At 44.8% G+C, this 57,671-nt stretch carries 59 protein-coding genes (1 of these 59 running past the window's edge); 54 read left to right on the forward strand and 5 right to left on the reverse strand.

What is annotated here, in order from left to right:
- The 14 genes from ACNKW2_RS06185 to ACNKW2_RS06250 form a co-directional block, all read left to right on the forward strand.
- Positions 1 to 1,066 (forward strand): galactosyltransferase-related protein (locus tag ACNKW2_RS06185; protein ID WP_419147774.1); only part of this gene is annotated, 1,066 nt, incomplete at its 5' end.
- Positions 1,041 to 2,777 carry a methyltransferase domain-containing protein gene (locus tag ACNKW2_RS06190; RefSeq protein ID WP_419147775.1) on the forward strand — a complete coding sequence of 579 codons (1,737 nt, stop codon included), beginning with the start codon at positions 1,041 to 1,043 and terminating at the stop codon, positions 2,775 to 2,777. The genes ACNKW2_RS06185 and ACNKW2_RS06190, both read left to right, overlap by 26 nt.
- A gap of 29 nt (positions 2,778 to 2,806) precedes the next feature.
- Complete coding sequence (locus ACNKW2_RS06195; protein WP_419147776.1) at positions 2,807 to 4,309, forward strand: B12-binding domain-containing radical SAM protein; 1,503 nt, start codon at positions 2,807 to 2,809, stop codon at positions 4,307 to 4,309.
- A gap of 1 nt (position 4,310) precedes the next feature.
- Positions 4,311 to 5,015, forward strand: coding sequence for a sugar phosphate nucleotidyltransferase (locus ACNKW2_RS06200; RefSeq protein ID WP_419147777.1), 705 nt, complete (start codon positions 4,311 to 4,313; stop codon positions 5,013 to 5,015).
- A gap of 2 nt (positions 5,016 to 5,017) precedes the next feature.
- Positions 5,018 to 6,010 (forward strand): GHMP family kinase ATP-binding protein, encoded by a 993-nt coding sequence (locus ACNKW2_RS06205; RefSeq protein WP_419147778.1) that lies wholly within the window; start codon positions 5,018 to 5,020, stop codon positions 6,008 to 6,010.
- A 44-nt stretch (positions 6,011 to 6,054) separates the two neighbouring features.
- Positions 6,055 to 7,137, forward strand: coding sequence for a glycosyltransferase (locus tag ACNKW2_RS06210; protein ID WP_419147779.1), 1,083 nt, complete (start codon positions 6,055 to 6,057; stop codon positions 7,135 to 7,137).
- Positions 7,138 to 7,140: 3 nt separating this feature from the next.
- Positions 7,141 to 8,223 (forward strand): pseudaminic acid synthase, encoded by a 1,083-nt coding sequence (gene pseI / locus ACNKW2_RS06215; RefSeq protein ID WP_419147780.1) that lies wholly within the window; start codon positions 7,141 to 7,143, stop codon positions 8,221 to 8,223.
- Entirely contained in the window at positions 8,223 to 8,978 is a 756-nt protein-coding gene (locus ACNKW2_RS06220) for a cytidylyltransferase domain-containing protein (protein WP_419147781.1), read from the forward strand. The genes pseI and ACNKW2_RS06220 overlap by 1 nt, the downstream gene beginning before the upstream one ends.
- The gene (locus ACNKW2_RS06225) at positions 8,968 to 9,510 is read left to right on the forward strand and encodes a GNAT family N-acetyltransferase (RefSeq protein WP_419147782.1); all 543 of its coding nucleotides are present in this window, start codon (positions 8,968 to 8,970) and stop codon (positions 9,508 to 9,510) included. Before ACNKW2_RS06220 ends, ACNKW2_RS06225 begins: the two co-directional genes overlap by 11 nt.
- A complete protein-coding gene (locus ACNKW2_RS06230; RefSeq protein ID WP_419147783.1) occupies positions 9,510 to 9,737 on the forward strand; it encodes an acyl carrier protein in 228 nt (75 codons plus the stop codon). Before ACNKW2_RS06225 ends, ACNKW2_RS06230 begins: the two co-directional genes overlap by 1 nt.
- A gap of 1 nt (position 9,738) precedes the next feature.
- The gene (locus ACNKW2_RS06235; RefSeq protein ID WP_419147784.1) at positions 9,739 to 10,494 is read left to right on the forward strand and encodes an SDR family NAD(P)-dependent oxidoreductase; all 756 of its coding nucleotides are present in this window, start codon (positions 9,739 to 9,741) and stop codon (positions 10,492 to 10,494) included.
- Entirely contained in the window at positions 10,491 to 11,810 is a 1,320-nt protein-coding gene (locus tag ACNKW2_RS06240; RefSeq protein WP_419147785.1) for an AMP-binding protein, read from the forward strand. The genes ACNKW2_RS06235 and ACNKW2_RS06240 overlap by 4 nt, the downstream gene beginning before the upstream one ends.
- Positions 11,811 to 11,841: 31 nt before the next feature.
- A complete protein-coding gene (locus ACNKW2_RS06245) occupies positions 11,842 to 12,834 on the forward strand; it encodes a LuxE/PaaK family acyltransferase (protein ID WP_419147786.1) in 993 nt (330 codons plus the stop codon).
- Positions 12,818 to 13,951, forward strand: a complete 1,134-nt coding sequence (locus ACNKW2_RS06250; RefSeq protein ID WP_419147787.1) for an acyl-CoA reductase — start codon at positions 12,818 to 12,820, stop codon at positions 13,949 to 13,951. The genes ACNKW2_RS06245 and ACNKW2_RS06250 overlap by 17 nt, the downstream gene beginning before the upstream one ends.
- 6 nt (positions 13,952 to 13,957) lie before the next feature.
- On the opposite strand, the gene pseC is transcribed toward ACNKW2_RS06250, so the two are convergent.
- Both pseC and pseB read right to left on the reverse strand, forming a co-directional pair.
- Complete coding sequence (gene pseC / locus ACNKW2_RS06255) at positions 13,958 to 15,121, reverse strand: UDP-4-amino-4,6-dideoxy-N-acetyl-beta-L-altrosamine transaminase (RefSeq protein ID WP_419147788.1); 1,164 nt, start codon at positions 15,119 to 15,121, stop codon at positions 13,958 to 13,960.
- Positions 15,118 to 16,119 carry a UDP-N-acetylglucosamine 4,6-dehydratase (inverting) gene (gene pseB, locus ACNKW2_RS06260; RefSeq protein ID WP_419147789.1) on the reverse strand — a complete coding sequence of 334 codons (1,002 nt, stop codon included), beginning with the start codon at positions 16,117 to 16,119 and terminating at the stop codon, positions 15,118 to 15,120. Before pseB ends, pseC begins: the two co-directional genes overlap by 4 nt.
- A 213-nt stretch (positions 16,120 to 16,332) precedes the next feature.
- Here pseB and ACNKW2_RS06265 point away from each other — a divergent pair, with 213 nt between their 5' ends.
- The 3 genes from ACNKW2_RS06265 to ACNKW2_RS06275 all read left to right on the forward strand — a co-directional run bounded on the left by ACNKW2_RS06265 (position 16,333) and on the right by ACNKW2_RS06275 (position 19,206).
- The gene (locus ACNKW2_RS06265; protein ID WP_419147790.1) at positions 16,333 to 17,118 is read left to right on the forward strand and encodes a flagellin N-terminal helical domain-containing protein; all 786 of its coding nucleotides are present in this window, start codon (positions 16,333 to 16,335) and stop codon (positions 17,116 to 17,118) included.
- A 145-nt stretch (positions 17,119 to 17,263) separates the two neighbouring features.
- Positions 17,264 to 18,703 (forward strand): sigma-54 dependent transcriptional regulator, encoded by a 1,440-nt coding sequence (locus ACNKW2_RS06270; protein ID WP_419147791.1) that lies wholly within the window; start codon positions 17,264 to 17,266, stop codon positions 18,701 to 18,703.
- 119 nt (positions 18,704 to 18,822) lie between these two features.
- Positions 18,823 to 19,206, forward strand: coding sequence for a hypothetical protein (locus ACNKW2_RS06275; protein ID WP_419147792.1), 384 nt, complete (start codon positions 18,823 to 18,825; stop codon positions 19,204 to 19,206).
- A 10-nt stretch (positions 19,207 to 19,216) separates the two neighbouring features.
- Here ACNKW2_RS06275 and ACNKW2_RS06280 read toward each other — a convergent pair whose 3' ends face one another.
- On the reverse strand, positions 19,217 to 19,825 hold the full coding sequence (locus ACNKW2_RS06280) for a DNA-3-methyladenine glycosylase I (protein WP_419147793.1): 609 nt from the start codon (positions 19,823 to 19,825) through the stop codon (positions 19,217 to 19,219).
- A 218-nt stretch (positions 19,826 to 20,043) separates the two neighbouring features.
- On the opposite strand from ACNKW2_RS06280, the gene ACNKW2_RS06285 reads away from it, so the two are divergent.
- The 29 genes from ACNKW2_RS06285 (at position 20,044) to ACNKW2_RS06425 (ending at position 49,235) form a co-directional block, all read left to right on the forward strand.
- Positions 20,044 to 21,144, forward strand: coding sequence for a sensor histidine kinase (locus tag ACNKW2_RS06285; protein ID WP_419147794.1), 1,101 nt, complete (start codon positions 20,044 to 20,046; stop codon positions 21,142 to 21,144).
- Entirely contained in the window at positions 21,141 to 22,517 is a 1,377-nt protein-coding gene (locus ACNKW2_RS06290; RefSeq protein ID WP_419147795.1) for a sigma-54-dependent transcriptional regulator, read from the forward strand. The genes ACNKW2_RS06285 and ACNKW2_RS06290 overlap by 4 nt, the downstream gene beginning before the upstream one ends.
- Before the next feature lie 172 nt (positions 22,518 to 22,689).
- Positions 22,690 to 23,022, forward strand: coding sequence for a flagellar hook-basal body complex protein FliE (fliE, locus tag ACNKW2_RS06295; RefSeq protein ID WP_336565743.1), 333 nt, complete (start codon positions 22,690 to 22,692; stop codon positions 23,020 to 23,022).
- Positions 23,023 to 23,042: 20 nt separating this feature from the next.
- Positions 23,043 to 24,761: a flagellar basal-body MS-ring/collar protein FliF gene (gene fliF, locus ACNKW2_RS06300; RefSeq protein ID WP_419147852.1), complete on the forward strand. Its 1,719-nt coding sequence runs from the start codon at positions 23,043 to 23,045 to the stop codon at positions 24,759 to 24,761.
- Positions 24,754 to 25,794 (forward strand): flagellar motor switch protein FliG, encoded by a 1,041-nt coding sequence (gene fliG / locus ACNKW2_RS06305; protein WP_336565745.1) that lies wholly within the window; start codon positions 24,754 to 24,756, stop codon positions 25,792 to 25,794. Before fliF ends, fliG begins: the two co-directional genes overlap by 8 nt.
- Before the next feature lie 3 nt (positions 25,795 to 25,797).
- Complete coding sequence (gene fliH, locus ACNKW2_RS06310) at positions 25,798 to 26,619, forward strand: flagellar assembly protein FliH (RefSeq protein ID WP_419147796.1); 822 nt, start codon at positions 25,798 to 25,800, stop codon at positions 26,617 to 26,619.
- 58 nt (positions 26,620 to 26,677) lie between these two features.
- Positions 26,678 to 28,009, forward strand: coding sequence for a flagellar protein export ATPase FliI (gene fliI / locus ACNKW2_RS06315; protein ID WP_419147797.1), 1,332 nt, complete (start codon positions 26,678 to 26,680; stop codon positions 28,007 to 28,009).
- On the forward strand, positions 28,009 to 28,455 hold the full coding sequence (gene fliJ / locus ACNKW2_RS06320) for a flagellar export protein FliJ (RefSeq protein WP_419147798.1): 447 nt from the start codon (positions 28,009 to 28,011) through the stop codon (positions 28,453 to 28,455). The genes fliI and fliJ overlap by 1 nt, the downstream gene beginning before the upstream one ends.
- A gap of 183 nt (positions 28,456 to 28,638) precedes the next feature.
- Complete coding sequence (locus ACNKW2_RS06325; RefSeq protein WP_419147799.1) at positions 28,639 to 31,020, forward strand: flagellar hook-length control protein FliK; 2,382 nt, start codon at positions 28,639 to 28,641, stop codon at positions 31,018 to 31,020.
- A 43-nt stretch (positions 31,021 to 31,063) separates the two neighbouring features.
- A complete protein-coding gene (fliL, locus tag ACNKW2_RS06330) occupies positions 31,064 to 31,588 on the forward strand; it encodes a flagellar basal body-associated protein FliL (RefSeq protein WP_419147800.1) in 525 nt (174 codons plus the stop codon).
- A 10-nt stretch (positions 31,589 to 31,598) separates the two neighbouring features.
- The gene (gene fliM / locus ACNKW2_RS06335) at positions 31,599 to 32,693 is read left to right on the forward strand and encodes a flagellar motor switch protein FliM (protein WP_419147801.1); all 1,095 of its coding nucleotides are present in this window, start codon (positions 31,599 to 31,601) and stop codon (positions 32,691 to 32,693) included.
- Between the two features lie 84 nt (positions 32,694 to 32,777).
- Positions 32,778 to 33,179: a flagellar motor switch protein FliN gene (fliN, locus tag ACNKW2_RS06340; protein WP_419147802.1), complete on the forward strand. Its 402-nt coding sequence runs from the start codon at positions 32,778 to 32,780 to the stop codon at positions 33,177 to 33,179.
- A gap of 134 nt (positions 33,180 to 33,313) precedes the next feature.
- Positions 33,314 to 33,637 carry a flagellar biosynthetic protein FliO gene (gene fliO / locus ACNKW2_RS06345; RefSeq protein ID WP_419147853.1) on the forward strand — a complete coding sequence of 108 codons (324 nt, stop codon included), beginning with the start codon at positions 33,314 to 33,316 and terminating at the stop codon, positions 33,635 to 33,637.
- Positions 33,630 to 34,367 (forward strand): flagellar type III secretion system pore protein FliP, encoded by a 738-nt coding sequence (fliP, locus tag ACNKW2_RS06350; protein ID WP_336565759.1) that lies wholly within the window; start codon positions 33,630 to 33,632, stop codon positions 34,365 to 34,367. The genes fliO and fliP overlap by 8 nt, the downstream gene beginning before the upstream one ends.
- Before the next feature lies 1 nt (position 34,368).
- Positions 34,369 to 34,638: a flagellar biosynthesis protein FliQ gene (gene fliQ, locus ACNKW2_RS06355; protein ID WP_419147803.1), complete on the forward strand. Its 270-nt coding sequence runs from the start codon at positions 34,369 to 34,371 to the stop codon at positions 34,636 to 34,638.
- A gap of 2 nt (positions 34,639 to 34,640) precedes the next feature.
- A complete protein-coding gene (fliR, locus tag ACNKW2_RS06360) occupies positions 34,641 to 35,420 on the forward strand; it encodes a flagellar biosynthetic protein FliR (protein ID WP_419147804.1) in 780 nt (259 codons plus the stop codon).
- Between the two features lie 12 nt (positions 35,421 to 35,432).
- A complete protein-coding gene (flhB, locus tag ACNKW2_RS06365; RefSeq protein ID WP_419147805.1) occupies positions 35,433 to 36,563 on the forward strand; it encodes a flagellar biosynthesis protein FlhB in 1,131 nt (376 codons plus the stop codon).
- A gap of 198 nt (positions 36,564 to 36,761) precedes the next feature.
- Positions 36,762 to 38,864 (forward strand): flagellar biosynthesis protein FlhA, encoded by a 2,103-nt coding sequence (flhA, locus tag ACNKW2_RS06370; RefSeq protein ID WP_419147806.1) that lies wholly within the window; start codon positions 36,762 to 36,764, stop codon positions 38,862 to 38,864.
- Between the two features lie 19 nt (positions 38,865 to 38,883).
- The gene (gene flhF, locus ACNKW2_RS06375; protein WP_419147807.1) at positions 38,884 to 40,383 is read left to right on the forward strand and encodes a flagellar biosynthesis GTPase FlhF; all 1,500 of its coding nucleotides are present in this window, start codon (positions 38,884 to 38,886) and stop codon (positions 40,381 to 40,383) included.
- Positions 40,376 to 41,236 (forward strand): MinD/ParA family protein, encoded by an 861-nt coding sequence (locus ACNKW2_RS06380; protein ID WP_336565768.1) that lies wholly within the window; start codon positions 40,376 to 40,378, stop codon positions 41,234 to 41,236. The genes flhF and ACNKW2_RS06380 overlap by 8 nt, the downstream gene beginning before the upstream one ends.
- Before the next feature lie 2 nt (positions 41,237 to 41,238).
- The gene (locus tag ACNKW2_RS06385; RefSeq protein ID WP_419147808.1) at positions 41,239 to 41,973 is read left to right on the forward strand and encodes an RNA polymerase sigma factor FliA; all 735 of its coding nucleotides are present in this window, start codon (positions 41,239 to 41,241) and stop codon (positions 41,971 to 41,973) included.
- A 41-nt stretch (positions 41,974 to 42,014) separates the two neighbouring features.
- The gene (cheY, locus tag ACNKW2_RS06390) at positions 42,015 to 42,398 is read left to right on the forward strand and encodes a chemotaxis response regulator CheY (RefSeq protein ID WP_010369104.1); all 384 of its coding nucleotides are present in this window, start codon (positions 42,015 to 42,017) and stop codon (positions 42,396 to 42,398) included.
- Between the two features lie 19 nt (positions 42,399 to 42,417).
- Complete coding sequence (locus ACNKW2_RS06395) at positions 42,418 to 43,188, forward strand: protein phosphatase CheZ (protein WP_419147809.1); 771 nt, start codon at positions 42,418 to 42,420, stop codon at positions 43,186 to 43,188.
- A 15-nt stretch (positions 43,189 to 43,203) separates the two neighbouring features.
- On the forward strand, positions 43,204 to 45,426 hold the full coding sequence (locus ACNKW2_RS06400) for a chemotaxis protein CheW (protein WP_419147810.1): 2,223 nt from the start codon (positions 43,204 to 43,206) through the stop codon (positions 45,424 to 45,426).
- A gap of 75 nt (positions 45,427 to 45,501) precedes the next feature.
- Positions 45,502 to 46,644, forward strand: coding sequence for a protein-glutamate methylesterase/protein-glutamine glutaminase (locus tag ACNKW2_RS06405; protein ID WP_419147811.1), 1,143 nt, complete (start codon positions 45,502 to 45,504; stop codon positions 46,642 to 46,644).
- A gap of 94 nt (positions 46,645 to 46,738) precedes the next feature.
- Positions 46,739 to 47,509: a ParA family protein gene (locus ACNKW2_RS06410; RefSeq protein ID WP_419147812.1), complete on the forward strand. Its 771-nt coding sequence runs from the start codon at positions 46,739 to 46,741 to the stop codon at positions 47,507 to 47,509.
- A 7-nt stretch (positions 47,510 to 47,516) separates the two neighbouring features.
- A complete protein-coding gene (locus tag ACNKW2_RS06415; RefSeq protein WP_419147813.1) occupies positions 47,517 to 48,284 on the forward strand; it encodes a chemotaxis protein CheW in 768 nt (255 codons plus the stop codon).
- A 24-nt stretch (positions 48,285 to 48,308) separates the two neighbouring features.
- Positions 48,309 to 48,806 (forward strand): chemotaxis protein CheW, encoded by a 498-nt coding sequence (locus ACNKW2_RS06420; RefSeq protein WP_336565784.1) that lies wholly within the window; start codon positions 48,309 to 48,311, stop codon positions 48,804 to 48,806.
- Positions 48,807 to 49,235: a DUF2802 domain-containing protein gene (locus ACNKW2_RS06425; protein WP_419147814.1), complete on the forward strand. Its 429-nt coding sequence runs from the start codon at positions 48,807 to 48,809 to the stop codon at positions 49,233 to 49,235.
- Positions 49,236 to 49,265: 30 nt separating this feature from the next.
- Here the strand turns inward: ACNKW2_RS06425 and ACNKW2_RS06430 are convergent, their stop codons facing one another.
- Together ACNKW2_RS06430 and ACNKW2_RS06435 are read right to left on the reverse strand one after the other, a co-directional pair.
- Positions 49,266 to 49,562, reverse strand: coding sequence for an EscU/YscU/HrcU family type III secretion system export apparatus switch protein (locus tag ACNKW2_RS06430; protein WP_336565786.1), 297 nt, complete (start codon positions 49,560 to 49,562; stop codon positions 49,266 to 49,268).
- 4 nt (positions 49,563 to 49,566) lie between these two features.
- Positions 49,567 to 52,197 (reverse strand): flagellar hook-length control protein FliK, encoded by a 2,631-nt coding sequence (locus tag ACNKW2_RS06435; RefSeq protein WP_419147815.1) that lies wholly within the window; start codon positions 52,195 to 52,197, stop codon positions 49,567 to 49,569.
- A gap of 103 nt (positions 52,198 to 52,300) precedes the next feature.
- Here ACNKW2_RS06435 and ccmA point away from each other — a divergent pair, with 103 nt between their 5' ends.
- The 8 genes in view from ccmA to ACNKW2_RS06475 are tightly spaced (at most 2 nt apart) and all read left to right on the forward strand, a layout consistent with a single transcriptional unit that may run on beyond the window.
- The gene (ccmA, locus tag ACNKW2_RS06440) at positions 52,301 to 52,924 is read left to right on the forward strand and encodes a cytochrome c biogenesis heme-transporting ATPase CcmA (RefSeq protein WP_419147816.1); all 624 of its coding nucleotides are present in this window, start codon (positions 52,301 to 52,303) and stop codon (positions 52,922 to 52,924) included.
- On the forward strand, positions 52,924 to 53,610 hold the full coding sequence (gene ccmB / locus ACNKW2_RS06445; RefSeq protein ID WP_336565789.1) for a heme exporter protein CcmB: 687 nt from the start codon (positions 52,924 to 52,926) through the stop codon (positions 53,608 to 53,610). Before ccmA ends, ccmB begins: the two co-directional genes overlap by 1 nt.
- 1 nt (position 53,611) lies before the next feature.
- The gene (locus ACNKW2_RS06450; protein WP_336565790.1) at positions 53,612 to 54,349 is read left to right on the forward strand and encodes a heme ABC transporter permease; all 738 of its coding nucleotides are present in this window, start codon (positions 53,612 to 53,614) and stop codon (positions 54,347 to 54,349) included.
- A 2-nt stretch (positions 54,350 to 54,351) separates the two neighbouring features.
- Complete coding sequence (gene ccmD, locus ACNKW2_RS06455) at positions 54,352 to 54,558, forward strand: heme exporter protein CcmD (protein WP_336565791.1); 207 nt, start codon at positions 54,352 to 54,354, stop codon at positions 54,556 to 54,558.
- On the forward strand, positions 54,555 to 55,034 hold the full coding sequence (ccmE, locus tag ACNKW2_RS06460) for a cytochrome c maturation protein CcmE (RefSeq protein WP_336565792.1): 480 nt from the start codon (positions 54,555 to 54,557) through the stop codon (positions 55,032 to 55,034). The genes ccmD and ccmE overlap by 4 nt, the downstream gene beginning before the upstream one ends.
- A 1-nt stretch (position 55,035) precedes the next feature.
- The gene (locus ACNKW2_RS06465; protein WP_419147817.1) at positions 55,036 to 56,994 is read left to right on the forward strand and encodes a heme lyase CcmF/NrfE family subunit; all 1,959 of its coding nucleotides are present in this window, start codon (positions 55,036 to 55,038) and stop codon (positions 56,992 to 56,994) included.
- 1 nt (position 56,995) lies between these two features.
- Entirely contained in the window at positions 56,996 to 57,568 is a 573-nt protein-coding gene (locus tag ACNKW2_RS06470) for a DsbE family thiol:disulfide interchange protein (RefSeq protein WP_419147818.1), read from the forward strand.
- A protein-coding gene (locus tag ACNKW2_RS06475; RefSeq protein ID WP_419147819.1) for a cytochrome c-type biogenesis protein crosses the window boundary here: on the forward strand, positions 57,565 to 57,671 show its beginning. 361 nt of this gene lie beyond the right edge of the window; the window shows 107 of its 468 coding nt (coding positions 1-107); it begins with the start codon at positions 57,565 to 57,567; the stop codon falls past the right edge of the window. Before ACNKW2_RS06470 ends, ACNKW2_RS06475 begins: the two co-directional genes overlap by 4 nt.

Consider the following 57,671-nt stretch of genomic DNA (forward strand, 5'->3'; position numbering starts at 1 on the left):
TAGAAACTTAACTGAACTTTCCAACTTTTGTGGTGGGTTTACTTCTTTTAAAACACTTTTTTTTAAAAGTATTAAGTTTAACGAGGAGTTCACTAGATATGGCTGTGAAGATATCGAGTTTGGCATACGTTTTTTTTCAAACGGTGGCTCACTTTATTTAAGTAGTAAGCTCATTGGTAGGCACTATAAAGCTTTAACCATAGAAAGATATATTGATGAGCATATTTCTGCTGGGTTTTCTAAAGGGTTATTAGCTCACCTCCATCCGGATGATTTTTTTGATCATAGTTTTTATAAGCAAGCCTGTGAGAAAAAAGAGCAGGTGAATTTTATAAATCACTTATCAGGAATAATAAAATTTATTGATTTTAAGGAAGGTGGTTGTTTTAATGCGGACTATAATGCCCTAATGGGAGTTCTAACAAATGCTTGCCTTCTACATGGTTACTTTAAATTCTTTAAACTTGATGTATTTGAAAAGGGGAGGGGTCTTATTAATAAAGATAATGAAAAAGAATATATACCTTATGCATTAAGTTCTTCCCTAAGTGAATTTCTCACTGAGAATGACTTAGAACCTATCAAAGTGATGCAGGAAAAAATGCCATATTATTTTGAGCCTTTCCTAATTGAGTCTAAAGTTATTAAAACTAAGGAGCCAATAACGAGGTTTTTACAAATAAATTCTAACAGAACTTTATCAAATACTGTAAAAGCCAAGGTTAAATCAATTATAGATAAGAGTGCTCCACCTTCATTTGAAAGCCTAAATGCAAAAGAGCTGTTCAAAACACTTATATCCACCCAACATAAACTATCAACCCAGGAAGAGATAGGCCTAATATGTCAAATCCTCAATAAAGATCCGACTTTTGTCAGCGCTTATCTATTACTATTAAAAGTTAAAAAGTTAGATGAACCTTTAAACAAAATTATTGGCTCACTTTGTGCTTACTTTGCATGTATGAGACCTGAAGCTGAGAAACAAAGACATTTGAAAGAACTTAGCTTATTAATGGATCAGAATGGAGAACAGAAAATTGAAAATTTTATTAGTGCCGATTGAGTTCTCAACTTGGAACCAAGCAAGGGCTTGGTCTTATACAGGTGCATATGCATTTATCGATGGTCTGAAAGCTAATAATATAGATTATACATTCGCACCAATTATTATAGAGCAAGATGGCAATGTTAATACTACTTGTTTGGACTTTGTGCGTGATAAAACCACTGAACAATTTGATCAAGCCTGGGTTTGGTGTATACATGGGGCGCTGCCAGATATTTATTGGGAGTGGTTTTCAAAAATAGCTCATGTTTCCGTAGGTGTTTTGATGGAATCACTTACATTTGAGAATTATGAGTTTACTGAGTTTCCTCACCTTAAAAATAGAAGAGAACTTGTTCTAGAGCAGCTAAAAAATTTTGATAAAGCACTTGTTTGCAGTGAATCAGATGCAATTGTTGTTCATAACGAGTTAGGAATTGAGGCAACCTGGTACCCGCCAATGGTGCCTGAAGAATTTGTTGATTTCCGAGAGCCACCTGCTTATGACTACGCTGCATTCGTTGGTAGCAATTATGGTAAGAGAAGGGAATATTTAAATGATGCTAAACTAAGTGAGTTTTTGATAAGACCTCATTTACCTGAAAGGGATACGGATTTACCTTCTTTATTCGACAATCTCATTGGTGAATTGCCTCGCACCTTCAAAAGCCATCAGGAGTTTGAAGCCTTCCAATTAAACTTAATTGCAATTCGTAAAGCTTTGTTTGAGCTGCATTTAGAAGGTCTGAGAATGGGTTTTGCCAATGTGAACCTTCCTTCAATTCTTAAAGCATTCGCTGGAAGGGTTATTGAGTCAATGTGTGCATCTGTACCGGCTGTTTCATGGCTTCCTCCTGGCAGAGAACAATCCAATTTGTTTGAGAAAAATGAAGATATACTGTTTTTTTCATCAATAAATGAGTGCATTGAGGCGCTTGATTTACTGAAAAATAGTTTAGGGTATCGTGAGAGAATTACTACGAATGCTAGAAACAAACTGTTAACTAGGCACACTAGCAGAATACGAATAAGGCAGTTTTTGAATTGGATACAAAATGGAAAGCGTATTGATTACAATCGTAACCAAGCTTATTGCCCCTCATTAGAAGAGTCTTTGTATTACAAAGAACTGTTTGTAAAAAACCAGTCTTGGAATCGCCTTGAGCCTAATACAGATGAGCTTTCAAGGTGGAAAGTAATCAATAAATTTCTTGCTGAAACACACTCAATTGGTCATGAGCGTTTGAATATCGCAGAAATTGGATGTGGGCGTGGTTGGTTATCGAACCTTATGTGCAAATATGGCGAGGTTACAGCTGTTGATCCAATAGGGGATGTCATTCAGTATGCAAAAACAAATTATGAGAGTGTTAACTTTATTACTGGCAGTGCAGATCTACTAGAGTTTGTAGGTCTAAAGGGTTCATTCGATGTTGTCGTTTCGTCTGAGGTTATAGAGCATGTAACCGACAACCAAAAGCCACTCTTTATAAAATCCTTAGTTAACTTATGCAAGCCCGGTGGGCATATAATAGTATCTACCCCAAGAAAAGATATTTTAGAGGACTGGACAAATAAGTATGGGGTTCCCAACCAACCTACGGAAGACTGGATTTTTGAAGCTGACTTAATAGAACTATTTATTGAGGCCAACTGCACTAGCCTTAGACTAGAAAGAGCATTTTTAATGGATATTTATCAAATACACTTATTCAAAAAGAAGCCTTAATAATTATTCCTATTGATATGGTGATAAATATGAACAACCTTATTGTAGTCAACCCAGGAGGAAGAGATAAAATCTATCAGTCTCTTGGAGAAGAGCTTACAGCTATCGAACCACCTCTTTGGACCAGACTTGTTGCTGGTTATTTAATTGATAGAGAGGTTCCTGTGCAGATTATTGACACTGAAGCAGAAGCTCTGGGTGTCAAAAATGCGGCGCAAAAAATTAATGACTTAGCCCCTAAACTCGTTGTAATAGTCGCTTTTGGCCACCAACCATCCGCATCAACTCAGGTTATGACTGGTGCTTCAGATCTCATTGATGAGTTAAAACTTATTAACCCTGAAGTTAAAACGCTTTTAATCGGCGGTCATGTTTCAGCATTACCCCAAGATACACTTGATAAAACGCAGGTCGACTATGCATGCCAAGGCGAGGGTACTGTAACCTCTTTTGAGCTTTGGCAAGCGCTTGATAATCAGATTCGTATTGAGGAAGTCAAAGGGCTTGTGTATAGAGAGCAAGGAGGGGAGTATTATTATGGTCCTAATGCAAAAATTTCTGATGACCTAGACACCGATTTACATGGAAATGTCTGGCATTTACTACCGATGGAAAAGTACCGAGCCCATAACTGGCAATGCTTTGGCGAACTTGAGTTAAGGCAGCCATATGCTTCCATTTACACCACACTCGGCTGTCCTTACAAGTGTGTTTTCTGTTGTATTAATGCCCCTTTTGATACAAATAAATATCGTACTCGTAGCCCGGCAGCGGTGGTTGAGGAAATAAAACATCTTTATGAGGAGTATGGAGTCAAGACTTTCAAAATTATTGATGAAATGTTTGTGCTCAAAAAAAACCACTATATTCCTATTTGTGAAATGCTAGCAGAGTTACCGTTTGCAGATGAACTTAACATTTGGGCATACGCCAGAGTAGATACAGTTAAAGAAAACACTTTGCCCTTGTTGCGTAAAGCTGGTATCCGTTGGCTTGCTCTTGGAATCGAATCCGGGAGTGAAGTGGTCAGAGATGGTGCGAAGAAGTCTTTCTCTCAGGATGATATTAGAAATATCGTGAAGCAGATTCAAGCAGCTGATATTAATGTTATGGGTAACTTCATTTTTGGTTTACCCGATGATGACATGAATGCCATGAAGCAGACATTGGATTTAGCTGTGGAACTGCAGTGTGAGTTTATTAACTTTTACTCTGCAATGGCGTACCCAGGTTCAAAGCTCTATGTTGACGCTAAAAAGCTTGGGTGGGAGTTACCTAAGACTTGGTCAGGTTATTCTCAGCACAGTTATGATTGTCAGCCTCTGCCTACTAACCATGTTTCTGCCGCAGAGGTATTAGCTTTCAGAGATTCGGCTTTCCACCATTATTTCGAAAATAGCCAATATCTCGACTTTGTTGAGAAGAAGTTTGGTCGTGATACTCGCGAGCATATTAACACCATGGCTAAAACCCGTTTGCGTCGTAAAATTGTTGAAAGGGCAGCTAACCAGATAAAAATAAATGAACAATAACATGGATAAATTACCAATCGTCTTGGTTTTGGCTGGAGGCAAGGGGTCTAGGTTAAGAAAACTAGTGAGTGATCGGCCGAAGGTACTAGCTGATATAAACGGTAAACCGTATATACAATACTTAATGGAATGGCTCCACAAACAAGGAGCTCTGCAGGTTCACCTATCACTCGGACATCTGGCAGATCAGGTTATAGAATGGCTTCAACAGGCAAAACTTTCTGGTTTGGACATATCTTGGCATGTAGAAACGCAATCAAGGGGAACAGGTGGAGCGATTGTCGATGCAATCAATGATTTAGAAAAAAGAGGTAGCTTGACTGAACTTTTGGTGTGTAACGGTGATACTTTTGTGGATTTTGATTTATCTGAGTTTGTTCAAAAAAGCAAATGCTGTGGTGGTATGTTAACCACAAAAGTGCCCAATGCTTCTAGATTCGGAGCTGTAAGTAAATCTGGTGACCTATTAAGCTCATTTCAAGAGAAGCAAGTTCTTGATGTGGCCGGAGAGATAAATGCTGGGTGGTACTATTTAGAGAAGTCACACCTGGAATCATTAAAAAACAGAGATATCTTCTCCTTTGAAAGGGAGTACCTAATGGATCCCTTAAGGCCGCCGATAAAGTGTGTAAACGAAGGGCATAACTTTTTAGATTTTGGCACACCTGAGAGCTATTTACAGGCTCAATTTATTTTTAAGGAGTAATTATGATAATTACAAGAACTCCGTTTCGGGTTTCCCTGTTTGGTGGGGGGACAGACTACCCTGCTTGGTATTTGGAAAATGGTGGCGCTGTAGTTGGAACGACCATTGATAAATATTGTTATCTTAGCCTCAGGAAATTACCACCGTTTTTTGAGCACAAACATAGAATTGTTTATTCTAAAATAGAAAATGTTTGCGATCCCTCCGAGATTCAACACCCAGCAGTTAGAGCTGTGATGCAAGAGCACCCTTCAGACCATGGCATTGAAGTTCATCATTTTAGCGATTTGCCTGCGCGCTCTGGCTTAGGTTCAAGTTCAGCTTTTACTGTTGGTTTGATTAATGCCATGCGTGCTCTTGAAGGTAAAATTACTTCAGCTACTCAATTAGGGCTTGAGGCTATTAGGATCGAGCAAGAGATTATTAAAGAGAAAGTTGGCTCTCAAGATCAAGTATGGGCTGCTCATGGTGGCACTAACTATATTGAGTTTAATCATAACGGCCGTATTGATGTATCAAAGTTGATAATGAGACCTGGTAATCATGACATTTTAAATAATCATATCTTACTGTTTTTTACAGGGTTCACTCGAATTGCGGAAACCATTGCGGTAAAAAAAATAGAAAATGTCAAAAAGAAAGCGTCACAATTAAACACGCTACATCAAATGGCTGTTGAGGCTAAGAGTATCTTGCAGTCCAAGGAGCCTCAATTTGAGAATATTGGTTTGATGTTAGATGACGCTTGGCAGTTAAAGCGCGAGCTAGCCAATGGGGTATCCAATCCACAAATAGATGAAATTTATAACGCAGGCAAAGCAGCCGGTGCATTGGGTGGTAAATTGCTTGGTGCTGGCGGTGGAGGATTTATGATGTTCTTTGCTCCCCCAGCTGCGCATAATAAAATTAAAGCTGCGCTCTCAAGTCTCATACATGTTAACTGCAATATAGGTAGTGAAGGCAGTAAAGTTGTTAGTTACGAGCACTATGAGTAAAGGTAACCTGCTGAGTATTTTGATTGGGTGTTGGGGCTGACTCTATGACAAGCACCTACCAAGTAAGCCTGCGCAATGTGTATATTTATGCTAATGCAGATGAAAAAGCAGGCCATGGCCATGTTATCAGGCAACTTAGCTTGGCGGTTGAGCTGCGTCGGCTTGGCTTTAGCGTTAAGTTTTTATATCTCTTTATGGCTGAGTCAATCAAATCCAAGCTTGACTATGCTGGCTTTGAATTCAGCAAAGTTTCACCCAAAAGCTTGCTCAATATTCCTAATCAAGGTGACTGGCTAATAATGGATGATTATAACTTAGCTGCAATTGGGCTATCAAAAAATACTAAAACCAATTACTTTGTGGCAGGAGTTGATGATGGTGTTGAGTATAGTGACTTTTTGTTTGATCTTGTTATTGCGCCAAGCAATGTATTAACTGCCAAGTTCAGAGCTAAAAGGCGAATGCAAGGAGAGCAATTCCGTCTCATTCGCAATGAAATTACCAACGCTAAGGTAAGTAAACGTTATGATAAGCACTCCTCGCAGTTAACATTAACGGTTATGTTAGGTGCCACAGATGTTAAAAACCTCCAAGAGAGTGTATTAAAAGAAATTTCAAGCCAGTTATCCATCCAAAACATTAATTTGATTTCTACTCTTACACCAAGTCACAGCTTGACCGATTTAATGACTTCTTTGAAAGATATTAAAGTTAACTATTACCAATCGCCTGATCACTTAGGAGAATTGATGTCTTCAAGTGATATTGCTGTTTGTGGCGCTGGTGGTACGTTGTATGAGTTTCTTTGTCTGGGTGTTCCAACCGTTGCGGTAGTTTTAGCAGAAAACCAGCAACAAGCAGAGTTATCAGACTTAAATAATCATGCTTATTACTGTGTAAACGCGCTTAAAAACGAAGCAAAGGCTATTTCTGATGTCAGTAAATATATTAAGAGCCTTTCTGCTAACCCAAGCTTACGGGAAAAAATGGCGGTGCTCGGAATGAACAGTGTACCAGGGACTGGGGCGCAGCTAATTGCTCAAGCATTGGCTGCTAAGTCAGGATCAAATGTTAGCAGTGCCAAAAGGCTTGTTAAAAATCAAAAAGTAAAATCAATTGAGAAGTAGGCTATGAGCAAACCTTTAGGTCAAGAAAGTACGACTTTTAAACAAAGCTTTCACATTAATGATGTATGTGTTGGAGGTGGGAATGCCCCTTATATCATCGCTGAGCTGTCTGGAAACCATGGTGGCAGCTTAGCACACGCCCTAGAGTTGATAGATACAGCAGCAAAAACCGGCGTAAATGCTCTCAAAATTCAAACCTATAGACCGGATACGATTACCTTAAACCACAATGGGCCTGAATTCTTAGTTAAAGAAAAGCTCTGGCAGGATCGTACGCTTTATGATTTGTATGAAGAAGCTCACACACCATGGGAGTGGCATGAACAACTATTTCAAAGAGCAAAACAAAACAACATTACTTTGTTTTCGTCGCCATTCGATAATACAGCTGTAGACCTGTTAGAAGATCTCAATTGTCCCGCCTATAAAATTGCTTCGTTTGAAATAACGGATATAGGCTTAATTAAATATGCCGCAAGCACTAAAAAGCCAATCATTATGTCAACTGGGATGGCAACACTTGACGAGATCAAAGAAGCGGTGGCAGCTGTCGCCGATGTTGGAGGTAGAGAGCTGGTTGTCTTGCATTGTATCAGCGGTTACCCTACACCAATTAGCGATTGTAATTTAGCAACACTTGTTGATCTTAAAAAGCAACTTAATGTCCCCATTGGTCTTAGTGATCATAGCTTAGCAGATACGGCGGCAATTACAGCGACAGCCCTGGGTGCCTGTATGATTGAAAAACATTTCAAAATGAAAGGCGATGAGTCCAGTGTGGATGCCGCATTCTCACTTGATCAAGAACAATTCTCTACCTTGGTTGATCGAGTTCGGGATGCCCACGCAAGTTTAGGGGAAGTAAATTACCGCTTAACTGCCAGTGAAACAAATAATGCTGACTTTCGGCGTTCACTTTATATTGCTAAAAACATTAAGCAAGGCGAGACTTTTACTGCAGAACATGTGCGCTCTGTCAGGCCGGGGAAAGGCCTCCACCCGAGACATTTAACAGACATTATTGGCAAAACAGCAAGCCATGATATTGACTTCGGTACACCGTTATCTTGGGAGCATATCAAGTAATGAGTGTGGTGGTTTTTACTCAAGCGAGAAGTGATTCTACTCGGCTACCAGGCAAAGTATTAAAGCAGGTGCTTGGTCGAACTATGCTAGAGTTCCACATTCGCAGAGTGGCTCAAATCACTCATGCACACCAGCATGTGGTTGTTACAAGCACCGAGAGTAACGATGATGTTATTTGTCAACATGTTAAATCACTGCAAGTGACAGTCATGCGTGGCAGTAAACGCAATGTTTTAGAGCGTTTTGTTAACGCTGCTAAGGAAATGGAGCTAAGTGATGGCGATCATATCGTCAGACTAACCGGAGACTGCCCCTTAGTTGATCCAAAACTCGTTGATGAACTGATCCAGTTGCACCTTGGATCAGGTGCTGATTATTCAAATATAGATGTTGGCACGATTCCTAGGGGCTTCGATGCTGAAGTTTTTAAAGTGGCAAAACTCTTTGAGGTGTTCCAAGCAGCTACTGAAGACTTTGAACAAGAACATGTCACCCCTTACTTTTACCAGCACCCAGAGCTATTTCAGTGTCAAAGCCTTTCTTTTTCACCACCTATCGCTCCACACCTTCGCCTTTGTGTTGACGAAGCTCGCGACTTTGAGGTGTTTGAGCATGTGGTAAAGCATTTTGGCCGAGATATTGACTTGGTATCAGCCACTGAAATTGTTGACTATCTTAATTGTAATCCTGAAGTAGCGGAGTTGAACGCTGCTGTTGCGCAAAAAAAGTTGCAGGAGGATGCTGGTGAAGACTAAGTTAACAGGCTACGCAGTGGAGCTAAAGCAACTGACTGAAGCGGATATGGAGCAGGTTCATGCATGGCGGAATTTGCCTGAGGTTAGAGAGAAAATGCTTAATACTCAACCTATTCCGTGGCGTGAGCATGAGGCATGGTATATCAACATGCTAGGGTGTGATAAACAGTGCCATTTTAAGATTATCTTTAGGGGCAAAGGCGTCGGGGTGATCAGTGTACGTGCCACTGAACCGTTGCAATTTGCTAGTAAAGCTGAGATTGGTATTTACATTGCTGAACCCGAGTGCAAAGGAAATTTAATCGCTTTTTCTCCATCGTTGCTTCTAATTGATTATCTATTTGAAGCGTTAAACTTTATGGCTTTAGAGTCATTAGTAAGGCAAGATAATCGAGAGGCGCTAAGGTATAATAAGGTTTTGGGCTATAAGGTAACCGCTTGTGATACAAGTGATTTACTGAAAATAGAGTTGACTCCAGAAAGCTATGCTGCTGCAACTAAAAAAATTAAAGCGTTTTTGAGTAGGAATTAATGAACGAAAAATTACAACACATATTTGCTGAGGTACTTGATATACCGCTTGATGAGGTGAACGATGAGCTTGCTTATGGGCAACATGATAAATGGGACTCTATGACCCACATGATGCTTATCGCAGACATTGAAGCCAACTTTGATATTATGATTGATACCAATGACATCATTGATATGAGTTCGTTTGCGAAAGCTAAAGAAATCGTTGCAAAATACGGAGTGTAAAGTGACTTCATCTACAAACCAACTGACTGTAATAACTGGGGGATCATCCGGTATTGGTTTAGCGCTAGCAAATAATATTGTCAGCACGCAACCAGACACTGTTTTATTGGTTGCTAGAGATGAAAAAAAGCTATTTTCAGCCAAAGAACAGCTCCATAATCAGGGCTTGTCAGAGGTCTTAACTTTTACTGCCGACGTTACTGAAACGGATGATATTCAAGCGCTACTTAAGTATATTTTGCAACTAAAATTGCCAGTAGCAAACTTTGTGCATTGTGCAGGGACTATTTACGAAGCACCACTAATGATGTCTCGAGAGAGCCTAATAGACAATCAATATCAACAGCATCTAAAAAGCGCAATTCTACTTTGCCAAGGGATCAGTAAACTGATGGCTAGAAGTAAACGCGGCAGCATTGTTCTGGTCAGCTCAATTGTTGCCTCACAAGGGATTCCAGGACAAAGTGTCTATGCGGCAATGAAGTCAGCACTGCATGGCTTTATTGCAAGCCTATCTGCAGAGCTAGGTGGGATGAATATTCGTGTTAATGGTGTTGCTCCGGGCTTTATAGAAACCCCATTAGTTGAGCACTTTTCATCTGAGAAAAAGCAGCAACTTATTGCAGCTACTGCATTGAAGCGTTTAGGGAAACCCGAAGATGTTGCCGATGTCATTGCGTTTTTACTTTCAGAGCAAAGCCGCTTTATTACTGGCCAAGTAATTGCCGTGGACGGTGGTTTAAAGTTGGGAATATGAATTTTTTCTGGGAACTAAAGCACGGAAACAGTGATAACCGTATTATAGAAGGTAGCAAAGCGGTCTGTTATTCGGAATTGGAGAGTTTGGTATGTGCTGCTCAGCAAAAACTTCCAGAGTCTAAACAGTTAGTTGCGTTAGTTGCTCATAACTCCTTAGCTTTTGTTATCTATTACCTCGCACTGCTGCGCAATCGTCACGCTATTTTATTGCTAGATGCGAATAAAAGCATGGCAGAGAACCAAGCCATTGCTGAGCATTTTCAGGCGAACCTTTTCATTGATAAGGAAACAGTAACTGGCCTTCATGCTCGAAATCTGGAGATAGCTGACGCCCTTGCACTGTTACTACCAACCAGTGGTTCGACTGGGAGTGTGAAGCGGGTTAAATTGACTTTTGAAAACCTCGCTGAAAACACACTTGGCATATCACAAACTCTGCCAATTTCAGCAGGTGACAAGGCAATGACTTCATTGCCGCTTTCTTATAGTTTTGGTTTGTCTATCTTGAACACGCATTTACAAGTGGGCGCTGAGATTATCCTGGGACAGGAAAGTGTATTTGCTAAAGACTTTTGGCAGCAATTTAAACAACACAGTGTTAATAGTTTTTATGGCGTACCATTTAGCTTTGAGATGTTAGTTAAACTTGGCTTAACTAGGTTGCCATTAGAACAGTTGAAATACATGGCCCAAGCTGGTGGGCGGCTTAGCAATGAGCTATGGCATGCTTTGCAACAGTTTAGTAAAACAAGAGGTGTTGCTTTTTTCCCTATGTATGGTCAAACAGAGGCGACAGCTAGGATTGCAATAATGCAATCAAGCGAGTTTTTACAAGCCCCGCCAGGCACAATAGGGGAGCCTTTGCCGCAGTGTCAATTGTACATTGAGGATGACGCTGAACAAGGGGAGCTTTGCTTTTCAGGTGCAAACATTTTTTGTGGCTATGCTAACGCCACAGTTGACTTACAAACGTGCAGCTCTATTGCACTACTTAAAACGGGTGATATTGCCAAACGACTTACCACTGGGCAGCTGCAAATAATTGGCCGCACTAAACGCATAGCCAAGCTTGAGGGCCGCAGACTAAACCTAGATGAGCTTGAGTCTGAAGTGGAAAAAAATTTAAACTTACCTTGTGTGATCACCAGTGACGATGACATTTTAAAAGTGATTACTTGCCATCGATTTAGTGAAGGAAGTGACAAGCGCATAGCGGCCCTGGCTGGTTGCCACTTTAGGCAAATCAAATTAATAAAAGTCGAGGAAATACCGAGGCTAAGCAATGGCAAGGTGGATTACCATGGACTTGACTGATGAAGGTATCTTAACCTTACCCGTTTATGATTTGGCACAACAGCAAAAGTTAAGCTGTTTTCTACCACGGCTGGCGCAGTTACAACAATATCATAATGAGCATTGCAATAAATTCAGGGCGATACAATCATTAGGTGAGCTACCAATCACAGTGCAAGCATTTAAAAGCCATTTATTAAAAAGCGTTGCTGATGAGCAGGTTCATCGAATATTAAAGTCCTCAGGAACTTCAGGTGTACAATCAAAGATCGTTCTAGATAGCCACACTGCTCGGTTACAGACAAAAGTATTGTCTAAAATCATGCAGCACTGGTTAGGTCCAAAAAGGTTGCCGTTATTAATTTTAGACAGTAAAAAAGCCTTGGACCTTACTTCTGGTATGTCAGCAAGAGCCGCCGGAATTCAGGGAATGTCATTATTTGGTCGTGATCATTGTTTTGCTCTAGATGAAAATTTGGAATTGAACATTGAAGCAATCCAAGCTTTTGCTAAGAAATATTCCCAAGTCCCAGTATTCATGTATGGCTTTACCTTTATCATATGGCAAAAAGTGATTAAAAGGATGCAAGAAAGTGGGCTTCAGCTGAATTTCTCTGATGTCTTTTTGCTGCATGGGGGAGGCTGGAAAAAAATGGTTGCGCAAGCAGTTGATAAGGAAACATTCAAGCAAGCACTTTGCTCACAGCTTGGTAATGTTCGAGTACATGACTACTATGGAATGGTTGAGCAAACCGGTACTATTCACGTTGAGTGTGAATACGGTATGCTTCACACCCCAATTTGGGCTGATATTCAAGTGTTAAACCCTGTTTCATTGCAATCTTTACCTTTACATACTCAGGGGGTGGTACAGCTGCAATCGATATTACCTAAAAGTTATCCGGGACATAATTTATTAACGGAGGATCTGGCCATTATTCACGGTGTTGATGACTGTAAATGTGGCCGCAAGGGAAAGTACTTCACATTACAGGGGCGTATTGCCAGTGCTGAGGCGAGGGGGTGCAGTGATACCTTTAAGTGAAAACCTCAAAGTGTTAGCGGGTAATTTAGACGACGAACCTGAATATCAGGCACCACTTAGTAACGACCTTATTGACACTGTTACGGCTTTTTCAGAGTTTGTGTTCAAAACGAAACCAAGTGCTGAAATAATTGCTCTGGCTTTTTGGTTTCGGCGAAGCAACATCCATAAGGTTGCCAGTTTGTACGAAGGTGCTGCAATACAGGGAAACTTTAAAACGTTTCATATAGCGCCCGCTAATGTCGATACCGTTTACCTCTATACCATGTTGTTGAGTTTCTTGGTTGGCAATACCAGCATTGTGCGGTTAAGCCGTAGAAGAGGGCGTATTGCCGATGAGCTAATTAGGCTGTTACAAAAGTTCATGCAAGAGGATAAAGGGCAACTTTTGGCTCAGCGATGCTTGCTTGTTGAGTATGATGCTGAAGATGTTCATATCACGAAAGCCATTTCGAAGTGGTGCGACAAGCGAGTAATATGGGGAGGGGATGATGCTATTCATAAAATCCGGTGCACTAAAAAGGTAGACGATGAACTAACGTTTCCTGATCGCTTTTCTGTTGCTGTTATCTGCCTAGATAGTGAGGAGCAAGTTCGTGCTGCTGCTGAGGGATTCGTTGCAGATTATTTGGCGTTCAATCAGCAAGCCTGCTCATCGCCCAAAGCGGTATACTGGTATAAAACAAGTGCGAAACTACAACAAAGCTTTTGGCATTGTGTGTCTGAGTTGACTGCGGGGAAGTCTCAGTTCGATAAAAGCCATCAACTCAATCGCCATATCAATCTTCAGTTGTTGCTATTAGATGAGCCCATATTAAATCCTGTCAATATCGAGTCTGATACTAACTATTTAATTGTTGAATTGCAGAAGTTAGCTGATTTAAATTGCTTACAAAGCCATCAGGGCAATGGGTTGATTTTTTCCACCAACCTTATTACCTTGAGTGAATTGCCAGAACACGAGAAGTTGCAAACGGTTTCATTTTTCGGAATTGGCCAAGCGGACATAGTAACGATTAATGCTTTGCGAGTCGTGCCGCTTGGGGATGTGCTTGTGTTTCACCATGTTTGGGACGGTAAGGATTTAATTACTCAGTTAGGCTGTCAATCAGCCTAACGGGGATTACACCTTTTTGAGTAAATCTAGCAGGGTCGAAACGAGTGCTGTAATGTTATTTTCAGCAAGCTTGGGATACAGCGGCAAGGTCACAGCCGAGTGATAATATGCTTCGGTGTTTTTACAATACCCTTTGGCAAACCCTAACTGTTGATAATAAGGTTGCAGATAAATGGGGATGTAATGCACATGCCCACAAATGCCGCGCTCACGAAGCTCTGCTATCAGGTGCCTGTGTAATTCTGGGTTGCTGTTATGCACTTTAACCACATATAAGTGATAGGCCGAGTAAGTATCCGTGGCGACTTTTAATGGCGTTACCGATGGATTGTTAGCAAATAATTCATCGTACCTTGTTGCTAACTGATTGCGCTTTTGTACAAACTCATCCACTCGCCCAAGTTGGCTAATACCTAAAGCTGCATGAATGTCGGTCATTCGGTAATTGTAGCCAAGCGCTTGCTGCTGGTAATACCAAACTCCGTGGCTAGGTTCGGTAAACTCGCTTTGGTCGCTGGTGATGCCATGACTACGCAGCTTAGAGAGCTGTTGTGCCAGATTTTTGTCGTTGGTCAGCGCCACACCACCTTCTGCTGAGGTGATTATTTTAACTGGGTGAAAGCTAAAAATACAAATATCTGAGTATTTGCAGTTGCCTACTTTTTCACCTTGGTAGCAGCCTCCCACGGCGTGTGAGGCATCCTCAATAACATTAAAGCCATATTGCTTTGACAAGGCATAAATGGCTTTCATATCACATGATTGACCTGCAAAGTGAACTGGAATGATGACTTTGGGCAGTTTGTTTTGCTGCTCAGCCAGAGCGAGTTTTGATGCTAAGCTATCGACGCTCATATTGCCGGTTTCTATGTCGATATCAACGAAGTCGACTTGAGCGCCACAGTAAAGAGCACAATTTGCAGAGGCCACAAAAGAGTTAGGTGAAGTCCATACGGTATCTTGCTTTCCAACCCCTAAAGCGAGGCAAGCAATGTGCAAAGCGGACGTGGCACTATTTACAGCAACAGCATAATTGGCACTGGTATAACCGCACAGTGCTTGCTCGAACGCAGGTACTTTAGGCCCTTGAGTCAGCCAATCTGACTTTAGCACTGAAACGACGGCGTCAATATCTGACTGCTCTATGGATTGCTTGCCGTAAGGGATCATAATAATGCTTGAATGTTAAAGGCTTTAATTTCTTCGATGCTCATGTATTCCGGGTTGGATAAAGAATTATATTCAAACCCAGGTTTTACTGCAGTACCGGTTTCATTAAGCGCATTGGTGTCAAACTGATTAGTGCGACTACTAAACTTGATCCCCGGAGCGATGACATAATGATCGTTAAATTCATAAGTATCAAAGCTTAAGTCTTCTGGGCACATAACTTCATGAAGCTTTTCGCCTGGGCGAATGCCAATCACTTTCTGGGGTAGGTTAGGGGCCATGGCTGTGGCTAAATCAGTGATTTTAATCGATGGGATTTTTGGCACGAAAATCTCCCCACCAAGCATGCGCTCAAAGTTTTTCAGCACAAAATCTACCCCCTGTTGCAAGCTAATCCAAAAGCGGGTCATATCAGGATGAGTAATGGGAATATGATCTCTCCCTTCATCGATGAATTTTTGAAAAAACGGCACCACTGAACCTCTCGAGCACACGACGTTGCCATACCTCACCACCGAAAACATGGTTCTATGGCCGCCAGCGATGTTATTGGCGGCGACAAACAACTTGTCTGAGGCAAGTTTGGTTGCTCCATATAAGTTGATTGGGTTAGCAGCTTTATCGGTGGAAAGCGCAATGACCTTTTCTACATCGTTATCTAGGGCTGCTTCGATGACGTTTTCTGCACCGTTGATATTAGTTTTAATGCACTCCATGGGATTGTACTCAGCGGCAGGCACTTGTTTAAGTGCAGCAGCATGAATGACATAGTCCACCCCCTGCATGGCTCTACGAAGGCGATCTTTGTCACGTACATCACCAATAAAATAACGCATGCAAGGTTGGTTGAACTCTTGCTGCATTTCAAATTGCTTTAATTCATCACGTGAGAAAATAATGATCTTCTTGGGCTCAAAACGCTCAAGTAGCGTCTTCACGTATTTCTTACCAAACGAGCCTGTGCCGCCGGTTATGAGAATTGTTTTATTGTCAAACATTGGGTGTCCACCTGCAGGTGCATTCAAAACTTTACAGTGGCTCGGGCAAAGCTTTGATGCCACCACCATAAATCAGCTACTACTCAATACTTTATATCACTTGAGGGCTTTTTGCAGTATTTATGCCACTCAGCATAGTAAATTTACTGACGGTGGTGACTTTTTATCCAAACTGGAGTATGGTTAAACTAATGATAGTGAATGGGGGTATATATGAAAATCCAATCACAAAGTACTGCTTTTTTTAATCGCACAGAGCAGACCGGTAACAAATTAAATGAACAGCTGGCCTCAGGTAAGCGGGTTAATTCAGCGGCCGATGACGCGGCGGCGCTGCAAATTATTAACCGTCTAAACTCCCAACAAGACGGCTATAGCCAGTCTATTCGCAATGCCTACGATGGTATTTCTTACTCGCAAACAGCAGACTCGGCTTTGTCTGGTGTTAATGATGCCGTGTCTAGAATTCGTGAGCTATCGATTCAAGCTGGGAATGGCGCATTAACCGACAGCGATCGTCAGGCATTGCAAGAAGAAGTGTCGCAGCTGCAAACGCAAATAACAGAAACCTTTGAGAATACCACCTTTGGCGGTGCGCAATTATTTGATGGTGAGTCACGTAGCTTTCAAGTTGGCCCCGATGCCAATACTACGCAGTCGCTTGAGCAAACCGATGGCAGCTTTGCTAGCGCTATTTTAAGTGTGGATATTTCCACTCAAGCGGGTGCTCAGTCAGCCATTGATGCCGCAGATACCGTCTCTGAAGAGTTAAACAGTCAGCGGGCTCAGTTGGGGGCGTTTGAAAATGCGGTGTCGAGTACGATTCGCTCAGCAAGCAATCAACGAGAAAATATTGCTGCTAGTCAAAGTCGAATTCAAGATACTGACTATGCCCAGGCGGTGAGCGACCAAGTGGCCAATGATATTTTATCCCAGGCATCCATAGCATTGCGTGGTCAAGCGAACCAGTCGGCATCATCGGTACTAGGGCTGCTGTAATTCATACCAAAGTATTGACCTAGAACAGTATCAGTGGCGATTTTTTGGCGTTTATGTCAAAAAGTTGCCACTTAGGTATTGCATCCCCCCACATCTCTCTTACAATCTAGTTAATAACACAGTTAAGTAGATTGGTATCCAAGCAATGGTCTTGATAATAGATAATAATAATAAGCGTGCGATTGGTCTGAGTGCAGCACTGAGCTTTGTTGGGCAAGGTAATGAGTTGCTCGACGAAGCAGACTATCGACCTGAAGTCGTAGAGCATAATCAAGAGCCTATCTTTGTTTTAGGTGCCATGCAGTCTCTAAACCATGAGAGTGTGATTAAAAGTCATCCAGCCACACCATTTCTACTAGTTGGTGAAACACTGCGGCCACTGCTTGCTTTACCCAATGTCATTGGACTTATCACTGAGCCATTTAGCCAAGAAGTAACCATGCAACTGCTGCACGACTGTCAGCAGTATTTACGCATGCTGCCAAATAAAGAAAACAAGCTGATGAACAAAAGCTTTGATGGTTTGGTGGGAGAAACAGAAGCGGTAAAAAATGTACGCTTTTTAATTTCGCAGGTGGCAAAAACCGACGCCAATGTATTAATACTGGGAGAGTCGGGCACAGGTAAAGAAGTCGTTGCTCGCAATGTCCACTTACTTTCTAAGCGTGCTCAGGGGCCATTTGTGCCAGTCAACTGTGGTGCTATCCCAGGAGAACTATTAGAAAGCGAATTATTTGGCCATGAAAAAGGCGCGTTTACTGGCGCTATTTCGGCTCGTAAAGGGCGTTTTGAGTTGGCTCAAGGTGGTACGCTGTTTTTAGATGAAATTGGCGATATGCCGCTGCAAATGCAGGTAAAGTTGCTGCGCGTGTTACAAGAGCGCACTTATGAGCGAGTAGGGGGGACTAAGCCAATCCAAGCCGATGTCAGAGTCATTGCGGCGACTCACCGCAACCTGGAAACTATGATTGAGGAAGGTAAGTTTCGTGAAGACTTGTTTTATCGCTTAAATGTATTCCCCATAGAAAACCCATCGTTGAGTGAGCGCGCTGAAGACATTGGTTTATTGCTTAAGGAGTTGACCCGCAGAGTCAACGAACAAACCGGCAACACCGTCAAGTTTACCGACCGCGCGGTCGAGAGTTTAAAATCTCATGCTTGGCCTGGCAATATTCGAGAGCTGGCCAACCTAGTCGAGCGTATGGTCATTATGTTCCCCGATAAAGTGGTTGATGTCAACGACTTGCCACAAAAGTATCGTTATATTGAAGTTGAAGCCTTTGAACCTGAGTATCCAGAAGAGCTACTTGAAAAAGATGCCTTTAACGAGCTATTTAGTGAAGGCTTTAGCGACGATGAAGACGACATGGTAGAGCAAGACTTTGCACCGCAAACACAGACGGTGGGCTTATTACCGGATGAGGGGATTGAGCTTAAAGAGTATTTGGCTGAGCTTGAAATTGATCTTATCACCCAGGCCTTAGAGCGCTATGACTACGTGGTTGCTCGCGCCGCTGAGATTTTAGGCGTACGTCGAACCACCTTGGTCGAGAAAATGAAGAAGTATAATCTTAATCGAGATTAGAGTCGTTGCAACCGTTAAGAGGCGGGTTAGCAGTACCCGCTGGCACTTAGGTTCTTCTTTTAGGGCATAAAGTTTGCCTTACTACGTTAAGCATGTCTTATTGAGAAAACGTGCGTAGCATGCTTCTTTTACAAGTAGGCCTGCCTCAAATAGACCACTTAATTAAGCAAAAGGATATTAAGGAGATAACAATCTCTAGAAATAAAACCGTTAAGTTCTCTTGTTACGTTGGCTTAACGGCGGTCATTATTGGCCTTATTGCGTTTTCACTAAGTTGGAACCTTTGGGATTTCTGGGGCGGTAGGCCCATGCCAGGCGTACAGCTTATTCTTTTGCCCGGAAACCTCACGCTGAAATATTTCTGGCATCCACTATTTACCGAAGAAGTTAACTTTTGGCCTAAACTCCTGATGCTAATGTTAGGACAGTTTTTTGTCAGTGCGGTGAGTGCTGCCATTGCGGCAGTGTTACTTCAAGTGATTAAAGGTAAACAGCGAGCCTAGAGCAATCATCTTACGTGCTTTTAAGCTGTTGTAGTTGCTCTAATGGATAGTCATCTATGATGGCTTGCTTACAAAAACAGTCATCAGCGTGATCGTTCACCATGCCACAGGCCTGCATATGAGCATACACCGTAGTAGAGCCGAGAAATTTAAAGCCCCGCTTTTTCAAATCTTTTGCCAACTTATTACTCAGAGGACTGGTGGCAACAACATCACGGTCAGTGGCAATGGTATTTATAATGGGACTGAAATTAACAAACTGCCACTGGTAGCGAGCAAAGCTGCCAAATTCTTGTTGTATCTCTATAAAGCGCTTGGCGTTATTAATGGTGGCGTTAATTTTCGCCCGGTGTCGAATTATACCATCAAATTGCATTAGGCGGTCACAGTCCGACTCGGTCATCTGACTGACACGGGTTACATCAAATTCGAAAAAGGCTTGGCGATAACCGTCGCGCTTTTTTAAAACGGTATACCAGCTTAAGCCCGCTTGTGCCGATTCAAGAGTGATAAACTCAAACAGACGTTGATCGTCCAGCACCGGTCTGCCCCATTCAGTATCATGATACTCAACGTAATCAGGCTTTGTTTCATCGAGCCAACGGCAGCGTGTCACCATTTTTTAATCCCATAAAATAAGCATTCAATTAAGTGCTGTCTGGCACTTTTACCAGCACAAACCTCACTTAACTTAAGCTAGCATATATATGTATATTAATACAGTGTCAATAAAGTAACAGTTGGAGTGTGGTTATAACCCATTGTATTAAATGAAAAATAAAGTTGGTTCACTTCTTGCTTTTATCAATTGAATTTAATTTTAAAGAGAGCGGAACAATGGCATTAGCACATGTTATTAATCCACAATTCGTGCCCACAGCGAATCAATTTAACCCTTGCTTGTTGCAAGAGGCATATGTTGGTGAGTTAAGTGATTTAAGACAGCAAGCCAGCTGGTTAAGTCATTTGGTTGATACCATGCCTGCAGGTGTCGTGGTACTTGATGGTCAAGGCATGATAGCCAAGGCCAACCAGATCGCAATTGATATGCTGGGCGAACCTTTGGAAGGGGAAAAGTGGTTTAGTATTATCCAACGTTCTTTTCGGCCGCAGCAAGACGATGGTCATGAGGTCTCTTTAAAAGATGGTAAAAGAATTAAATTAGACATCACAGCACTGACCCCGGAACCTGGTCAGCTGATCTTGATGACCGACTTAACAGAGACACGGCGTTTACAAAGTCGGGTAGCGCACATGCAGCGCCTTAGTGCCCTCGGTAAAATGGTGGCGTCACTAGCCCACCAAGTGCGAACCCCACTTTCTGCCGCGATGCTCTATGGCGCTAATTTAGGTTCGGCAAACCTGCCCAGTCAGTCACGAGAAAAGTTTCATGACAAGCTGATGTCACGGTTAAAAGACCTTGAGAGTCAAGTTAATGACATGCTGTTGTTTGCCAAAAGTGGCGACCAACAGGTGGTAGAGCGGGTATCGATGCAACAATTATTAAGCGAGGTTAAAGCGGGTGCTGACGCTATGATTGAGCTTAATAAAGCCAGCTTAGAAGCACGTCTACCAGAGCCAGACATGCAGATCATGGGGAATAAAACCGCGCTGGCCAGTGCCATCCAAAATTTAATTCATAATAGCATTCAAATAATTGGCAGTGATGCAAACATCGAACTCCACGCTGAGCGAGATGAGTCGGGAGAGCACGTTTGTATCGCGGTGACGGACAATGGCCCCGGTATCGATGAGTCTCAAGTTGACAAATTATTTGAACCTTTCTTTACCACCAAGTCGCAAGGTACGGGTCTTGGGCTTGCTGTGGTCAATTCGGTTGCCAATGCCCACCAAGGTTATGTAAAAGCAGAAAACATAGCAGGCAAAGGGGCACGGTTTAGCCTAGTACTACCACTGACTGAAGCGGAGGAACTATGAGTAACAAAGTATTAGTTGTAGAGGATGATGCCGGCTTAAGAGAAGCACTCATTGACACCTTGCAGCTTTCCAATATCGAGTGTGTGGAGGCAAGCTGTGCAGAACAGGCAGTGCTGTTATTGAAACAAGAATCATTCTCTCTCGTCGTGAGCGATGTGCAAATGGGAGAGATGAGCGGCTTAGATTTACTGAAAACCATTAAGCTCAATTATCCTGAGCTACCGGTGTTAATGATGACCGCCTATGCCACTATTGACGATGCTGTTGAGGCGATGCGCCTCGGTGCCATTGATTACATGGCCAAACCATTTGCGCCAGAAGTTTTGCTCAATATGGTGAGTCGTTACTTGCCCGAAAAAGCAAAAGAAACCGATGGTCCGGTGGTGGCTGATAACAAAAGTCTCAAGTTACTAGAGCTGGCCACCAAAGTCGCCAAATCAGATGCCAGCGTTATGGTACTTGGCCCCAGTGGCTCGGGCAAAGAAGTGTTAGCCCGCTTTATTCACGATAAATCGGAGCGAGCGCAAGAGCCGTTTATTGCCATTAACTGTGCAGCTATTCCCGAAAATATGCTCGAAGCCACCTTGTTTGGCTATGAAAAAGGGGCGTTTACCGGGGCTATCCAAGCTTGTCCGGGTAAATTTGAACAAGCACAGAAAGGCACTATTTTACTCGACGAGATTACTGAGATGGATTTGGGCCTGCAAGCTAAACTGCTGCGGGTGTTGCAAGAGCGTGAAGTAGAGCGCTTGGGAAGCCGCAAAACCATTTCACTGGATGTGCGAGTGTTGGCGACCAGTAACCGCGACTTAAAAGAAGCCGTTGCTGAGGGCGTATTTCGTGAAGATTTATATTACCGCTTAAATGTGTTCCCACTTGAGTGGTTGCCATTAAAAGAGCGACCTGGCGACATTGTGGTGCTAGCGGAGCACTTGTTGACCCGCCACACTCAGTCAGTGTCAAAACCAACGCCACAGCTAAGCGCCAAGGCAAAAGAGAAACTATTACAGCATAGCTGGCCCGGTAACGTGCGCGAGTTAGATAATGTCATTCAGCGCGCCTTGATTTTATTACAAGGCAATGAAATTCATGAAGACGATATCTTTATTGAGCACTTTTCAGCCATGCCAGAAACGCTTGCAGATACTGCGGTAGTAGCCACTTCGATTACCCCAACAGAGCGGGAAAGTGAAGCGGATGGTATGAACTACAAAGAAGAGTTGCAAGACAAAGAGCATCAAATTATTCTCGATACATTGGCTAAATTTAATGGTAAACGTAAACAAGTGGCTGAAGTGCTGGGTATGAGCCCCAGAACGCTGCGCTATAAGTTGGCCAAAATGCGCGACTTAGGGATTGCGTTGCCCGTTTAACTGAGTTTTTATCTGTTTTTTACTTCAGGCGCTGCAGTCAGCGCCTGCTTATTTCCCTCCTGCCAAAATTCCGTCACAGAAAGGCTCTATAAGTCATTGAAATATATTGTTTATTTATTGGCATGAAATGTGCTTTAACTAAGTTACGTATAGTTATTTTGGATAAAGCATCATGAAAGTACAATCATCAGCGCTATTTCAAGAAATGCAAGCGATGGCTGCACAAGCGACTAAAAATCCACAGCCTACGGTTGAGCCGGTTAAAACAGCCGCTTCGTCATCTGCGCAATTTGGCGATTTATTATCTGATGCCTTGAATACCGTTCATGGCTTACAGCAAAACGCTAAGCAAAAAGTGGTTGCCGTTGAAACTGGAGATCGCAGTGTGTCTTTGGCAGAAGCGATGATCGCCAAGCAAAAATCTTCGGTGGCTTTTGAGGCAACAGTACAAGTGCGTAATAAACTTGTTGAGTCATACAAAGAAATTATGAGCATGCCAGTTTAATAGAGTGACTTTGGAGAGTAATCGTGGCTACTAATCAATCAACAGATCTAACGCTTTCCGACGGCGCTATGAATAACGATAGCGGCGCAGATGAGCAGCAAGAGCAAAAATCTGGCTACTTTAGCGCGTTAAGTGGTGTCGATATGCTACGCCAGGTTACTCTGGTCATTGCTTTGGCAATTTGTTTAGCAATAGCAATCTTCATCATTATCTGGGCGCGTCAGCCAGATATGCGTCCATTAGGCAAATACCCTACCGAAGAGTTGGTGGAAACACTCGATTTCCTTGATCAGCAGAAAATTGAATACGAGCTTGATGGCAACACCATTATGGTGGCTGAGTCGGATTACCAAAACATTAAACTCAGCATGGCCCGTGACGGTTTCTCGCAGTCACCCAGTTCAGGTACTGATATCTTAATGCAAGATATGGGCTTTGGGGTGAGTCAGCGCTTAGAACGTGAGCGTTTAAAGCACAGCCGTGAACAACAGTTATCGCGCACCATTGAAGAGCTGCAAGATATCAACCGCGCCAAGGTATTATTGGCTATCCCGAAAGAAAATGTCTTTGCTCGTCGTGAGAAAAAACCGTCAGCTACTGTGGTTGTGACCATGAAACGCGGTCGCACATTAGACGGCGAAGAAGTCGATTCCATTGTTGATATAGTTGCCTCAGCAGTGCAAGGTTTAGAGCCTGCACGTGTTACCGTAACCGATCAAAATGGCCGCCTACTTAATTCGGGCTCGCAAGACTCTTTGGCAGCACGCTCAAGAAAAGAATATGACCTTGAACGCAAGCGTGAGCAAGAATACCTGGAAAAAATTGATAGTATTCTTATTCCAACTGTGGGCTTAGGTAACTTCACTGCCCAAGTCGATTTAACCATGGACTTTAGCTCGGTAGAAGAGACGCAGAAACGTTTCAATCCAGACTTACCAGCGGTGCGCAGTGAAACTACGTATGAAGAAAACAACATCGGTGGCTTGGCTGTGGGGATCCCTGGTGCGTTAACCAATCAGCCGCCTATGGACTCAAACATCCCCGAAGTCGTAGGTCAAGGTGGTAATGGTAAGGGTGCTACGCCAAGCAGTGTGCAAAAAGAAGCGACTCGTAACTATGAGTTAGACACCACAATCAGCCATAAGCGTCAACAAACTGGCGTTATTCGCCGCATCAGTGTCAGTGTGGCCGTGGATTACGTGCAAAAAGCCAATGCCGAAGGCAACATGGAGATGGTTCCACGCTCACAAGAAGAGCTGAATAATATTCGTCGTTTATTACAAGGTGGCGTGGGCTTTGACATGCAGCGAGGTGATGCCCTAGAAGTAGTAACAGTACCATTTGTTCGTGAAGACTTAATGGCGGTGGAGGAATTACCACTGTGGGAGCAAGACTGGTTCCAAAAAGTTATCCGTCTTGGCGCCGGAACATTGGTTATCATTGTGCTAATCTTAGCGGTAGTAAGACCTATGTTGAAACGTCTAATCTACCCAGAAGATACCTTGGAAGAGTATGACGAAGATGCATTAACCAGTGGCGTAGACCTCGGTGACAGCACCCTTGATATGTTAAATAATGACTTTGATGAGTCGGCAGTTGGCTTCTCCTCAGATGGTAGATTACAATTGCCTGACCTACACGGTGACGAAGACCTACTTAAAGCAGTACGTGCTCTGGTCGCTAACGAGCCTGAACTCTCATCACAAGTTGTGAAAGCGTGGTTGACAGAAGATGACTGATCAAGAAGAAAAACAATTACCTGCGGCGTTCGACGTTGACAAGCTTGACGGCGTCGATAAAGCGGCCATCTTGCTGCTAAGTTTAACGGAAGAGGATGCCGCACAAATACTAAAGCACCTGGAGCCTAAGCAGGTGCAAAAGGTGGGGATGTCGATGGCGGCGATGGACGACTTATCGCAAGCCAAAATTGCCGCAGTACACAACCTGTTTATTGAACAAATTCAAAGCTTCAGTACCATTGGTTTCCAATCTGAAGACTTTATTAAAAAGGCGCTTACTGCGGCGCTAGGTGAAGATAAAGCGGCGAGCCTGATTGACCAAATTGTTATGGGCTCTGGCGCGAAAGGGTTGGACTCTTTAAAGTGGATGGATTCTAAGCAGGTTGCCAATATCATCCGTAATGAGCACCCGCAAATTCAAACCATTGTATTGTCTTATTTGGAGCCTGAGCAATCAGCTGAAATTCTAGCGCAATTTCCTGAGAAAGTGCGCCTAGACTTAACCATGCGGATCGCCAACTTAGAAGAAGTGCAACCAGCGGCACTGCAAGAGCTCAACGAAATCATGGAGAAACAGTTCGCAGGTCAAGCCGGTGCCCAAGCTGCGAAAATGGGCGGCTTAAAAGCCGCAGCAGATATCTTGAACTACCTCGATACCAATATTGAAGGTCAGCTAATGGATTCAATCCGTGAGCATGATGAGGAAATGTCTCAGCAAATTCAAGATCTTATGTTTGTCTTTGAGAACCTTATGGACGTTGAAGATCGCGGTATCCAGGCGATTTTACGTGAGGTGCAACAAGATGTCTTAATGAAAGCCATTAAAGGCGCTGATGAGGGCTTGAAAGATAAGATCATGAATAACATGTCAAAACGTGCAGCGGAAATGATGAAAGACGATCTTGAGGCCATGCCGCCAGTTAGGATCAGCGAAGTGGAAGCGGCACAGAAAGAGATTCTGGCAACGGCCAGACGCTTAGCCGACTCTGGTGAGATTATGCTCGGCGGCGGTGGCGGCGAGGAGTTCCTATAAACTATGGTCGATAAAAAGCTGTATAAAGGTCGTCCCGTCAGCGACAGCGCGATTGACGAACTTTTAGAAAATTGGCCAATCCCAGATGTATCTGATAAACCAGAAAAATACCGAGGTCGTTCAACGGCCTACGGTACACCTTTGGAAGAAATTTACAGTAAAAAGGAAAAACCCCAAGAGCCAGAGCCACAGGAGCCAGAGTTTCCTACCCTGACTATTGAAGAGCTCGAGCAGATCCGCCAAGACGCCTACGATGAAGGCATCAAACAAGGTCATGAGCAAGGCTACATTGAAGGATTTGATAAAGGAGTCAGTGAAGGCAAAGAGGCCGGTTACAAAGAAGGCGTCGAAATTGGTAAGGAAAAAGGGCTGGAAGAAGCTCAGCCTCTGATTGAAGAGCGTATGAAAGCATTGTCGAGTGTGCTTGATGCCTTACAGGACCCAATTAAAAAAGTCGATGATGACTGCGAACAGCAATTGGTTACTTTAGTCAATTTATTGGCGCAGCAAGTGATCTTCAAGGAGTTACAAACTTCCCCAGAACTAATTTTAAATGCCTTAAAAAAAGCCATGGACGCTTTGCCTATTCATGAGCAAAGTGTTCGCATCCACCTTCACCCCGACGACCTTACTTTAGTCCAGGAGATGTATGGCGAGGAGCACATTGCTGCACAGCACTGGCAGTTAATTCCCGAACCCACCTTAGAAAGAGGCGGATGCGAGGTAAAAACCGCGCAATCGTCAATTGATATGACAGTGAAAAACCGCATAAATGATGTGTTGGACTCTTTTTTGCAAGATAGCGGTATAGAGCAAAAGCAATAAGCTTCGTGCGACAATATTAGCGTCGAGGCTTAACCATAACGTACGGGTATGCAAAATCATGTCAACATCGGCTGCAATGAGCGAGCGACTGGGAAAGTATCAAAAGTTTATTAAACCTTATGGCGTTGCCGTCGCTGGCAGCTTGACCCGTGTAGTGGGGCTAACCCTGGAAGCCAAAGGGTTAAACGCCTCGGTGGGCAGTCAATGTAAAATAGAGACCCTAGGTGGCTTTGTCGACGCTGAAGTCATCGGCTTTAATCAAGACACCTTATACCTCATGCCCAACGATCATATTACCGGTGTGCTTCCCGGTGCGCGGGTGATCCCTAAAGTCAAAGAAGCCGGGTTACCTGTGGGTATGAGCTTATTGGGTCGAGTGGTGGATGGCTTGGGCCGACCGTTGGATGGACTGGGGGCAATCGAGGCGGAACAGCATTTGAAGTTCGCTGCATCGCCTATTAACCCGCTGGCAAGAAGACCCATTGATGCGCCCATGGACGTTGGTGTGCGTGCAATCAACTCCATCGTCACCGTGGGGCAAGGGCAGCGAATGGGCTTGTTTGCCGGAAGTGGTGTGGGTAAGTCTGTGTTACTAGGGATGATGACCCGAGGGAGTGAGGCCGATGTCATTGTGGTTGGCTTGGTCGGTGAGCGTGGCCGTGAGGTAAAAGAGTTTATTGATGAAATTCTTGGCGTTGAGGGTCGCCGCCGCTCGGTGGTAGTGGCTGCCCCTGCGGACGCTTCACCTTTGATGCGGTTAAAAGGCTGCGAAAGCGCCATTACCATTGCAGAGTATTTTCGTGATCAAGGTCTTAACGTGTTGCTACTGCTTGATTCCGTGACACGATATGCCATGGCACAACGTGAAATTGCTCTGGCAGTGGGTGAACCACCAGCGACGAAAGGCTACCCGCCATCTGTATTTGCAAAACTGCCTGCGTTAGTTGAACGCGCTGGTAATGGTGGTGAGGGGCAAGGCTCCATTACCGCTTTTTTCACGGTTCTCAGTGAGGGGGATGATATGCAAGATCCCATTGCTGATGCTGCTCGAGCTATTTTAGATGGACATATTGTGCTGTCCCGTGAACTGGCCGATAGCGGCCATTATCCTGCCATTGATATTGAAAAGTCGATCAGTCGTGTTATGCCACAAGTGGTCTCTGAAGCCCATCTACAACAAGCGAGAGTTCTCAAACAGGTTTACTCTAAGTATCAGCAAAATAAAGATATGATCACTTTGGGTGCCTACCAAAAAGGCAGCGACCAAATGTTAGACCAAGCCATTGAAATGATGCCGGCTGTGAATCACTTTTTACAGCAAGGTATGAAAGAAGTGATCAGCTACGATGATTGTCTTCAGAATCTAGCGCAATTACTAGGACAAGCATAATGGCCGCCAACAAACTGAACCTCTTACTTAAGCTGGAACAAGACAAAGAAGAGCAACTGAAAGCCAACTTTGCTCAGGCACAACAACACCTGTCCATTAATCAGCAAAAGTTGGCAGGACTCAACGACTTTAGATTGGAATACACCACGCAACTTCATGGCAAAGCCCAAACGGGGTTAAGCAGTGGTGGTTTTAATCAATATCACAATTTCATTAATAAAATAGAGCAAGCGATCGCTCAGCAGAGCACTACCGTGAACACTGCTAAGCAGGTAGTAGAGCAGCGCCGTAAGCTATGGCTAGAGCAACAGGCCAAAACCAAGGCCATTGAAAAGCTGATTGAGAAACAACAATTAGCGCATCAGGCAAAGTTAGCCAAAGCAGAACAGAAAATGCTTGATGAGTTTGCTACCAACCAGTTTGTCCGCAGACCATCAGTTTGGTAGAGGACTTACGCCTGGCTCCAGTGCTGAGTCAGCTTTAGTGAAGTTGGCTTGAATTATGCAGTATTTAACTTAGTGAATTGGTTTATCTATGGGGTCAAAATATAACATCAATAAAATCATTGGGTTGTATTTTGATGTGCTCATAAAAAGGCAGAAACTTGCCACTTGTTGAGGTAGTTCAAAATGAATGTGATGCTTGCAAACCTGCTGCAGCGCGGCAATAATGAAGCGAAAAGTGCCCCCTTATCGTCAGATGCTGAAGAGGCTCTGGGTAGCGATGACTTTAATTCGCTCATGGCAAAACTAGACAATGCTGGAGAGGTGCAGCAAGGGAAATCAGACGCAGAGCTGGGCTCAGGGACTAAACACGATGATCAGCAAGCAGTCGATGACAACAGCACTGAAGAGGCTGATGTTGCGGTTGAATCCATATCAGATAAAGATACTGCTGACTCTGAACCGGTGAGTGATGCCGCAAAACAAACCGCAGCAATGGCCACAACATCACCAGCACTTACTAACAGTGATGAAGCCATCTTGAGCGAGATTGTAACGCCAGATAAAGTGGCGGGCACTTCGGCAGGTAACGACTTATTATCGCAAATTGCTGCAGCGAAACAGCAAAGCACCTCATTAAACTCTGCACCAAAAGAAGTATCAACAGCTGTGCGCGCAGCTCTGCAACCCAGCAGTAGCCCGTCACAAGTAACCGCTGATGAAGTTGCAACCGTTGCTAGTGGGCAAAAACAGCAAAACACTGAACAATTACAAGAAGATGGTAAGCAAAAGATCATTTCTGATGAAATGGTACAAGAGGTTGAGAAAAAAGTTAAGAAGGCACTCGCAATTGCGGGTGATAATAATACCGAGTCAACAGCAGTTAAGCAGTCACCTACAGCTACTGGCGATAATAATACCGGGTCAACAGCATTTAAGCAGTTACAAGCGGTTATTGGCGATGATAATGCCGATTCAACTGTTGTTAAGTCGTCGCCTGCAGTTATTGGCGATGATAATGTCGATTCAACTGTTGTTAAGCAGTCACCTGCAGCTATTGGTGATAGTAATATAAAGTCAATAGTAGAGCAGCAGTCAAAGTCAACTCGAGAGCAATTGCAAGCAGTGCAAAAGTTGAACGATGAAGTGAAACCTAAAGTACCAGAGTTACCTCACAATGAAGCACCTAAACCGATGCCTATAGGACTACCTGAGGCTCAAAAGGGCACTGGTCAACTCCTTTCAGAGCCTGAAGCAGGTAAGGAGAGTAATGGCACTGGTGGTAATACACAAAGTACGACTCAAAGCAATCAGCAGCAAACCATCATCTACTTTAGAAATAAAGCGGACACAGGTCCTATATCTGACCAGCTCCAAGGCACTATGGAGCAGAGCAGGCTGACTGATAATGTTTCAGCTTCCTCTGATCAAGCGGTAGAGTCAAAGTTGACTAAGAAGGTCACAAGCGTGCTTAATAGTTTGAACCCTGTGCAACAAAAAGAGCTGCAAGCGGTGTTAAATGGCGATGTCGATATTTATGATGCTTCACCTAGCGTGCAAAAGGCGGTGGCTCAGTTATTAGCCAATAAAAATTTGGTTGCAGTGAAAGGGGTGAATGAGCCGTTTAAGCCGGCTCAATCTGGAGTATTACCAGCAAATCCTGAACCGCAAAATGACTCTGACATGCCGTTAGCAACGAAACCGCAAGATAAACCGCAGGAGTTGAGAAAAGTAGATAACGGCAGTGACTTTATTTCACCGGTTAAACAGTTAAAACAAGACAAAGTGATGACCAATGAGCGTGCTTATCAAGGTGAGCCTGAACAAGCCAAAGTCAGTGAAAAGCCACAAATAGAAAAACAAGTGACTGAAAAGCTGTCGGAAAAGCTTAGCGACAAAGAGTTTAATGCCACCAGTAGCCAAGAAAGTGCAGCAGTGAAAGAGAACAGTAAAGCTGAAAGAGCGCCATTTAATAATATTTTTAGCACAACACGGACAGACGCAGCGCCTAACGCTACATCGAGCACAGAACCTGCTACGCTAAATCAAACGATGAAAGAGGTACAACAGCTGCAGCAGTCACAAAACTCAAGTAGCAACTCGGCAGCACAGACAAAGCCAACGGTAGATGCTAATCTTCAACAAGCAATTAATATTGCTCGTCATGATGCAGCAAAAGAGCTCAATCAACGCGTTGGAATGATGTTGAACCTGAATAATAAACAAGCTGAAATCAGGCTCGACCCACCAGAGTTAGGGGCGTTGCAAATTCGCATAAAAAGCGATGCTGAGCAGGCTCAGGTGAACTTTGTGGTACAAAACCAACAAGCAAAAGAAATGCTTGAGCAATCTTTACCTAGACTCCGAGAGATGTTGGCTGAGCAGGGGATTGAACTTGGTGAAAGTCACATTTCACATGGTCAAAGTGAAGGTCAAGATGGTCAAGGCGATAGCCAAGGTCAATATGGTAGCGGGCAACAGGGCAGTGATGATGAGCAAGCAATGGTATCAGACGTACAACAAAGGCAGCAGAGAAATAGTGATTCGGCAATAGATTACTATGCCTAACACCTGCTATTATTGTTACTACTGAAAATTATAAGGGCTTGCTATGGCTGAAGAAAACGATTTAGAAATAGAAGAAACCGGTGGCTCGAAGAAAAAGCTAATTATCATTATTGCCGCTGTGGTGGTTATTCTTGGCGGTGTGGCAGGGTTCTTTTTATTTTCTGGCTCAGATGCGCCACCAGAGACCTTAGCTGAAGAAACTACAGCGTCGGAAGTGCAAGCTGAGCAAAGTAGCTCAGCAGAAATTGGCAGTGCCTTGTATGTTGCTATGCCAAGGCCATTTGTTTTTAATGTGCCAGGCGCCAGCCGCGATAGAATCGTGCAGATAAAAGTGCAATTGCTGGTGCGTGGAGAGGTAAACGAGGAAGTTGCCAAGAAGCACATTCCGCTTATTGAAGGCACACTATTAAGCGTATTTTCAACCACCACGGCCGATGAGCTGAGCACCAGCGCAGGTAAAGAAACATTGCGTTTGACAGCTCTTGATAAAGTACAAGCGGCGATGGAAGGCGTTGAGGGTAGCAAGGTGATTGAGCGTGTGCTGTTCACCGGGTTTGTGATGCAATAAGGTAGTATTTGTGAGCGACTTATTATCTCAAGATGAAATCGACGCGCTACTCCATGGAGTAGATGAAGTCGAAGAAGACGAAGTTGTCGAAGGTGAGGAAGGAGAAAGCTCCGGAGCCCTGCAATACGACTTCTCTTCTCAAGATAGGATTGTTCGTGGTCGCATGCCGACGCTGGAAATCGTTAACGAGCGATTTGCCCGGCATATGCGAATAAGCCTGTTTAATATGATGCGTCGCACCGCTGAAGTGTCGATTAATGGTGTGCAAATGCTGAAGTTCGGTGAGTATATTCATACCTTATTTGTGCCAACAAGCCTCAATATGGTGCGCTTCAGACCATTAAAGGGAACTGGGCTTATTACCATGGAAGCCCGCTTGGTGTTTATTCTGGTGGATAACTTTTTTGGTGGCGACGGCCGCTATCATGCCAAAATTGAAGGCCGTGAATTTACCCCCACCGAACGCCGTATTGTACAAATGTTGTTAAAAATAATCTTTGAAGACTACAAAGAAGCATGGGCACCGGTGATGGACGTTTCTTTTGAGTATTTAGACTCTGAAGTTAACCCAGCCATGGCCAACATTGTTTCACCAACCGAGGTGGTGGTGATCAGCTCTTTTCACATTGAGCTTGACGGCGGCGGTGGCGATTTCCATATTTCTTTGCCCTATTCGATGCTGGAACCCATTCGTGAATTACTGGATGCCGGTGTGCAATCGGATACCGAAGACACGGACTTGCGTTGGAGTAAGGCGCTGCGCGATGAAATCATGGATGTTGAAGTGGAGTTATCATCCCAGTTACTGGAAGTTGACCTATCATTGGAGCAGGTCATGAAGTTGCAAGCAGGTGATGTGATCCCGGTGGAAATGCCAGAGCATGTTACTGTGTTTGTTGAAGAGCTGCCAACCTTTAGAGCGAAAATGGGGCGCTCCCGTGACAACGTAGCACTGCAAATAAGTGAAAAGATAAAACGCCCAGAATCGGTGAAGTCTGAGCTTCACGTGTTTACTAAAGGCGGTAAAAAGCTCGATTCTGATGCCGAGCTGGCCGAGTTAGAAGAAGATCTGCACCTTTCCGAAGGGGTGGATTTAGATTGGTAACAGCAAGTGCAACGCCTTAGCATGAGCTTAATTGCTGTAACACACGAATTGAGTAAATAGATAACATAATCAGGTAGTAGTTAAATGAGCGATGATCAAGATACTATGGACGAATGGGCAGCAGCCTTGGCCGAAGCGGAAGACGCTGAGTCTGGTAGTGGTGAGCCAGAAGTTGCTGAGCTTGATGAATTAAAAGATGCGAATTCATCATTGTCCTCTGATGAAAAACGGAAGCTGGATACCATTTTAGATATTCCGGTTACCATTTCCATGGAAGTGGGCCGTTCTAAAATTAATATCCGTAACCTATTACAGCTAAACCAAGGTTCAGTGGTAGAACTTGACCGCGTGGCTGGTGAGCCACTCGATGTGTTGGTTAACGGCACCTTGATTGCCCATGGCGAAGTGGTTGTGGTGAACGATAAGTTTGGTATTCGTCTCACCGACGTGATAAGCCAAGTTGAGCGGATCAAGAAGTTACGCTAATGGTGCGAGCGATAAACGGCTTCGATATGTTAGTGCTACTGCTGTTGTCGAGTAGCGCAAATGCTGCGGCGACTAATGACACCAGCGCAAAAGTGGGTGCTGGCACCGCAGGATTAAGTTCTGAGCTACTTTCCATGGGGCTATCATTGGTGTTGGTGATAGCGCTTATTGTGGGCTTGGCATTTATCCTAAAGCGCTTAAATCCCAATATTGTCAACCAAAAAGACTTTAAGGTCATACGCAGTATTTCACTGGGCACCAAAGAAAGGTTGCTGGTTATTGAGCTTGATAATAAACAACATTTACTCGGGGTTACTCCTAGTAATATCAACTACCTCTATCAACTTGAGACGCCACTCGATGGCTTAAATCAGGCACCTTTTGCCAGTGAATTACAGAAGTTTTTGGCCACTAAGATGACCCCAGCGAATAAAGATAATAAGAAATCCCATGATTAAAACGCTCCTTTTCTCACTGTTGTTATTTTCAGGCTTTGCCTCTGCCGAGGGCATTGAAGCCATTAACGTCACCACTAATCCTGACGGTAGCCAAGAGTACTCGGTGACTTTGCAGGTGCTGGCTATCATGACGGCACTGAGTTTTATACCTGCAGCAGTTATCATGATGACCTCGTTCACCCGGATCATTGTCGTCTTAGCGATTTTGCGCCAAGCCATTGGTTTACAACAGTCTCCTTCCAATCAAATTTTGCTAGGTCTAACGCTGTTTTTAACTTTGTTTATTATGGCTCCTATCTTTTCACAAATTAATGAACAAGCGGTACAGCCTTACATCAATGAAGAGCTCACTTCTATCCAGGCGCTTGAAAAAGCCAAAGAGCCAATGAAGAGCTTTATGCTGTCGCAAACTCGGATTAAGGACTTAGAAACCTTCGCCAAAATTGCCGGGTACGATAAGCTTGATAGCCCAGAAGACACGCCGTTTATTGTTATTATTCCTGCATTCGTGACGTCTGAATTACAAACCGCCTTTATTATTGGCTTTATGTTCTTTATCCCGTTTCTCATTGTTGACTTAGTGGTGGCGAGTGTCTTGATGGCCATGGGTATGATGATGCTTTCCCCGATGATAGTCTCTTTGCCATTTAAGATTATGCTGTTTGTCTTAGTGGATGGCTGGAGCTTAGTAATGGGGACGCTGGCCAGAAGCTTCGGGTTGGGGGTCTAGCGTGGAACCAGAAGTATTTGTTGATATCCTAAGTGGCGCACTATTTATCGTGATTAAGCTCGTGGCAGCCATTGTTGTACCTGGCTTGTTAATTGGCTTAGTAGTGGCGGTCTTCCAAGCGGCCACTTCCATCAACGAACAAACCTTGAGCTTTTTACCGCGACTGATTGTCACCATAGTCGCGCTGATCTTTGGTGGCCATTGGTTTGTCCAAGTGCTGATGGATTATTTCAACACGCTGGTACTGCAAATTCCTGAAATCGCGGGGTAAAGATGGAGTTTACCTTTGCTGTGATCATGCAGTGGCTCAGTGACTTTTTGCTACCACTGGTCAGAATAAGCTCAATGATTATGGTCATGGCGGGTCTCGGTGCGCAAACGGTGCCGGCGCGAATCAAGTTTGCCTTAGCCGTGGTGATCACCTTTGCTGTGGTGCCGGTCCTTCCGAAGTCGCAATTTACTGATTTATTCTCTTTTTCCATGATCCTAGTGGTGATCCAAGAGCTTATCACTGGCGTGGCCATTGGTTTTGGCTCATTACTGTTACTCAATACGTTTATTGTTGCAGGCCAAATCTTGGCAATGCAAACTGGCCTTGGCTTTGCTTCCGTGGTGGATCCTGCCAACGGCATGAGTGTCCCGGCGGTGGGTCAGTTTTATTTGATTTTGGCGACATTACTGTTTTTTGTTTATAACGGCCACTTGATGATGATCCAAATGGTGGTGTATAGCTTTGAGACTTTTCCTGTGGCTGGCAACTGGTGGTCAGTGGATAATTTTTGGACCATAGTTAACTGGGGCGGCTGGATGTTCTCTACTGCACTGGCACTGGCGTTGGCACCATTAACCGCGATGCTCATTATTAATTTGTCTTTTGGTATTATGACCCGAGCCGCGCCGCAAATGAATATATTCTCGGTGGGTTTTGCCTTTACTTTGGTTGCGGGATTAACCATTATCTGGATGACGTTAGGCAACTTCCTAGCGCAATACGAATTCCAATGGTTAAAAATGACCGAGCTAATGTGTAACTTAGTCGGTTGTACGGTATAGGGGGCGCTATAAATGGCTGAAGATTCGGGTCAAGAACGCACCGAGGAACCCACCCAGAAAAAAATTGATGACTCCAAGAAAAAGGGGCAAGTGGCACGCTCTAAAGAGCTTGGCACGACCTTTGTGCTGATGTTTTCTGCTATCGCGCTGTTAATGTATGGTCCGGGTATAGCCAAAGGGCTCTATAATGTCATGGGTCGCATGCTAACCCTCAATCGTAACGAAACCTATGACACCACCAAAATGTTTGCCTTATGGGGCGACGTTTTTGGTGAGTTGATTTTTCCCATGTCGATGTTCGTTTTCATTATTGCCATTGCCGGTATTGTGGGTAACACCTTATTAGGTGGCTTTAACTTTTCTTGGCAGGCTGCCGCCCCTAAAGCCAGTAAAATGTCTCCTGTTAAGGGCATTAAACGAATGCTGGGGCCGCAAGCCGCTATCGAGCTATTAAAATCTGTCTTAAAATTTGTGCTGGTGGCAGGCTGCGCTATTTTACTGATTAAGCTCTATTTCGATGAAATACTGCACCTGAGTATTGAACAGATCCCTGCCAGTATTGAGCATGCCCTAGAAATATTGGCTTGGATGTTTTTGGCCTTGAGTTGTACCATGATCGTCATTTCTGCGATTGATGCGCCGTATCAAAGTTATAATCATCACAAGCAGTTGAAAATGACGCTGCAAGAAGTCAAAGATGAATATAAAAACTCTGAGGGTGATCCACAAATTAAAGCGCGCATTCGCCGTACACAGCGCGAAATGTCTCAACGCAGAATGATGCAAGAAGTGCCTGATGCGGATGTGGTGGTGACTAACCCAACCCATTACTCAGTAGCACTAAAATACGATACTGAAAAAGCCGGCGCGCCTATTGTAATTGCCAAAGGAGTCGATGAACTGGCGATGCAAATACGTAAAATTGCCAAAGGCAACGAAGTACCTATTGTTGAGTCACCTGTACTAACTCGTTCTTTATATCACACCACAGAAGTGGGAGAGCAAATTCCAGAGCAATTGTTTACCGCAGTGGCACAAGTACTGGCCTATGTTTTCCAGCTGAGCCGTTTCCAAAAAGGCAGAGGAAAGCGACCGACCGCACTGAGTAAAGATTTGCCTATCCCAGATGATCTGAAGCACTAATCGCGGACATAAAAGAGTATTACGCTACCAAGTTTACCCTGAACCCTACAGGGTAGAAGCGTCGCTTTCAACATCATTATCTAGCCGCAACATTGCTTTCTTCACTCAGTAAAATACATGGCATACCAGCATTGACGACACAACTGGAATACATATTGCTTCAATCAATGTGTGTCAATTTTTTGCATGTGTTAAGTTATGGAATTCAAAGCGGTTTTAGAACAACTCAATCGAGATAAAAAAGAATATGCTAAGGGCATTGGTACTCCATTGCTGGTACTTGCGGCCTTGGGTATGGTGATTTTACCGTTACCGCCATTCTTACTCGACATTCTTTTTTCTTTCAACATAGCACTTGCACTGGTGGTTCTTTTGGTCACGGTTTACACCATGAAGCCACTGGAGTTTGGCATGTTCCCGGCGGTGTTGCTAATCGCCACCATTATGCGCTTGGCACTGAATGTTGCTAGTACTCGAGTGGTACTACTAGAGGGTCATACTGGTGGGGACGCTGCGGGTAAAGTGATTGAGGCTTTTGGTAGCGTGGTGATTGGCGGTAACTACGCAGTTGGTCTGGTGGTGTTTCTTATTCTTATCATCATTAACTTCGTGGTTATTACCAAAGGTGCCGGGCGGATCTCGGAAGTGTCTGCACGTTTTACCCTTGATGCCATGCCAGGTAAACAAATGGCCATTGATGCCGACTTAAATGCCGGCTTCATCTCTGCTGAAGAGGCCAGAACTCGTCGTGATGAAGTAACTCGAGAGGCCGACTTCTATGGCTCGATGGATGGTGCCAGTAAATTCGTTAAAGGCGATGCCATTGCGGGGATAGTAATCCTAGCAATTAATATAATCGGTGGTTTATTTGTTGGTATGATCCAACACGACTTAACTTTTGGTCGTGCCATGGAAGTGTATACCATGCTGACCATAGGGGATGGCCTAGTTGCACAAATTCCTTCTTTGTTGCTATCGATTGGTACTGCCATTGTCGTGACGCGACAAAACGAGTCGCACAACATGGGCGATCAATTTAAAACTCAGCTAGGCAATGAAAAATCACTGTTTATTGCCTCTGGGATCCTTATCACCATGGGTCTCGTTCCTGGCATGCCTCATGTGGCTTTTTTAAGTTTAGGCGCGCTGCTTGGCTATATTGCTTATTACACTCAGCAACAAAAGAAAAAAGCGGAAATCGAGAAAGCCGAACAAGAAGCCAGCGGAGCTCAGGGCAAAGGCGCACAACAGCAAGAACAAAAAGAGCTGGGCTGGGACGATGTGCAGCCGGTTGATGTGATCGGACTTGAGGTAGGCTACCGACTCATTCCTTTGGTTGACCAAGCACAAGGTGGCGAGCTATTAAGTCGCATTAAAGGAGTTCGTAAGAAGCTTTCGCAAGAGTTGGGCTTTTTGGTGCCACCGGTGCATATTCGCGATAACTTAGAACTCGACCCCAATGCCTACAATATTACTCTCATGGGCGTGGGCTCAGGAAACGGTGAACTGAAACATGGTGATGAATTAGCCATTAACCCCGGCCAAGTATTTGGCCCCATTAAAGGCATTGAAACCAAGGATCCGGCGTTTGGTCTTGATGCGGTATGGATTAAGCCGGATCAGAAAGACGAAGCGCACTCACTGGGCTACACAGTGGTGGATGCAGCAACCGTGGTGGCCACTCACATTAGTCAGTTGCTAACCAACAATGCTTCATTGTTGCTGGGCCATGAAGAAGTGCAAAACCTACTCGATATGCTCGCCAAGAGCCACCCACGTCTAGTGGAAGGACTCGTGCCGGATATTCTACCGCTAACCACAGTGGTAAAAGTACTGCAAAACTTACTCAATGAAGGCGTAGCCATTCGCGATATGCGCTCCATTGTTCAGACCCTAGTTGAGTATGGTCCAAGAAGCCAAGATCCAGATGTACTTACGGCTGCAGTACGAATTTCACTGCGCAGATTAATCGTTCAAGACGCGGTTGGCGGCGAAGAGGAAATCCCTGTCATAACATTGGCGCCTGAGTTGGAACAGATGTTGCATCAGTCACTTCAGAACGCAGGTGATGAGGGGGCAGGTATCGAACCTGGCTTGGCGGAGCGGCTTCAAGAGTCATTACGAGAAGCGCACCATAACCAAGAGATGCTAGGCGACCCGTCCATCTTATTAACCTCAGGTATGTTAAGAAGTGTGCTATCTCGATTTGTTAAACACACTATCCCGGGCTTGAGAGTGATGTCGTATCAAGAAGTACCGGAAGAAAGACAAATCAAGATTGTGAGCTCGGTTGGACAATAGAGGATAAAGGGGCTGTAACATGAAAATTAAACGTTTTTTCGCAAAAGATATGCGTACGGCTTTAAATGAAGTGAAAGAAGAGTTAGGCGCGGATGCGGTTATCATGTCTAACAAAAAGCTGGCTGACGGTGTTGAAATTGTTGCTGCTGTGGATAATGACCGTGCCGCAGCGCCTAAGCCCCAATCACCAGCGCCTGCCACAAGTAATGAAGCGCCAGCTAAACAACAGGCTAGTCGTTTTGTTCGCCCTGAGCCACGCCAAGCGCAACCGAGCAAGCAAGCGCAAGTGGCTGATAGCTTAGAAGCCTTGTTAGAGCGTCAAGCTCCACGGCCACGTTCACCAGAATTGGCGTCAATGTTTTCACAGTCCGGCATTGATACTGAACAAATGTTGGCGACAAAGCAAGAGCCTCAGCGTCAACCACAGCGCTCAGCTCAACCGAGTTATCACAGCAAGCCGCAACCAAGTCGCCAATCTTTTGACTTTGAAGACGATGACTTTGCCGAGCCGCAAAGCTGGTCGGAATCGGATGACTTAGACAGTGGTTTTGGCGATGAGCCAGCGCCAAATAAGCGCGCTAAGGGCGATGAAATGAGCGACATGCGTGAAGAAATGAATGCCATTCGTCAGCTTCTAGAGCATCAAGTTTCAGGATTAATGAAACAAGAAATGGCGCGCCGCGATCCAACTCGTGCATGCTTAGTTGACCGCCTAGAAGGTATGGGGATTGATAAAGATGTGGCAGAGCAAATGGCCTGCTTTATCCCCGATGATGTGTCACGCAAAGAAGCCTGGAACTCACTACTAAACATGGTGATCAACCAAATGCATACCACCAATAACGATATTTTACGTCAAGGTGGAGTGTTTGCCATGGTGGGCCCTACAGGTGTTGGTAAAACTACCACAGTAGCGAAGTTAGCTGCTCTGGGGGCACAAAAGTATGGTGCCGATAAAGTTGCCCTGATCACTACTGATACCTACAGAATTGGCGCGTACGAGCAACTTGCCACCTATGGCCGCATCATTGGTTGTCCAGTAAAACAAGTAAAAGATGCCAACGAACTTGCAGAAGTGCTTTATCATTTACGCAATAAGCGTCTAGTATTAATAGATACAGCCGGAATGAGCCAAAGAGATTTGCGCTTAACTGAGCAGTTGAATACACTTATGCGCAGTGCTCGCGTGGATATTCGTAGTTATCTTGTATTGAGTGCTACAGCGCAAATGAACGTGCTACAAGAAACCGTAAGACACTTCAAAAAAGTAAATTTAAGTGGCTGTATTTTCACAAAACTTGATGAAAGTCTAAGTTTGGGCGAGATTATTAGTATTGCGATTCAAAATCGCTTGCCAATAGGGTATCTTACTAACGGTCAGCGAGTGCCAGAAGACATTCGCGTCGCAAATGCTCAAAAGCTAGTCAGAAAAGCGGAGCAATTGTATTTAAAAAGAATAAAAGCACAGCACTCTCGACGTGTACCTGTAGCGTCAGAGTCAGTAGGAATGTATGATTAACACAGTTTTAGATCAAGCAAGTGGCCTGCGAAAAATGAGTCAAAGTAGCAACCAAGGTGTAAAAGTGATAGCCGTTACCGGTGGTAAAGGAGGCGTTGGCAAAACCAATGTTTCATTAAACACGGCCATCGCAATGGGACAGCAGGGCCAGCGAGTACTGGTGTTGGACGCCGACTTAGGCTTGGCAAACTGTGATGTCATGTTAGGCCTTAGGGTTGAGAAGAACTTATCTCATGTGTTATCAGGTGAGTGCGAATTAGAAGAAATTTTAGTGGAAGGCCCCGCTGGGATTAAAATTGTGCCAGCCACTTCAGGCTCGCAAAACATGGTTGAGCTTACCCCCGCGGAACATGCCGGCTTAATTCGAGCATTCAGTGAGCTTGATAGCCACTTTGACGTATTAATTGTTGACACCGCCGCAGGTATTTCTGACATGGTGTTAAGCTTTTCTCGCGCTGCCCAAGATGTGGTTGTGGTGGTGTGTGACGAACCTACCTCCATTACGGATGCATATGCACTCATCAAAGTGCTTAGTCGTGAGCATGGTGTCTATCGTTTTAAAATTGTTGCCAATATGGTGCGTAGCTTGCGTGAAGGACAAGAGTTGTTTGCTAAACTCTCCAAAGTAACAGATCGATTTTTAGATGTAGCCCTAGAGCTAGTGGCAACCGTGCCATTCGATGAAAACATGCGAAAATCGTCGCGGCGACAAAAGGCCATCGTCGATTTATTTCCAAGCTCACCAGCAGCTGTGGCAATTAAAGGATTGGCATCGAAAGCGGTTAAATGGCCAGTTCCACATCAACCTTCCGGTCATTTAGAATTTTTTATTGAGCAATTAGTGAATGGGTAATTATGGCTTCACCGGTCAATAGGGCGGCGGGATATCAAACTTCAGACCACATCCACAAAGTGGTCGAACGGCATGCTCCACTGGTAAAAAAAGTGGCTTGTCATCTTATTGCTCGACTTCCGGCTAGCGTGCAACTGGATGATTTAATCCAGTCTGGCATGATTGGATTAATTGAAGCCACAAAAAATTTTGATGCCAGTAAAGGGGCCAGCTTTGAAACCTTTGCTGGCATTCGTATTCGTGGCGCTATGCTGGATGAAATGCGGCGTGGTGACTGGGCACCTCGTTCGGTTCATAAGAATAGCCGGATGGTAGCTGAAGCCATATCAGAACTCGAAGCAAGCCTCGGGCGAGAGCCAAAAGACACTGAAATAGCTGAAAAACTTGATATTACGCTAGATGAGTACCATCATATTTTACATGATGTAAATGCCAGCAAAGTCATAGGAATTGAGGATTTAGGGGTAGATGAGGATGTTATAACCCCTGCCAACAGTGACTTTGCGCTAGACAAACCGTTTAATAACGTTAAAAATGAACGTTTTAATTCGTCATTATTGGAAGCGATAAAATCATTACCAGAGCGCGACGCTTTGGTATTATCACTTTACTACAACGACGAAATGAATTTAAAAGAGATTGGCGCCATTCTCGATGTCAGTGAATCTCGAGTAAGTCAAATTCACGGTCAGGCAATGATTAAGCTAAAAGCAAAAATCAATGACTGGATAAATTAAAGTAAATAAATAGTTGGGTTCGAACCTCACTGGAGGAAGTTTTGGATAAGAACATGAAAATTCTCGTGGTTGATGATTTCTCTACTATGAGAAGAATAATCAAAAACCTATTAAGAGATTTAGGCTTTACCAATGTTCAAGAAGCTGATGATGGTAGTACAGCACTTCCGATGCTACAAAATCAGGAGTTTGACTTTGTAGTCACTGATTGGAATATGCCAGGAATGCAGGGCATCGACCTGCTGCGCGCCATTCGTGCAGATGAGAAGTTAAAACACATTCCAGTGCTAATGGTAACGGCGGAAGCAAAGAAAGAGCAGATCGTAGCGGCGGCGCAAGCTGGGGTTAATGGCTACATCGTTAAACCGTTCACAGCAGGTACACTAAAGACCAAGCTTGAAAAAGTATTTGAGCGGTTAGGCTAACAGCAAGGGGGAATGGCCTATGTCTGTGAATGCTGCGCCTCAAATCACACTTGAACAAGCAAAACAGCTAGTAGAGTATCTCGAGCAAGGTGAGCAAGAAAAAGCTGACCAACTTATTTTAGAGGCTGCAAATAAAGAGCAATCAGAGCTTTTCGCTGAGGTCGGTAAGTTGACTCGTCAACTTCATGAGTCGTTAAAAAACTTCGAGCTAGATACGCGACTGGCTGACCTGACCACAGAGGCCATACCGGATGCCAAGCAACGTTTAAATTACGTCATGGAACTGACGGAGAGCGCTGCCAACAAAACCATGGACGCGGTGGAAGAAAGTTTGCCATTAGCACAAGATTTGGCCGAAGAAATAGCACAAATAAAGCCCACATGGGATCGTCTAATGAATCGAGATATCGAGCTTGGCGAATTTAAATCTCTGTGTCACGATCTTGACAGCTTTATGCAGTCGTCTAAAACCCGTACCGATGAACTACAAAGCTTGATGACCAATGTGTTGATGGCCCAAGATTATCAAGATTTGACGGGCCAGGTAATTCGACGCGTTATTGAGCTGGTAAGAGAAGTCGAAGACAGTCTCATTAACCTATTAACTGTGTTCAGCAATGGCGATGAAGAACAGTTACGGGCACAAACGAAAGAAAATGAAGTAAAAACATCAGAGACTGTTAATGAATTGTCTGGGCCTGAAGGCCCTATTATTGATGCTGAATCGCGAGATGACGTGGTATCAGGTCAAGATGAAGTCGATGACTTGTTATCTAGTTTAGGCTTCTAGTTGGAGAATGAGAGTATGAGCTTTGAAGTCGATGAAGATATCCTCCAGGACTTTCTAGTTGAAGCGGGTGAAATTCTAGAGTTACTATCAGAACAGCTTGTAGAACTAGAAAACAATCCTGAAGATAAGGAACTTCTCAACGCAATTTTCCGTGGCTTCCATACCGTGAAAGGGGGAGCTGGGTTCTTAGGCATGACAGAACTTGTCGATGCCTGCCATGGTGCGGAAAACGTGTTTGATACCTTGCGACAAGGCCAAAGAACAGTCACCTCTGAATTAATGGACGTTATCTTGCAATCGCTTGATACCATTAATGAGATGTTTTCGTGTATTCAAAGTCGTGAGGAACCAGAAGCGGCTGATCCAGAGTTACTGAAAACGCTACATAAGCTCAGCCAACCAGAGTCAGAAGATGAAGCTGCCGAAGAAGCGCCAGCTGCAGCAGCTGATCCCGAGCCTGAACCAGACCCAGAGCCTGAGAGCCCATCTGTTAGTGCAGACGATGTGCTTTTTGACGTTGACGACACTAGCAGCGATGATGCCGGCGGCATCGACGAAATTACTGAAGAAGAATTTGAAAACCTGTTAGATGAGCTCCACGGCTCAGGCAAAGGGCCAGCACCGACTTCTTCAGAGCCTGCAGAACAAGATCAAAGTGTTAGCGACGACGGCGACATTACCGACGACGAATTTGACAGTCTATTAGACGAGCTGCATGGCGTGGGTAAATTTGGTGGTGCCACCAATGTTGAGCCACCTAAAGCGGCTCCTGAGCCACCTACTGCAAGCCAAATCTCTAGCTCTGATGACGATGAAGAAATTACCGACGATGAGTTCGAGGCGCTGCTAGATGAATTACATGGCAAGGGTGGTGCGCCGAAGCCAGTAGACGAGCCTGCTGCAGCGCAGCCCAGCAAACCTGAGCCTGTGGCGGCTAAACCAGCGCCGAAGCCTGAGCCAAAACTGGCAGCAAAACCCGCAGCAAAACCTGAACCGAAAGCAGCCAAGCCCACTGAAGCCCCAGCTGCCGAGCCGAAAAAAGCCGCTGCTGCGCCAGCTAAAAAGCCAGCGCCACAGGCAGAAACCACCGTTCGCGTTGATACTAGCCGGTTAGACGAAATCATGAATATGGTGGGCGAGCTAGTGTTGGTGCGTAATCGCTTAGTGAGCTTAGCCAATAACAGCAACAGTGAGAGTATGGGGAAAGCCATTTCGAATTTGGATGTTGTTACGGCTGACTTGCAAGGCGCGGTGATGAAAACACGGATGCAGCCAATCAAAAAAGTATTTGGCCGCTTCCCACGCGTTGTAAGGGACCTTGCTCGTAGCCTGAAAAAAGAAATTAACCTGGTTTTGGAAGGTGAAGACACCGATTTAGATAAAAACCTTGTGGAAGCATTGGCCGACCCTCTGGTTCACTTGGTTCGCAACTCCGTTGACCACGGCATCGAGATCCCAGATATTCGAGAAGCCGCAGGCAAACCGAGAACGGGTACTGTCACCTTATCTGCATCGCAAGAGGGCGATCATATCCTGCTAACCATCCGCGATGATGGTGCCGGTATGGATGCTGAGAAACTGAAGAAAATAGCCATCAACAAAGGCGTAATTGACTCGGATCAAGCCAGCCGTTTATCCGATACCGAAGCGTACAACTTGATTTTTGCACCGGGTTTCTCCACCAAAGAGGAAATTTCAGATATTTCTGGCCGTGGTGTTGGCATGGATGTGGTTAAGACCAAAATCACGCAGCTAAATGGTCAGGTGAATATACAGTCTGAGTTAGGCGTGGGTACGGTACTGGAAATTAAAGTGCCGTTAACCTTAGCTATTTTGCCAACCTTAATGGTGATGGTAGGCGAGCAGACATTTGCCCTGCCGTTGGCCGCTGTAAGCGAAATTTTCCACTTAGATTTAACCAAGACCAATGTAGTGGATGGTCAGCTCACCATCATTGTGCGTGAAAAAGCAATTCCACTGTTCTATCTTGAGCACTGGTTAGTAAAAGGTGCAGATAGAACTATGCGCAAAGCCGAAGGTCATGTTGTGATTGCCCAGATCGGTACTAAGCAAGTGGGCTTTGTGGTGGATTCACTCATCGGTCAAGAAGAAGTTGTGATTAAGCCTTTGGATGCATTATTACAAGGAACGCCTGGTATGGCTGGCGCAACCATCACATCAGATGGTGGTATTGCCTTAATCCTTGATGTGCCCAATTTATTAAAGCACTACGCATAACCATTTTATGGCGTAGTTCGGATTCTAGAGCAGCGAGAGCTGCTCTGCTGTAGAGCAAATTAAAGAGCGTTGCCAATGGCAGTTAAAGTGTTAGTCGTAGACGACTCGAGTTTTTTTCGTCGTCGAGTTAGTGAAATACTAGAAAAAGACAGTGGCATAGAGGTCATTGATTTTGCAGTAAATGGTAAAGAAGCAGTAGAAAAAGCCGCTTCATTGCGGCCTGATGTTATCACTATGGATGTGGAAATGCCGGTGTTGGATGGCATTAGTGCTGTGAAACAGATCATGCAGGCTTCTCCAACGCCAATATTAATGTTTTCTTCGTTAACCCGAGAAGGCGCCAGTGCGACGCTGGATGCACTTGAAGCGGGCGCCGTCGACTTTCTACCGAAAAAGTTTGAAGACATTGCCAGAAACAGCGAAGAGGCAATCAAGTCGCTGCAAAATAAGGTTAAGGAAATTGGTCGTAAGCGCGTGAGCCGCTTTACTCGCCCAAGTTCCCCTGCACCTGCTAAGCGCTCAGAGCTTAGCACTGCGACCAGGCAAACGCCTACTCGCCAAACTGTGCCGCAACCGGATAGAACGTTTCAGCGCAGCGGCAGTGGTGCCAGTAGTAGCCAAGTAAAAGCATCGGGCAAAAAGTATGGCCTAGTGGCAATTGGCACTTCTACGGGGGGGCCGGTGGCATTGCAAACCATCTTAACGCAAATTCCAGCGAACTTTCCTCACCCGATTTTGCTTGTGCAACATATGCCAGCAGCATTTACACCAGCGTTTGCGGCGCGACTGAATAGCTTGTGTAAGATAAAAGTCAAAGAAGCAGAGCAAGGTGATCGCTTGCAGCCTGGTATGGCGTACTTGGCACCGGGTGGTAAGCAAATGATGGTTGAAAGCCGAGGTGGAGCTAAAACACTGAAAGTGTTCGAAGATGATAGCCCTAGAATTACGTATAAGCCCAGTGTTGACGTCACCTTTGCCAGTGTGGCTAAAGCTTATGGCGGCGACGCCTTAGCCATTGTACTCACCGGTATGGGAGCCGACGGTCGTGATGGTGCGCGGATGTTAAAACAAGTGGGCGCTACCATCTGGGCGCAAGACGAAGCAACTTGTGTGGTTTATGGTATGCCGCAAGCGGTGGCCAGTGCGGGGCTGGCTGCAGATAACATTGCCCTTAATGATTTTGCTTTGCGTATTAATAAAGAAGCTGGTAATGGTTAATGCCATAGTGAATAATGCCTTACATAAGCCAAGCAAGGCAGTTTAAGCTTGTTAAAAATCATGATAATAAAGCGCTAAGAGTAAGGGTCAAACAGTGAAGATTTGGACGGTAGCTAATCAAAAGGGCGGAGTAGGAAAAACGACGACGACGGTTAGCCTTGGTGGTATTTTAGCTGAGCAAGGTTATAAAGTGCTGCTCATTGATACCGACCCTCATGCTTCACTGACTTATTATTTTGGCATTGACTCTGAAGAACTTGAGGTCAGTGTTTACGATATATTTGCCCGTGGCAATAGTATGACCAGTGAGGAAATCTTACAGTCTTTGTGTCCATCCACCATTGAAAACCTTGATATTTTGCCCGCGACCATGGCAATCGCTACTTTGGATAGAAGCATGGGTAGCAAAACGGGGATGGGGCTAATTCTGAAAAAGTCTTTAGAAAAAATTGCCAGTGAATACGACTACGCGATTTTAGATTGTCCGCCGGTGCTGGGAGTATTGATGGTGAACGCATTGGCCGCCAGCGAGCGTATTTTAGTGCCAGTGCAAACTGAGTTTTTAGCACTGAAAGGGTTAGATAGGATGATGCGTACGATGGAGCTGATGCAAAGCTCACAACATAAGCAGTATCAATATACTATTATACCTACTATGTACGATAAACGGACCAAAGCTTCATTGGAGGCGTATAAAACCTTAGTGGCAAATTATAAAGACGCAGTTTGGCCTGGCGTAGTGCCAGTCGACACTAAATTCCGTGATGCCAGTTTGGCGCAACAAGTGCCAGTGCAGTTTTGCCCGAAGTCACGGGGCGTTTTTGCCTACCGAGCATTACTCGACTATTTGCAGCAATTGAGCTAGAGGTAAGATGACTAAGCATTTGTTTGCTAACGAAAAGGTGATGAAACAATACCTTGGTGCGCTACTGCAAGAAGAGCCTGAGGAAGTCAGCCATGAGCTTAATCCTGTCGCTAAGTTGCTAGAGCAGGTAACAGTGCCGCAGTCTGAAAGTCAGGCAGAACCTGTCGTGATCACGCCTGAGCCAGAGGTAGTCACTACACCCGTAGAGCTTAAAAGCGCTGAAACAATTGATAGTAAATCACCTCAAGATCTTGAAGTCACTGAAAATACATCTATTATCAAAGAAGATACCAGCAGTGATAGCAATGCGGCTCGTGAAGTATATCAAGACGGAGAGTTTCAAGCTCTATTTTTTGAGGTGGCTGGGCTGACCCTTGCTGTGCCACTAAGAGCACTTGGGGGAATTCATCAGTTAGGTGAAGTAACTCAACTGTTTGGTAAGCCGAGCTGGTTTAAAGGCGTAATGCTTAATCGCGAGGAAAAACTGAGTGTGGTAGATACTGCGAGATGGGTAATGCCAGAAAAGTTTACTCCAGAGCTTGAGCAGAGCCTAGATTATCAGTACCTGATAACCTTGGGGGACAGTAATTGGGGCTTGCTAGCAGAGAAGCTAGTCAATAACTTGACACTTAAGCCAGAAGATATAAAGTGGCGCACCGCAGATGGCAAAAGGCCATGGTTAGCTGGCGTTATCAAAGAGAAAATGTGCGCACTAATAGACGTAGAAAATTTAAACCTTTTGCTAGAACAAGGCCTCGATAGTCGAGAGCAGTAGCTAGTATATTGATGGAGTGAAACCATGAGCCAAGATAGACTACTTTCTGCAGACAAAAATGCTGATAGTAATGACGAAGTATTGCAGTGGGTTACCTATAAGCTTGAGGAGGAAACTTACGGCATTAACGTAATGCAAGTGCAAGAGGTATTGCGCTACACCGAAATTGCGCCAGTCCCCGGTGCTCCGAGTTACGTATTAGGCATTATTAACTTACGCGGCAACGTCGTTACTGTAATTGACACCCGTGCACGCTTTGGTCTGCCTAGTGCAGAAGTTACGGATAACTCACGTATCGTGATCATCGAAGCCGAAAAGCAAGTTATCGGTATCTTAGTCGATAGCGTAGCCGAAGTGGTGTATCTTAAGAGCTCTGAAATTGACAGTGCACCAAACATTGGTACTGAAGAGAGTGCTAAGTTTATCCAAGGTGTTTCTAATCGTGAAGGCGAGTTACTTATCCTAGTTGACCTAAACAAATTACTCAGTGATGAAGAGTGGGATGAGTTGAGCCATATATAAATGTTGCAGGCAGTAAATACAGACACCGTTTTATTCATCATCTCTGTGGCCTCAAGCGCGCTAGTACTAGCTTGCTTGGGGTTTATTTTTAGCTTGAGTAAAAAGCTCAATCTCACGCAACGGAAAGCGCTTCAGATAGAAAAAACATTTCAAGCTTCTGAGCAACAAGTGGCTATTTTACGCAGTGAAATTGCCGAGCTTAGGGCAAGCATAACGAGTATAGGCAAGCGTGCGGTGCATACCGAACAACAACTGCATGAGCTCGCCAATCAGCAGGCTGCACAGAAATATGATGACCCGGACGCCAAAATATATTCTCGTGCAGTGAAAATGGTAGAGCTTGGGGCCGATATTGAAGAAATCATGCGTGAGTGTGAGTTGCCCAGAGCCGAAGCTGAACTATTGATGTCTTTACACAACAAAAGCTAACCACCTTGTCAATCAGCCTAGTGTGGGTCACTAGGCTTTAACGTCCAACTTATCCCTGAATCCTTGCCACCCTGGTGGAAACTTACCTTGCATGATATAGGAAAAAGCAATCAGCTCGGCAATAACGTAATAGAGTTCGCGGGGAATTTCTTGCTGTAACTCAAGTGCGCTAAGGGTTTTACTTAATGCCTCATCTTCGTGGATCATGATGTTTTTTTCTTTTGCCAGTGCGATGATCTCTTCGGCCAACTCACCATAACCTTTAAAGGTGACTTGGGGGGCGCTACCTGCTTCATACAGCAGGCCAATGGCAGACTTTTGACTCATGGCATTAGACCTTTATATTGATAATAGCGTGTTCATTGAAAAACTTGTCCTGAAAACTCTGCTCTTCTCGCAGACCAATTTCCGCCACCTGCAAGCCATGAGAAGCAAGCTTGCTGCGTAGGGCTGCTAAATGAGGCTCCGCCATTTGTTTAACACTGTTAGAGGTGGCAATTAAGGCGCATTCTACGGCTTTGTCCATTAATTCGGCCTGGGCATGGATCTGACCTTGGGCGGCAAAATCGAAGCACAGTCGCACAAACCAGACTGATTTTTCCGGCATTCCCGCTTTAGCGGGCTTGTTATAGTGCCCGATTTGCAACTGTGTTTGCTGTTGCTCTGGGGGCGTTTTATTAGGAAACAGCAGGTTGATGATCAGCTGAGCATCACTGTCTTGCTTACTTTGTGGCGTGCTGGACAGCTGACTGACGCTGGGTTGCAGTTGATTTTGTAACTGCCCCAATTCTGCTAGCAGCTCACGGGCCTGTGGTTGCTGCATTAGCTCGCTGACATTTTTTGCTGAAATATTTTTTACTTGTGGCAGCAAGGTTTCCAGTAGGGCTTGCACTTTGCTTTCATTGGCTGTATTTGCAGCGCCACTAGTACTGGTTTGGCTTCCTAATAACACCACTAAAAGACGCTCGAGTAGCTGGCTAAAGCTAGATTGATGCAGTTGTGATGGAGTGTTAGTGAATGCGCTGATCCCCAGTTGGCTATCAAGTTGCTGCTTAATTGCCATTGCAGTGCTTGATTGTGCGTCTACCATTCTTGTAAAAGCCTGTTGCACCAGCTTATTTAATTCTGGCATTTGTTTTAGAGTGTCAGCGGATTGGTATTTCTGTAACAGCTCCGCTGTGACTTGGGTGTTTGGCTTGGCGACGGTTTCTATCTTATTAGGCTGTGGTTTGAGATTGAGAAGTGACTCAATGACGCCTTGTTTTTTGTCGGTGGTAAAGGTAATAGCCTGCGGCAGGCTCTCTGCCACTGGCTTCGCTTGTTTAGTTACTTCCTGTGTATGCATTTGCGGAGTGTGGGCTAAGGTTTTGCCAGCAATATACATGGGGCTATTGAGCTGCTTAATCAGTTGTTGTAGCGATTGATTTGTCTTGCTTGGTGAGTGGTTACTTACTGTGTTTAATAACTCTGTAAGCCCCTGTAGTCGAGTCGAGAAGTCGATTGGCGGTGCTTGAAATTGCAGCGACGGCTTTGCGGCTTGGTGGCTGAGGTAACTGGCAACCGCATGGCGCAACGATTCGTTGCTTGCTACTTGAGGTTGTGTATGGGATTGCTGAGCACCTTTTGGTGACACTATCTGGCGAATACTATCAAATAGCTGCTGGATTGCCGGTTGTTGCGGTTTTAGCTGTGTCAGGCTAACTTTCTCATTACCCAAAGGCAGTAGTGAAGCCGTTTGCACAGGTGATTTTATCTGCGCGTTTGCCGTGCTTTGCTGCGTATCAGTTGTGTTTAGTGGTTTCGCGTTTGCCGTGCTTTGCGCGTTGCTAGATGTGTTTAGCGGTTGCGCTTTTGTCGTGCTTTGCACGTTGTTAGTTGTGTTTAGCGGTTGCGCTTTTGTCGTGCTTTGCACGTTGTTAGTTGTGCTTAGCGGTTGTACTCTTGCTACACTGGGCTCTTTGCCTATGGTATCTAGCGGCTGTGTTTGTATCTGCTGCGGGGCACCAAAAGGCTTATTAATAAGTGACTTTAACGCCGTAATAACCTGCGACTTGATTTGCTGCAATGTCACCTCTAGTAGGGGAGTTTGGTACGGCAAGGTTGCTCTGGAGGTTGGCTGCGTCATATTAGGCTTTACCGCAGAGGCTGGGCTATCAAGGTGTTGTAGTAGTTGTGATACCGGTTTTTGTGCAATGACCTTGATGTTCTGCGCAGCCTTGGTCAGGTTGATACCATTGACACTGTTTTGCAACTGCGCTGGCTGCCATTTGCTTGATTCTGGCCAATTACTTTTCGCGGCAATGAAATTTAAAATGGTGTTATTTACCTTTACATCGAGCGCTTTTAAACCGGCTTTTAGATCGACCGTTGGTAATTGCTGAGCGATTAACTTGGCAATGGCTGAGTTAGTCAATTTAGTGCTAAACAGTGGATCTTTAAACTGGTTAAAGAGCTCAAGTGTAAAGCTTTGTTGACTTGGAGACAGCTGGGCAACCAGCTTCTGTTCTTGCGCCAACATGGTCATTACTGCTTTGGGTAAAGGGATTGATAAATCGAGCTGCTTAATGGTTAAGCCATGTTTGTTCGTTGTCGCTATGGCTTGTAATGGTTGCACTGCAGAATGCCCTTTGACAGCAGCAAGCAACTCAAAGAGTTGTTTAGCAACAACTAGTTGCGCCTGGGCTTGATTGCTTTTGAGGGTAATGACTTTGCCGCTCTCATCAACCGATACCATGGCTTCTTCGAGCTGTTGCGGTTGTGCAGGCGCCGATTTAAGCGACAATTGAATGGTCTGCAAGCGACCCTCAATAGCGACATCCATTTTTAATTTATCACCACTAATCACAATATTTTTGGCATGAAAAGGCTGCTTGCTGGGAAGCGAGATAAGCGCGTTGGCTTTGTTACTGCTCTCTAGTTCAAGAGCCTGTCCAGAGTTAATTGTTGTTGGCAGCTTATTCATTATTTTAAATCAATTTTTCGCTAATCGTTGGCGTCAGATTATTCGTATTACCATACCATTATGTTAGACTAACGCCCAATTTTAGGTAAAGAGAAGCCCAAGTTTGCTAGAGATAGACGCCGTTACTTGTACCAAACAGGAAAGATGCTTGTTTGAGGCATTAAGTTTCACTCTCCATGCGGGGCAAATCATGCAAATTGAAGGCCCAAATGGTGCCGGAAAAACCTCGCTATTGCGGATCATCGCTGGTTTTGCTCGTGCCGATGAAGGACAGATCCGTTATCAAGGTGTTGATGTCCGTCAAGACTACGATACTTTCGCTAGTGAATTACTGTTTATCGGCCATAAAACTGGGGTGAATCAGCAGCTCAGTGCTTACGAGAACGTTCAGCATTGGCTGAGTGTCCACGGTGGCAGAGCCAATGAAGACAGCGTTTATGAACTGCTGGCGAAATTGGGGTTGATTGGTCTTGAAGACGTGCCAGTGCGCACCTTGTCAGCGGGTCAGCAGCGCCGCGTCGCATTAGTAAGACTGTGGCTAAATCAAGCAAAGTTGTGGGTACTGGATGAGCCTTTTACGGCACTCGACAAAAAGGGTGTTGCCATGTTGCAGACTCAGTTCCAAGGGCACTTAGACCAAGGTGGGGCGATTTTATTAACCACGCACCAAGATCTCACCGCGCACTTTGCTCAATTACAAACCTTGACGTTGGAGTACCGTTTGTAATGCAACCTCATCATTCTTATTGGCTGGCGTTTAAATCCGTCTATAGTAAAGACGTAACCTTGGCGTTTCGCCAACGGGCTGAAATCGTCAATCCATTATTGTTTTTCCTCATCGTGATTACTTTATTTCCTATTGCCATTGGCCCAGAGCCTGGGTTATTGGCTAGAATGGCGCCAGGAGTGATTTGGGTGGCGGCATTATTGTCCACTATGTTGGGACTGGATAAAATGTTCCGCGACGATTACCATGACGGTTCATTGGAGCAGTTGATTGCCTCACCTTATCCCTTATCCTTGTCAGTCCTCGCTAAAGTGGCTGCACATTGGACCGTAAGTGGATTGCCCATGGTGATCTTAGCGCCATTGTTTGCGCTATTGATGAATTTAGAGTCACAGTCTTTAAATGCCACGGTGTTTACCTTGTTAATAGGCACGCCGTTGTTGAGTTTTATTGGGGCCATTGGCGCAGGGTTGACCGTTGCGCTACAAAAGGGCGGTATTTTGATGAGTTTATTGGTCTTACCGCTTTATATCCCCGTACTGATTTTTGCAACATCCGCCATCGATACCAGTAGTATGTCTTTAGATTATGGTGGTCAGCTTGCAATCCTTGGTGCCATGCTTGCCGTCGCAGTCGTTGCCGCACCAATTGCCATATCGTCAGCATTAAAAGTGAGTATAAGTTAAAATGTGGAAGTGGTTACATCCTTATGCCAAAGCGGAGCGTGCTTACCAATTGTGTAACACCTTGCTTCCTTACTTTACCGTGATTGCGGTGGTGGGTCTTGTGGTTGGTTGGGTTTGGGGGTTAGCCTATGCGCCTGCAGACTACCAGCAAAAAGACAGCTATCGTATTATCTTTATTCATGTGCCTTCAGCCATTTGGTCTATGGGGGCGTATTCCTCTATGGCCATTGCCGCGGTCGTTGCGCTGGTGTGGCAAATTAGAAATGCCGAGCTTGCGGTGATTGCCATCGCGCCAGTAGGCGCCGCCATGACGGCCATTGCCTTGATCACTGGCGCTGCTTGGGGCAAACCCATGTGGGGCGCTTGGTGGGTCTGGGATGCCAGACTCACCTCAGAACTCATTTTATTATTTTTATATTTTGGCGTGTTATCGTTATACCACGCCTTTGAGGATAAAAAGTCCGGCGCTCGCGCCGCTTGTATCCTCGCTATCGTTGGTGTGGTGAATTTGCCGATTATCCACTTCTCGGTTGAGTGGTGGAATACTCTGCATCAGGGATCTACTATCACCAAATTTGATACCTCGGCCATTGACCCTTCAATGCTCTGGCCTTTACTTATTAATATTGTCGCTTTTGCAGGTGTCTTGGGAGCAGTGACTTTAGTTCGACTCAAAAACGAAATTCTGCGTAATGAGCAGCATCGGGCTTGGGTTCGTCAATTGGTAGAAAGAGGTTAATTATGCAGTTTGAATCCTTTAGTGATTTTTTAGCTATGGGCGGCTACGGCTTTTACGTTTGGCTGTCTTATGGCACTTGTGTACTTATTTTAGTTGGCCTACTGGTAAGCTCCTTGTTAGACGGCAAAAACCTCAAGCAAGGGGTAAAAGCACAAATGGCCCGTGAAGCCCGAATTAAAAAGGCGAAACAACAGGAGGCGCAAGCATGAACCCAAGACGCAAAAAGCGACTATTTAGTGTGGTTGCGGTGATCTTTGGTATTGGCGCTGCTGTGGGTTTAACCCTGTATGCTTTGCAAGAGAATATCAACTTATTCTATACCCCAAGTGAACTGGTTCAGGGCAAAGGGGAAGCCAAAGAAAAACCGCAGATCGGTCAAAAACTCCGTATTGGTGGTATGGTGGTGCCCGGTTCAGTGGAGCGTGATGAAAGCTCGCTGGATGTGACGTTTAAGCTTATTGATACTGGCCCTATGGTGACCATTCGTTACCGCGGAATTTTGCCTGACTTATTCCGTGAAGGGCAGGGGATTGTGGCGCAAGGTACCTTAATCGAACCGGATGTGGTGGAAGCCTTTGAAGTATTAGCCAAGCATGATGAAGAATATATGCCTTCAGAAGTCGCCGAGGCGGTAAAAGGTATTAAGCACGAAAAACCCAAATATAACCTCAGCAGCGAGAACTAGTATGGTCCCAGAAATTGGATATTTCGCCCTAGTTTTAGCTATGGCGCTCAGCTTACTGCTTTGTATTTTCCCCCTATGGGGCGCTTACACAGGAAATCTAAGATTAATGAAAGCGGCACCGTCATTGGCCATTGGCCAATGTGTGTTGGTGGTGTTTTCCTTTTTAGTTCTGATCCATATTACCTTAATGGACGATTTTACGGTTAAATATGTCGCTCATCATTCCAGTAGCACCTTACCTTGGTACTACAAAATCACCTCTACTTGGGGTGGTCATGAAGGGGCTATTTTACTGTGGTTAGTGATGCAATCTAGCTGGACCATGCTCGTGGCCTTAATGTCAAAATCCCTGCCGTGGGTATTGCGCGCTCGGGTGCTTGGGGTACTGGGCTTTTTAGGGGTTGGCTTTATGCTTTACACCCTATGGATGTCGAGCCCGTTTGAACGGTTGCTGCCTTACTTCCCTGTTGAGGGACGTGATCTTAACCCTCTATTGCAAGACCCTGGCATGATAATTCACCCGCCATTATTGTATATGGGCTATGTTGGCCTGTCGGTCTCTTTTGCCTTTGCTATCGCTGCTTTGTTAACGGGTAAACTGGATAATACTTGGGCCAAATGGTCTCGTCCTTGGACCATGGCTGCGTGGGCCTTTTTAACCTTAGGGATCACCATTGGCAGCTGGTGGGCTTACTCGGAACTTGGCTGGGGCGGCTGGTGGTTCTGGGATCCGGTAGAAAATGCCTCGTTAATGCCTTGGTTGGTGGCCACAGCTTTATTACACTCATTAGCCGTGACGGAGAAACGCGGAGTATTTAAATCCTGGACAGTATTATTAGCCATCACTGCCTTTAGTTTGTGCTTATTAGGTACCTTTATTGTGCGCTCTGGCATTATCGTCTCGGTTCACGCCTTTGCAACCGACCCTGACCGCGGCTTGTTTATTCTCTCTTTCTTAGCTGTTGTGGTGGGGGGCAGTTTAGCGCTTTACGCCATGCGAGTATCGCAAGTACGCAGTGAAGGTCGCTACAAATTTGTGTCGCGGGAAGTGACTTTATGGCTGAATAACATCTTCTTGGTTGTGGCTACCTTAATTGTGCTACTAGGTACCTTGTTGCCTATGATCCACAAAGAGTTAGGGCTAGGCTCAATTTCTATCGGGGTACCATTCTTTAATCAAATGTTTGCCATTTTAATCGTGCCTTTTGCAATTTTGATGGGCTTAGCACCGATGCTACGTTGGAAGCAAAATAAGCTGCCACCTCTGGCGCGAAAATGGGGCGTACTCATTGCTGTGAGTTTAGTTATCACAGCGGCATGGCTGTATCCTAGTTATGAGGTAGTCACACCGCTTACCTTTATTGCAACCGCACTTGCTGTGTGGATTGTGGTGGCCACAGCGTTTGACTTGTTTAATAAAGTTACCGTACAGCCCGACATTGGTACTGGCTTTAAAAAGCTAGGGCTAAGTTACTGGGCCATGGTGTTAGGCCATGTTGGTATTGCCTTTGTGATTGCGTCGGTAACATTGACCTCGGCGTATTCAGTCGAACGAGATGTCAGCATGAAGCCTGGTGATATTGCCACTTTAAACGAGTATCAATACCGCTTTGAAGGGGTGAAAGAAATTCGTGGACCCAACTACGGCGGCCACGCAGGCGTGGTGACCGTATTAAAAGAGGGCAAAAAAGTCACTGAGCTGTATGCAGAAAAGCGCCGTTATGACATTGGTATGCAGTTTATGACTGAAGCGGCCATCGATGACGGCTTCTTCCGTGACCTTTACTTGGCGTTAGGGGAGCAATTATCACAAGGGGCATGGTCACTGCGCATTTATCACAAACCTTATGTGCGTTGGATGTGGCTCGGTGGTTTATTGATCTCATTAGCCGGCTTTGTGGTGCTAGCGGATAAGCGTTACCGCAGACGTCGTCAATCATCTTACACTGCGGGGGCCTAACATGAATCGTAAATTGATCGGATTGATCCCTTTTTTAATTTTTATTTTCCTGTGTGTGTTTCTCTATCAAGGACTGTTTGGCAACCCCAGAGAAATCCAAACGGGGCGAATTGGCCAAGCGATGCCTGAGTTTGCCTTACCCGACTTGATGGACAGCAATAAGGTGTGGACTGATGAGTCACTTAAAGGCGAAGTTTACCTTATGAACGTTTGGGGCACCTGGTGTCCAACGTGTATTGCTGAGCTGAGTTACCTAACTGAGCTCAGAGAGCGGGGAGTGCGGATCATCGGCTTGTATTACGAGCAAGCTTATGACCCAGATTTTGGCGATCAGTTTGATATTAACGCGCTGCGCCAAGACGTAAACAATATGCTGAGTCGCGCAGGTGACCCGTATCAGTTTAATATTTTAGATTTGGAGCGCTCATTGGCCCTTGACCTTGGTGTTTCTGGTGCTCCAGAAACCTTTTTAGTTGATAAAGAGGGCACCATTTTGCTTCACCATACCGGCGATATTAACGAGCGCGTGTGGCGCAGTAAGTTTGCCCCAGTTTATCAGGAGCTAATGCCATGAAGTATTTAGTTGCCTTGGTATTGTTGTTAATGGCATACACCGTTCAGGCAGAACCAAAAGACAACTACCAGTTTGCCACCACTGAACGTGAACAAACGTTTCG

This window comes from Pseudoalteromonas 'SMAR', from assembly GCF_048515945.1.
Lineage (GTDB): Bacteria > Pseudomonadota > Gammaproteobacteria > Enterobacterales > Alteromonadaceae > Pseudoalteromonas.

Bases quoted from the DNA above. Each gene is read 5' to 3' on its own strand.
- ACNKW2_RS06195 (WP_419147776.1), top strand. From the start codon at position 2,807: ATGAACAACCTTATTGTAGTCAACCCAGGAGGAAGAGATAAAATCTAT.
- ACNKW2_RS06200 (WP_419147777.1), top strand. From the start codon at position 4,311: ATGGATAAATTACCAATCGTCTTGGTTTTGGCTGGAGGCAAGGGGTCT.
- ACNKW2_RS06205 (WP_419147778.1), top strand. From the start codon at position 5,018: ATGATAATTACAAGAACTCCGTTTCGGGTTTCCCTGTTTGGTGGGGGG.
- ACNKW2_RS06210 (WP_419147779.1), top strand. From the start codon at position 6,055: ATGACAAGCACCTACCAAGTAAGCCTGCGCAATGTGTATATTTATGCT.
- pseI (WP_419147780.1), top strand. From the start codon at position 7,141: ATGAGCAAACCTTTAGGTCAAGAAAGTACGACTTTTAAACAAAGCTTT.
- ACNKW2_RS06220 (WP_419147781.1), top strand. From the start codon at position 8,223: ATGAGTGTGGTGGTTTTTACTCAAGCGAGAAGTGATTCTACTCGGCTA.
- ACNKW2_RS06230 (WP_419147783.1), top strand. From the start codon at position 9,510: ATGAACGAAAAATTACAACACATATTTGCTGAGGTACTTGATATACCG.
- ACNKW2_RS06240 (WP_419147785.1), top strand. From the start codon at position 10,491: ATGAATTTTTTCTGGGAACTAAAGCACGGAAACAGTGATAACCGTATT.
- pseC (WP_419147788.1), bottom strand. From the start codon at position 15,121: ATGATCCCTTACGGCAAGCAATCCATAGAGCAGTCAGATATTGACGCC.
- pseB (WP_419147789.1), bottom strand. From the start codon at position 16,119: ATGTTTGACAATAAAACAATTCTCATAACCGGCGGCACAGGCTCGTTT.
- ACNKW2_RS06265 (WP_419147790.1), top strand. From the start codon at position 16,333: ATGAAAATCCAATCACAAAGTACTGCTTTTTTTAATCGCACAGAGCAG.
- ACNKW2_RS06270 (WP_419147791.1), top strand. From the start codon at position 17,264: ATGGTCTTGATAATAGATAATAATAATAAGCGTGCGATTGGTCTGAGT.
- ACNKW2_RS06275 (WP_419147792.1), top strand. From the start codon at position 18,823: ATGCTTCTTTTACAAGTAGGCCTGCCTCAAATAGACCACTTAATTAAG.
- ACNKW2_RS06280 (WP_419147793.1), bottom strand. From the start codon at position 19,825: ATGGTGACACGCTGCCGTTGGCTCGATGAAACAAAGCCTGATTACGTT.
- ACNKW2_RS06285 (WP_419147794.1), top strand. From the start codon at position 20,044: ATGGCATTAGCACATGTTATTAATCCACAATTCGTGCCCACAGCGAAT.
- ACNKW2_RS06290 (WP_419147795.1), top strand. From the start codon at position 21,141: ATGAGTAACAAAGTATTAGTTGTAGAGGATGATGCCGGCTTAAGAGAA.
- fliE (WP_336565743.1), top strand. From the start codon at position 22,690: ATGAAAGTACAATCATCAGCGCTATTTCAAGAAATGCAAGCGATGGCT.
- fliG (WP_336565745.1), top strand. From the start codon at position 24,754: ATGACTGATCAAGAAGAAAAACAATTACCTGCGGCGTTCGACGTTGAC.
- fliH (WP_419147796.1), top strand. From the start codon at position 25,798: ATGGTCGATAAAAAGCTGTATAAAGGTCGTCCCGTCAGCGACAGCGCG.
- fliI (WP_419147797.1), top strand. From the start codon at position 26,678: ATGTCAACATCGGCTGCAATGAGCGAGCGACTGGGAAAGTATCAAAAG.
- fliJ (WP_419147798.1), top strand. From the start codon at position 28,009: ATGGCCGCCAACAAACTGAACCTCTTACTTAAGCTGGAACAAGACAAA.
- ACNKW2_RS06325 (WP_419147799.1), top strand. From the start codon at position 28,639: ATGAATGTGATGCTTGCAAACCTGCTGCAGCGCGGCAATAATGAAGCG.
- fliL (WP_419147800.1), top strand. From the start codon at position 31,064: ATGGCTGAAGAAAACGATTTAGAAATAGAAGAAACCGGTGGCTCGAAG.
- fliN (WP_419147802.1), top strand. From the start codon at position 32,778: ATGAGCGATGATCAAGATACTATGGACGAATGGGCAGCAGCCTTGGCC.
- fliO (WP_419147853.1), top strand. From the start codon at position 33,314: ATGGGGCTATCATTGGTGTTGGTGATAGCGCTTATTGTGGGCTTGGCA.
- fliP (WP_336565759.1), top strand. From the start codon at position 33,630: ATGATTAAAACGCTCCTTTTCTCACTGTTGTTATTTTCAGGCTTTGCC.
- fliR (WP_419147804.1), top strand. From the start codon at position 34,641: ATGGAGTTTACCTTTGCTGTGATCATGCAGTGGCTCAGTGACTTTTTG.
- flhB (WP_419147805.1), top strand. From the start codon at position 35,433: ATGGCTGAAGATTCGGGTCAAGAACGCACCGAGGAACCCACCCAGAAA.
- flhA (WP_419147806.1), top strand. From the start codon at position 36,762: ATGGAATTCAAAGCGGTTTTAGAACAACTCAATCGAGATAAAAAAGAA.
- flhF (WP_419147807.1), top strand. From the start codon at position 38,884: ATGAAAATTAAACGTTTTTTCGCAAAAGATATGCGTACGGCTTTAAAT.
- ACNKW2_RS06380 (WP_336565768.1), top strand. From the start codon at position 40,376: ATGATTAACACAGTTTTAGATCAAGCAAGTGGCCTGCGAAAAATGAGT.
- ACNKW2_RS06385 (WP_419147808.1), top strand. From the start codon at position 41,239: ATGGCTTCACCGGTCAATAGGGCGGCGGGATATCAAACTTCAGACCAC.
- ACNKW2_RS06395 (WP_419147809.1), top strand. From the start codon at position 42,418: ATGTCTGTGAATGCTGCGCCTCAAATCACACTTGAACAAGCAAAACAG.
- ACNKW2_RS06400 (WP_419147810.1), top strand. From the start codon at position 43,204: ATGAGCTTTGAAGTCGATGAAGATATCCTCCAGGACTTTCTAGTTGAA.
- ACNKW2_RS06405 (WP_419147811.1), top strand. From the start codon at position 45,502: ATGGCAGTTAAAGTGTTAGTCGTAGACGACTCGAGTTTTTTTCGTCGT.
- ACNKW2_RS06415 (WP_419147813.1), top strand. From the start codon at position 47,517: ATGACTAAGCATTTGTTTGCTAACGAAAAGGTGATGAAACAATACCTT.
- ACNKW2_RS06420 (WP_336565784.1), top strand. From the start codon at position 48,309: ATGAGCCAAGATAGACTACTTTCTGCAGACAAAAATGCTGATAGTAAT.
- ACNKW2_RS06425 (WP_419147814.1), top strand. From the start codon at position 48,807: ATGTTGCAGGCAGTAAATACAGACACCGTTTTATTCATCATCTCTGTG.
- ACNKW2_RS06430 (WP_336565786.1), bottom strand. From the start codon at position 49,562: ATGAGTCAAAAGTCTGCCATTGGCCTGCTGTATGAAGCAGGTAGCGCC.
- ACNKW2_RS06435 (WP_419147815.1), bottom strand. From the start codon at position 52,197: ATGAATAAGCTGCCAACAACAATTAACTCTGGACAGGCTCTTGAACTA.
- ccmB (WP_336565789.1), top strand. From the start codon at position 52,924: ATGCAACCTCATCATTCTTATTGGCTGGCGTTTAAATCCGTCTATAGT.
- ACNKW2_RS06450 (WP_336565790.1), top strand. From the start codon at position 53,612: ATGTGGAAGTGGTTACATCCTTATGCCAAAGCGGAGCGTGCTTACCAA.
- ccmD (WP_336565791.1), top strand. From the start codon at position 54,352: ATGCAGTTTGAATCCTTTAGTGATTTTTTAGCTATGGGCGGCTACGGC.
- ccmE (WP_336565792.1), top strand. From the start codon at position 54,555: ATGAACCCAAGACGCAAAAAGCGACTATTTAGTGTGGTTGCGGTGATC.
- ACNKW2_RS06465 (WP_419147817.1), top strand. From the start codon at position 55,036: ATGGTCCCAGAAATTGGATATTTCGCCCTAGTTTTAGCTATGGCGCTC.
- ACNKW2_RS06470 (WP_419147818.1), top strand. From the start codon at position 56,996: ATGAATCGTAAATTGATCGGATTGATCCCTTTTTTAATTTTTATTTTC.